The organism is Prevotella sp. DNF00663 (genome assembly GCF_001553265.1).
Classification (GTDB): domain Bacteria; phylum Bacteroidota; class Bacteroidia; order Bacteroidales; family Bacteroidaceae; genus Prevotella.
Genome location: NZ_KQ960583.1, coordinates 1 through 41,330, shown reverse-complemented (window position 1 = coordinate 41,330; position 41,330 = coordinate 1). Strand labels below are relative to the sequence as shown.

The following is a 41,330-nucleotide window of genomic DNA, read 5'->3' as shown; positions in this document are numbered from 1 at the left end:
GGGTGGGTCAAATTAGTGTGGCTTTTCCATATGTCAAAGTGCTTCTTCATAATACGGAGTACCTCTTCTTCTGTGAGATAGCCACGATCTACCAATTCATAGCGCAGCTTGTGATTCGCAAATGGATCATGCATGATAAGTCCTCTGTTCCTCGCATAGTTCACGACCGTTTTCAGGTTTCTCAATTTCTTGGTGGTTGTGTTATGCACACCACCTACAACAGATGTAAGGTATAATTCGAAGTCCTGAACAACGGCACTTGTCAGTTCTGTCAGTCCAATATCCTTGCGATGATACTTTGCTTGTAGGAAATCCTGAAAGTTCTGCCTCACCACCTTATACTTATAAAAAGTACCCTTTGTTAATGTCTTACCAACTTGTTGTGTGATGGAGTCTATATACTTGTCAAAGACTGGCAGAAAAGTGGTATATTCTTTGTCTGTACCAAGGAATACTGACCTGATAAGGTCTATGGAAAGTTCCTCTGATGTTTCATATTTCCTGTAAATCTGCATCAGTGTTGTTGTCAGTGTATCTATAGAAGCATTAATGGAGAGTGCTTCTGCTGTTCTGCCAATCATTCTGCTAGTTTTGTTACTCCACTTGGATTTATCCACAAAAATTTTAGTGGATCCAAGATTTGCCTTTTCGTCACCGAGATATATTCGGAGCATTACAGGTGATTTTCCTTCTTTGTTCTCATAGTTGGAACGTAGGTAGTAGGATACCTTGAAAGTCGTTTTCATAACGCATCATTTTAGTGTAGCTTTTTGGCTACAAAGTTCGACATAAGTTCTTGAAAACGAAAGTTTTGCATGCCGTCAATTTAATAGTCATTTTCCATTCATTGCTACATTTTTTTGAGAGCCTGCTTTTGTGTAGCAATTTCTGTAGCAGAAAATGACCGAATGATGACTATCAAAAGGTATGGTTTAGCAGTCAAACGGATATGGATAAAAACAAAAAATCGCTGTAAAACCTTGATTTTACAGCGATTATCCTTGTTTTGAAGGCTAAAATGACGTGTTGTTTGACGTCCTCTTGAAACCTATTTGTGGACCAGCCTGGGCTTGAACCAGGGACCTCCAGATTATGAGTCTGTTGCTCTAACCAACTGAGCTACAAGTCCGGCTTATTCTACTGCGGAATAAGTTTGCGGATGCAAAGATACAGTGTTTCTTGGAAACAACCAAATATTTTCTTTTAAAAGAACAAATAGAGGTTCGTGAGGGGCATCATAATCTAGAACATAAACAAGGCAAGAAGTTATTGACACGAATAGTCATTGGTTATTTCCCACGAAATTATTATATTTGCAGAATTCGTTTCAAAAGATTAATAATATGAGGATTACAGTATTTTGTTCAGCAAACAACAATATCGACCCGGATTTCTTCAAAGCAACGGAGGAACTAGGGGCATGGATGGCTGCAAATGGGCATACTTTGGTATATGGGGGAACCGACCAAGGGCTGATGGAATGTATTGCCAAGGCCGTTCATGAGCACGGTGGGCAGACCATTGGAGTCGTACCGACGAAGGTAGAAGAGCACGGACACACCTCCAAATACAACGATGTGGAAATTCCATGCGACAATCTAAACGACCGCAAACAGCTTATGCTGCTACATACCGACATCGCCATTGCCTTGCCGGGAGGCGTGGGTACACTCGACGAGATCTTCTCTATGGCTGCCTCCAAGTCTATAGGTTATCACGACAAACGCGTGATACTCTACAATATGAAAGGCTTTTGGGACAAAACCATCGAACTCTTAGATGACATGCAACACCGAGGATTCATCCGCGGTGACTATCATCGCCTGATTACACCGGTGAATTCGTTGGAGGAATTAAAAGCCGTTCTATCCGAAGAGTAATCTTCCTATTCCCCAATTATCAAATACAAGAAGTGCTGACAGACATTCCATATCATCGCATGGAGTCTCTGCCAGCACTTTCGTGTTTATAGATTTTATCCTCTCAGTTTCTCGGCCATTGCCTGACCAAGTGCCCTACACTTCTCTTTGGTTTCTTCCGTGAGTGCTTGTTTCATCTCTACCGGCTCACCCACTACGTCGAAATGGATGTGTTGCTCGTTCCATTCGCCTATCTTTTGAACGGCCTTGCTAGCCCATCCATAACTTCCGAACCAACCGATATAATGATTCTTGATGTCGCGATTGGCAATCTCTTGCAACAATACGTCCATCTCATGATAGAGACCATTGTTATAAGTCGGTGCACCAACTATCAAACCGCGATAGCGGAAGATGTCACGTAGAATATAAGAGTGGTGAGTCTTCGACACATTATACACCATAATATTCTTCACACCAGCCTGCGAAGCAGCACGAGCAATGGTTTCTGCCATACGTTCCGTGTTGCCATACATCGTACCATAGCATATTACCAAACCCGGCTCAGTTTCATATTTCGACATACGATCATACATAGAGACCACCTGATTGGCCTGTTCATGCCATACAGGTCCGTGTGTCGGGCATATATAATCAATCTGTTCTGCAGCCAATTTCTTCAATGCATTCTGTACAGGTGTACCATATTTGCCCACGATATTGCTGTAATAGCGGGTCATTTCCAACCACGCCCAGTCGGTATTAATATCGCTATCAAGCAGTCCACCATTCAATGCTCCGAAACAACCAAAAGCATCTCCGGAGAAGAGCACGTGGTCTTCAACATCAAGAGTCATCATGGTTTCAGGCCAATGTACCATCGGTGTCATGAAGAACTTCAATGTATGGTGTCCCAAATCGAGCGTATCACCATGCTTCACTTCCAAATGATTGTCATCCATACCATAGAAACCGCTCAGCAAATCAAACGATTTCTTGTTACCAATCACCTGAATTTCAGGATAATATTTACGCAACAATTTGATGGAACCGCTATGATCCGGCTCCATATGATTTACCACCAAATAGTCTATTTTACGGTCACCCAACACCTCATGGAGACTTTCTATAAACTGTGAAAAGAAATCTACTTCTACTGAATCTATCAAACAGACCTTGTCATCATCAATCAGATAGGAGTTGTATGTTACTCCCGAAGGTAGAGGCCACAGCCCTTCAAACAGACTCTTATTACGGTCGTTGACACCTACATAGTAGATTTTGTTTTTTAATTCTATCATGATTTCGTCTAAACGTTTAAAGATTTCATTTTATTTCCGAACTCCGTCGATACGTAGTTAAATATATCTTTGCAACTCTCGGCAGAGAACATCTGCCCATATCCAATGGCTTTATCCCATTGTTCTTCGCTCAATCCACGGTCAATATCGTCGCGTGTCACCCCACCTTTCAGCAATCCATAGATGAATCCGGCATTGAAATTGTCACCAGCTCCGATGGTACTCACCACCTCTGTATCCATTACAGGATACTGTTTAGCCAGCTTATTCTCCGCTCTCAATTCGGTAGGAGTATCTCCGCAAGTGCAAATGAACTTCTTACAGTAGAAAGAAATTTCCGCATTATATACTCTTTCGGCCTCTTTCAAGCGATAGAGTATCTCAAAATCCTCAATGCTCCCACGCACAATGTCGGCATATTCCAAATTTTCAATGAGGTTCGGCGTTATCTTCATAATCTCATGACGGTGCGACGAACGATAATTCACATCGTAGTAAAGAATTGCTCCGCGACTATGTGCATACTCCAAGAACGCCGCCACCTGTGGTCGAATCACCGGATTCACAGCAAAGAATGAGCCGAAAAGCACGATGTCATCGCGCTGTACATCGGGATAGATGAAGTCTAATTGATCATGCGGATGATCTTTATAGAAGATATAATCGGCATTATTTTTCTCGTCCAAGAAGGCCAAAGAGATGGGTGACTTACTCTCAGCAAATACATTCACACTATCGGCATTCACACCGTTGTCGCGCAGAAAACTTACCACATACTCCCCTATCCGGTCGTTTCCAGCCTCTCCTATAAAAGTGGTATTCACACCGGAGCGTCCCAACGAGATCGTGGCATTAAACGAAGAGCCACCGGGAACCGCCGAAATGGGTTGTCCGTTCTTAAATATAATATCGAGTACTGTTTCCCCGATTCCTATTACCTTGCGCATAGATATATTAATAATGATATGCCCCTATCTGCATTCCAAGATTCCGGAATACAGCCACGGCTTTTCTTCAGTATGCAAAGATAATCTAAATATTCATATATCGTGACAATGCCAACCGGATTTTTAAAGAATTATTGAGGGAGAAGGGGGTGGAGACGATTATATATTCCGTGTTCCCTGACAATTCGGATAATCGCTACAACTCCAAAAATCTCGTCCTGCATTCGTTCCTCGCTTAGCCGTACGCCGTATCATTGGTTTGCCACATACAGGGCAAGATGGTGAACCTTGTGCCACAGCTTGTTCCCTCTGTGTACTCACTCGTTCTCGGGTGAGATTCTCAGTAAATCCACCTTCTTGTTTAAAGCGGTCTAACTGACTGCTTATCATCTTTTGCAACATAGAGATATTACGATTTATCAACAGCATCATTGCATTGAGTCGAGTTGACAAATCAGCACATTCTGTCCACAGTGCAAACTTCTTACGCTCGTTTTGGATATGTACCCAAGCATCATGTTCTATATCATCGCTGTATTGAGGACGAGATAATTGGATGGCATTAAACTTTTGATAATTTGCTGATTGCTTCGACCATGGCTCACATCCTATCTGCAACGACAAACTAAAAAAGTCGCCAAGCAATTCTGAAAGGCTGGCGCGAGCTACATCATTGAGCTTCATTTCTGTTTCACGTGATGTCTGATGCCTAGAACATCCCTCTGCTATATTGGCCGTAACCGACCGGGCAGCCATCGTCATTTGGTCGTATAAACGTCCACACGGGTCGTTATGCTGATTCAAATACCCTTTACAGAAAGCCAATGTGGCTTGTTGTACGATGTTGGCCATAATCCATACATCCAAAAAATAATAACCTTTGATAGATTTAATGGTAATAGACATAAGCTAATAGAATTTTATTCTTGACCGATTATTCGACTAATCGATTACTCGAATGGTCGATACAAATATACGAAAAAATCACATACACTCTGCTGCAAAGCCCTTGCAACATCACTGCAAAGGCGAGGCAGGAATGCTGAAGAGGGCACGCAGCATTGCTGCCACGGCCTTGCAGGATGACAATAGACGAATAAACGAGTTGACAAGTAAACAAGATGGGTTAGCAAAAGGGACAAGAATGAGTTAACAAATGGAGGAGATTTGGCTGCTCAACCGATTTTTAGTATATTTGCCAACATGGACAATAAGATATTGAAAGCACTCAAGCTATGCCCGCTATTCGCCGGAATGAGCGACATAGAGATAGAGATGACACTCTCGGCAGCGCACTACCGCATCGTAGAATACGATAAAAAGGACGTATTTTCGCTCACGGGAATGCCTTGTCAGTACGCTGATATCGTCATCAGCGGTGTACTGATATGCCGCATGGTGGGTCTCAGTGGCAAGCAGGTAGAGGTGAGTCGGCTCACCGAAGGCGACATCGTGGCACCCGCTTTCATCTTCGCCAAGAACAACAAGATGCCGGTAAGCGTAGAGACCGATACCAAAGTGAGCGTTCTTCGCATGAAACCGGAGATGCTCATGGAACTGATGAACAACGACCCGAAGCTGAACCTGAATTTCATACGCGTGCTTTCAAACATCGACGTATTCCTCACCAAGAAGATGAAAGTGTTGTCGTTGCTCACCGTGCGTGAGAAAGTGGCCTACTTTTTACGCGAGGCTGCTGGCAAACAAGGTTCACTCACCATCAAGATAGACCAATCACGACAAGAGATAGCCGACTCTTTCGGCATTCAGAAATATTCGCTCTTACGCGTATTGTCGGAGATGTCGGCCAACGGAACCATCAGCATCAACGGCAAAACCATCACCATTCTAGACCGCAGCAAACTGTAACAGCATGGTTTTTCATCCGCTTACAGGCAATAACGAGCGCCCACCACGCTTCAACAATCCCTTCTATTATGAGCCTCATTCACTCTGTTTGACAGCCGTCGAACAGCTAAAGGCAGAGTTATCAGCAGCAACTTCCACACCTTTCGGTCGTGAAATCGCTGCCGGTAAGATGTTTGGTGTGCTCATAGTAGAACGAGACAACGGTGAAATGGGATATTTACAGGCCTACAGCGGACAAATATGTGGGCGCAGCGATTGGCCAGATTATGTGCCGGCCATATTCGACTACCTGCAACCCAATGGCTATTTTAAGACCCACGAGCAACAAATCAGCGCCATCAACGACGAAATCAAACGCATAGAGAGTAGCCAAGAATATCGCCAACTACAGCAAGACTTGGCAACCACACAAGCAGAGGCACAAGACAGGATATCGGCTCAACGCAGCTTGATGGAACAGAGCAAGAAGCAGCGCGACCAACTCCGACAATCGGGCAAAGGCTTCGATGAAACCGCACTTATCAGAGAGAGCCAGTTCCAAAAAGCCGAATTGCGACGTATCAAACTACAATATGCTGACAAAGAGCAGCACATTATCGATGGAATCGGTCGTTTTGAATCAAATATACAAAAGTTAAAAACTAAGCGACATCAACGTTCGGACGCGCTACAGAGATGGTTATTCGAGCATTTCTCCTTGCTTAACGCGCGTGGAGAGACGCGTAATCTGCTTGATATCTTCGCTCCAACAATAAGCAAGATTCCCCCATCGGGCAGTGGGGAATGCTGTGAGCCTCGGCTGTTACAATATGCCTACGAACACCACATGCACCCACTACAGATGGCCATGTTTTGGTGGGGCGCATCGCCCAAGCAAGAATTGCGGCGCCACGGACAATTCTATCCAGCCTGTAACGGGAAATGCAAACCCATTTTAAATTGGATGTTGCAAGGACTGGACGTAGAACCTAACCCACTAGATGCCGACAATCATAACGAATTGCGCACGATAGACGTCGGCGAACACTATGTAGTAGTGAATAAACCGGCCGGCATGTTGAGCGTTCCGGGAAAGAGTAAACGCGAGTCGGCAGCCTCTATCTTGCGCGAACGATACCCAAAGGCCGACGGTCCGATGATGGTTCACCGGCTCGACATGGCTACATCGGGATTGCTCATCGCCACCCTTGACATGCCCACCTATATCTATTTGCAACGTCTTTTCGCTACCCACCGCATACGAAAACGCTACGTAGCCATCCTTAACGGCGAAATAGAAGTTCCTACAGAGGGTACCATTGCCCTACCATTGGCTCCCGACATCATGGATCGTCCACGCCAAAAGGTAGACCACGAACACGGTAAGCGAGCCATAACGCGATACCACATCATAGAAAGAAAGAACGGAAAAACACGCATAGCACTCTTTCCTGAGACAGGGCGTACCCACCAATTGCGCGTACACTGTGCCCATCCCGAAGGACTCAATTGCCCTATCTTGGGAGACGAACTATACGGTAAGAAGGCCGACAGGATGTATCTGCATGCCGAAGAAATAGAAATTGCGCCCGACGAAGTCAGTCCGTGGGGCGCAATGAAATGGATATGTAAAGCCGATTTCTAACGTTCGGCCTTGTTCAAACAAAGAACATAACGATGACTTGGGCGATAATCACTCGCACAAACATGCTCAACGGATAAACCGTAGCATAACTTACATTGGCCGTCTCGCCCTCAAGTGTGTCATTAGCATAGGTCAATGCCATCGGATTGGCCATGCTTCCACAAAGTATTCCACAGATGGTTCCGAAATCAAATTTCTTCGTCTTCAGCGCGATGAAACCGACAATAATAACAGGTAGCACCGTGACAAGGAAGCCTAATCCTACCCATAACGCACCTTCTGGGCGCAACACGGTATCCATAAAATGCTTACCGGCTTCAAGCCCAAGTCCGGCTAAGAAGATTGCCAAACCGAGTTGGCGAAGCATCAGACCTGCACTACGCGTCATATAAGAAATAAAATGAACGCGTGGACCGAGTGAACCAATGAGGATTCCCACTATGATGGGACCACCGGCAATACCTAGCTGGATAGGAACACTCATGCCGGGAATGACGAGAGGAATCGTACCAACGGCCAATCCAAGAATCATTCCGAGGAAGATGGCACCCAAATTAGGTTCGCTAAGCGTCTTCACGGCATTCCCCATAAAGCTCTCCACATGGTCTACATCTTCGGGAGCGCCCACCACTGTAACACGGTCGCCATACTGAAGGCGTAGGTCGTCGGTGGCCAAAAGTTTAATATCGCCACGAATAACACGACTGACATTCACGCCATACGTATTGCGTAGCTGCAAATTGCCAAGTAGTTTACCATTGAGCGTAGTGCGTGTGACCACGATAACGCGGCTTTCTACCTTGGTATCGAGCGCATTCCAATCTATCTGATCTCGATTCCAATCGGTCTCAACCTTCTGTCCGAAGAGCAACGTCATGGCCTCAACCTCCTCCTTATTCGACACCACAAGCAGGCTATCTTTAAGTTCCAAGCGCGTAGTCGCAAGCGGAACGATGACCTGACTATTACGCCAAATACGCGAAATGATGAACTTACGATGAGTCATATTGGAAATCTCGACGATGGTTTTGCCATTCAATGCCGGATTGACGACAACAAATTGTCCCACAGAAGTGTGGTCGGCATCGTCTTTAATACGTGCTTTGAGGTCGTCGGGCTTGACAAACAACTTGCGCAACACAATCATGCCGAGGATAACACCTACCACACCCAAAGGGTAAGTGACGGCACATGCCAAGGCTGCCCCTTGACTAGGCAAGCCCATTTGAGCCAGCGTTTGCTGAGCAGCACCCAACGCAGGCGTATTCGTGGTGGCTCCACAAAGGATTCCAACCATATCGGGAAGCGACACGGGCGTGAAGATTGACAATAAAATAGTCATAACCGTGGCAACCAATGCCAGCGCCAATCCCCATAGATTAAAAGCCACTCCCTCGTGGCGCAAGGCTCCGAAGAAGTTTGGTCCCACGTAGAGTCCAAGGGTATAAACAAACAATGTGAGTCCGAAACTTTCGGCATAAGAAATCATTTGCGAATCTACCGTTAGGCCAAAATTGCCTACCACAATACCAACAAAGAAGACAAAAGCGATTCCAAGAGAAATTCCCTTGTAATGAAGTTTGCCTAATGCTAATCCGAGCGAGCAGATAAGCGACAATACGACGATAGCCTGTATCGCCGAATGCATACTGAATAAGCCCTCAAGCCATTCCATAAAAATGTGTTATTTTCTAACCTTTGAAAAAAAACTTGCACAAAGTTACGACAAATACCTTGGGTCGGCAAAAATAAAAGGTATATATTTGCAAGTTTATAGAATAAATCCTAAATTTGTTGGGAAAATGATAACCATGAAAAGAGTAATGGCGCTTTGGCTCTCACTATGTTGTATATATCCTATAGAGATACACGCACAAGAGCCTGATACCACAACAACCATACACCATATTGAAGCAGATGTAATTCCATCGACCATCCTTCATACCAACCGTTACCTCCAAGGAGGCAACGCAGAAAGGCGTACGATGAACTACGCTTTCACCGCTCGACTGAAGTATGCGTTCGCTTCGCCCGAAGGAAGCATGCAAGAACGCATCTACAGAGGTGCATATCAAGGTATCGGTATGGCCATACACGATTTCAATTGGCAACTAGGTCATCCTTGGTCGGCATTCATTTTCCAAGGCGCACGTATCAAGACCATCTCGCCATATATCAACCTGAACTACGAATGGAATCTGGGATTGACCGCAGGATGGCACCCTTACGACATAGAAAAGAATCCGGATAACAAGGTCATCGGTTCGCGCGTGACGGCTTATATAGATGCCGATTTATACTTAAACTTCCGCCTCTCACGCCATTTCGACCTGAATGCCGGTATTTCGGCCATTCATTTCTCCAACGGAAATACCACAGTACCGAATGCAGGATTGAACGTATTGGGCGGACGGATGAGCTTGGCGTACTATCTAAACCGTCCCAGACAAAGGACTCAAAAGCAAGATACCATCCCCCATTTTCACCGTCATCTATACTATGACTTAGTGGCTTATGGGGCATGGTACCAATTGGGATATAACACAGACGACGGTCCGGTGATTATACCGGGTAAATATGGTGTCTTCGGATTCAACTTTAATCCGATGTATGGCATCAACCATTGGGTCAGTACCGGGCTCTCGGTCGATGGTGTCTATGACAGAGGAGCCAACATCTACAAACCTCTCGACAAAAAAGACAAATCGGTTGTGACGCTTGTACCGAATAAACCTAAGACCTTGGAACAAATGGCTATCGGCTTATCGGCACGTGCCGAGTTTATCATGCCATACTTTTCTATCAACGTAGGAGTAGGTCATTACCTGCTAGGAGCACAGGGCGACCTGAATGAGTGGTATCAGATACTCGCCCTGAAAGTGCATTGTACGCACCATCTATTCCTACATATCGGCTATAGTCTGCGTGATTTCAAGTACCCAAACCATTTGATGTTGGGTACAGGATGGCGATTCTAGTAGGTGTTACGCGTTAAAGTGGGCGTAAAGTAGCGCCCATTGGTAATCTCGCTGATAGACAACACCTCATAAGCTATATTATAAGTGGTAGGTCCTTCTTCCCATAAAAAGCCGATATTACCACCGATAAGCTGGGTCATCGTGGAATAAGCAGACAACTGTTGGCTTACTTGTAAGCCACGTGTCCATCCTGTGACAAGACCGGCTGTACCAATATGAGTAGTGGGAAGTTCGCGATAGAAGAAGCCTACGTGGCGACGTTGCGGGCCGAAAGGTACACTCTGCAAAGCCAACCACACATCGGTTTCGTCGGAAGCACGACGTGCCTTAACCACTAAAATTTCTCCATTGCAAGCATTCTGAATGCCATCGAAAGACTGACTCTTCATAGGTACATCCCAAGAGCCGCGACCTTTCTTGACATTAGTGAAGGTATAGACGTTGAACAAGCGGCCGTTGGCACGAGAACTAAGGATAACACTGCCATCGGGGAGTTCATCACACTTAGGCTCATCGCCTTTTGGACAAGGCGATTGAGTGGTGTTGCCTAAAGCTTTCCACGACTTTCCGAAATCATCGCTGTAAACAACGAAGTTGCCTTGTAGCGTACAAAGGGCTGCATAGAGACGATAGTAGCGCCCCACCTTAACATAACGGCTCTGGTGTATCTTACCCGAACCGAAGAAAAGGCTTTGTACTGGGCCGTCCTTATGCTTATCGAAGAGGCGGTATATTTTCTCAGTAATCTCCTCACCTTGATTCCATGTGTGGCCATTATCATCGCTATAGAAGCAAGCTACACGATTAGGATTGTTGCGACGAGCCTTGGTATAAGGGGTCTTTCCACACACACCGATAGCTAAAACACGTGGGCTGGTGCGGTCGGCCACAAGTGCACAGTCGCCAAAAGCGTAATTCCAACCAGCAGAAGATTCGTCGCCTGTACCGTCGGCCAGCTTACGTTCGGCGCTCCAAGTCTTGCCTTGATCGCTGCTTTCGCGGAAGTGGAGGTCGATAGCACCATAACCTATGTCGCTACCACAATAACGATAGTCGGCCACAGCAATGATATTCCCATTCTGAGCTTGGGCAATGGCCGGGATGCGATAAGGCACACTGTCGGGCAATGTACGGAAAAGAATCTGATGGAAATGCCCTGCCTGCGAGCAGAGAGCTACGGCCGAAAGGGCTACGGTCAATAGAAATTGTCTCATGGAGTATTGCTTTTTTAATCTTTTATACTATATGCTACAAACTTACAAAGAAATTTCCAAATAACCAACCACATAAGAAAGAAAAACGTCTCAGCCCTATACAACAAAAAACGAGTGCACTCTTGAGAATGCACTCGCTATTTTTGAATAGGGAATTAAATCGTATTATTTATCCCACCATACTCGTGTATCAAATCTATCCTTACCTTGACGAGCAATAGCTGCGTCGTAGTTGGCCTTATTTACCTGAGATTCCTTGCTAGGATAGATGAAGCGACGTGGGATAGAACCATCCTTTGTAGCACACTGACCATCTTCCTTAGCCATTGCATTAGGTGTCAATACAGGGAAACCAGAGCGACGCCAGTTTGTAAACACCTCATGAGGATCACCGAAAGTAGTGATGTAATACTGTGTATTAATCTGTTCCAAAGCCTTAGCTGCGTTGTAAGGATTAGCAGCGAGATAAGCATCTACCTTACCATCTAAGTACTGCTGATAAATCTTACCGGCATTGGGGAATTGCTTGAACTGCAAGAATGCAGCCTTTACACCGTCTTCATAGAACTTCTTAGCGTCACCGCTGATGTATCCACGAACTACAGCTTCTGCCAACAAGAAGTTTGTCTGCGCAGCTGTTACAACAAATGTAGGAGCTGTGGGGTCGTTATAAGTGTAACGGTTAGGGATTGAGAAGTAGTTGGTGTAACGATCATACCAGTAAACAGGTGTACTCTTACCGTCTTTTACTACATGGTCAATGATGTGAGCATCGTCTTTTTTGAATCGAGGATCAACTTTAGCCATAGCGTAAGGACTGGTAGGGTTCAAGCTATAACCACCAGAAAGAAGACCTTCTTGCTTCTCTGGAGTCATATCACCATAGTCTTCGGCAGACAAATCTTTCTCAACCGACTTGATACCATTGGTTGCTGCAACAGTCGCAATCAAAGAGATACGTGGGTCTCTAGAATCCTTCAACATATCAACGAAAGTCTTGCTGAGGAAGAACTCACGGTCTTCTTTGGCATTGATTTTAGCAAATGGCTCAGCAGAATCATCCGAAGGAGATGCTCCGGGATGGTCCAATTTCACATTATCTGCGTAATCTGTGATAACACCATTGGTAAAAGCCTTAGCAGCATACTTCTTTGCTGTAGCCTCATCTACCTTTACTAGGCGCATAGCCAAACGAAGCATGAGAGAGTTAGCAAACTTCTTCCACTTAGCGGCATTACCTGCAAAATAGACATCATGGGCTCCCATGTCAGCAGTTCCAGATGCCAAATTAGCCTGAGCTTCATCCAATTCCTTCAGCATATCAGTGTAAATATCCTTCTGGCTATCGTAAACCGGATAAGAGAATTGATCAGGACGACCAGCTTGAGAGTAAGGAATATCTCCGTAAAGGTCTGTCATCTTGCCGAAAGCATAAACACGCATCACACGAGCGATGTTCCAATCTATCTTCAATTTGTCGTTTCCTTTCCACTTATCAACGCAGGTAGTGACGTCACGCAAAGCTCCACGGTCACCATTGAAAGTATCCCAGAACGAAGCAGAGTAACCATCGCTGTAATTATAGCGGCCATAACTATCCCACCAGTCGATAGATGTAAGTTGCTGAGTAAACTGAGCTGAGTAGATACATCCGGTACGCCACATATCCCAGTCGGAGCCCAATGCCTGATGTTCCGCATTTGTGAACAGCATAGCCGTAGGCACATTGGCCTCATTCAAGTGCTCCGGATCAATATTGAGGTCACCAAAATCTCCACAACTAGAGACTCCGAGTGCAACTACCGAAGCTAATGCTATATATTTAAACTTTTTCATTTTATTTTCTCATTAATGATAATTAGAACTTAATATTCACATTGAAACCAATGTTTCTAGTTGTAGGATAACCGTTCAACTCAAGTCCTTGACCGTTACCAGCATTGACTGCAGACTCTGGATCAATGTTCGGAGTATGCTTCATGATTGTCCATAGGTTACGAGCAACAAGAGATAGGCTCAATCCCTTAACAAAGTTCATGTGAGTAAACATTGATTTCGGGAATGTATAGCCTAACGACAACTCACGCAACTTGATGAAGTCAGCACTGTAAACGAACTCTTCGCCAATGTTTGCCTTGCAAATTGCCTGATAATAGTCTTGAGCTGATACAGAAACAGTGTTGGCCTTGCCGGTAGCTTCATCAATACCCGATGCCACGATAGCACCCTTTGCATTGTCGGCTGTACGACCGTTCAATGTGTTCTTGTGCATACCATAGGAGTAAAGCTGGTAGTTTGTACCAGAGAAAATCTTAGCACCGAACTTTGCATCAATCAAGAATGCCAATGTAAAGTTCTTATAGCTGAAAGAGTTACGGAAACCACCGGTCCACTTATAAACCCCATTACCGAGTATAGTCTGCTCACCTGCTTGTGGAAGACCCTTACTCAACAGAAGATTACCATTAGCATCTCTCTTATACTTGTTACCGATAATCTGACCATAAGGCTGTCCTACAACATTGTAGATATAAACATTACCGTTACGGCTCTGAGCTCCATCGATAGACAAACGGTCTACACCATCACCCAAAAACTCTACATTTGAGTTGTTATAAGCAAAGTTCAAAGTAGTATTCCACTGGAAATTTTTGTTTCTGATAGGATATGCATCAACCATAAACTCAAAACCGTTGTTCTTCAATTTACCAACATTGGCAACCTTAGAACCATAACCTGATGCAGAAGATGTAGATACTACAGCGATGTCATCGGTGGTCTTCTTTACATAGTAAGCCATATCAAAGTTCAAACGACTCTCGAAGAATGACAGGTTCAAACCTACTTCAAACTCAGAAATATGAACCGGCTTCAATGTATTGCTAGGATACTTGTCACCATTGTTCTGTGTTGCTGCAATCTGTCCATTAACCTTATAGTTACGCAATTGGTAAAGAAGGAGGTTCTGATAAGGAGAAGTTCCGTTAGATGCAGAAGCCAAACCGGCACGCAACTTACCGAAGTCGAACCAAGCAGGAAGCTGGTTACGGAATGTATCGGTGAACACCCAAGAAAGTGTTGCAGATGGGTAGAAATAGCTATTGCTATTGTCTGCCAATGTAGAGAACCAGTCGTTACGAGCTGTAAGGTTCAAGAACACTTGGTTCTTCCATCCTAAATCAGCTGTACCATAGAGAGAATTAACCTGATAACGCTCTGTCTTTATAGCCGGACGCTTGTCACTCAAGTTGTTCACAGACCACAAACCGTCTACTACGAATGGGCGACCACCATCTGAAACCAAGAATATCTTGCTGATATCAAACTGCTTGTTACCACCGAAGGTAGCACCAACAGTCCAATCACCGAATGTTTTATTGAAGCCCAAAAGGAAGTTGTAGTTGTTCTCATGGAAGTTCTTAGAGTACTGAGTCATCCAACCTGCAGGGTCAGCAGCTGCACCAACAGGCTGTACCTGCTTGTATTCGAAGTTATAACCATCGTGTTGAACGGCACCTTGGATATACAACCAGTCTGTAATATCCCAACGTAAATTGACAGCACCAACCAAACGTGTGCGGTTCATATCGTTGGTCTTACGATATTGCAACCAATAAGGGTTGTTGAAATAAACATTGGTACCACCAATCATTTCGCTTCCGTCAAGGTTAGTACCCCAACCTTTTTCGGTTCCCTTCATCCACTCTATGTCGAAAGAGTTACCACGATAAAGCAGAGAAGCATTGGTATTACCGTTACCATCAGAAAGGTTTGCACGACCATTCGACTTATCCGTAGTATAGTTAGCGGTCACTGTCAAGTGCAGATTCTTAAAGATGTCATAGGTAGTATTCATATTCAAACCTACCTGGCGATTACCTGCGTTAGGCAGAATACTCTTCTCCTTATTATAAGAAGCACCGAAACGATAAGTAATATTTTGTGCAGAACCAGAAACTGAAGCCGAAGTATTAGTTGTAATACCGGTACGATAGAATTTAGACCAGTTGTCTACATCCTTATAAGCATAAGTATTACCAAGGAAGTTGGTAGCTTCAGAGCCATCTAAAGCGGCACCCCAGCTATTGCTTTCGCCTTCTTGAGCAGCCTTTACGTTAGTAGGCTTCACACCATATTTACCCAAACCGAAAGTCTTTTGCCAATCGCGATAGTCATAAATAGAGTTGAAAGTCAAGTTCTCATTTACTTCAATAGATACCGGCTGATTCTTCTTACCACTCTTAGTAGTAATCAAGATAGCACCGTTACCACCACGATAACCGTAAAGGGCAGAAGCGGCAGCCCCCTTCAACACCTGAATACTTTCGATATCATCAGCGTTGATGTTGCTCAAACCGTCACCCATATCCGAGCCACCCCACATACCTGCGGAGCCTTGGTTGGTATTATCAAATGGCACACCGTCCACTACATAGAGAGGCATGTTGTTACCTGTAAGTGAAGCATTACCACGAATGACTACACGAGAAGTACCTGTAGAACCTGTACCATTACCCGCTACGTTCACACCGGCAATCTTACCAGAGAGAGCATTACCAATATTGGGATCACGTGCCAGCTGGAAATCCTCACCACCTACCTTCGTTGTAGAATATCCCAACGAACGAGACTGGCGCTTGATACCCAAGGCTGTTACCACAACTTCATCGATAGCGGTAGCTTCAGGAGTCATTTTCACGTCTACCTTAGAGCGGTTACCCACTTTTACATAAGCTGTCTTGTAGCCTACATAAGACAATTCGAGTGTTCCGTTAGCCGGACAGTTAATCGAATAATTACCATCGATGTCGGTAATTGCATTGATGTTAGTACCCTGTACCTTGACAGTTGCACCAATAACCGGCTGACCGGTCTCATCAAGGACATTACCTTTGACTGTTGAGTTCTGTGCGAATGCTCCAAAAGCGAAGCATAACATCAGAACAGTTAGTTTGGTTCTCATTGAGATCCAAAAGAACTTCATTCCTTTACACATTTTGAATTAAGTTTAGTTACAGTTACCCTAAACAGGGATTGTTAAAGTTATATATCTGGTTTTACACAAGGCAAAATTAGCAAATGATTTGATAAATGCAAATTTTTTAATACTTTATTTTAAATAAATCAAACAAAATTACAACTTTAAAAATTCATATAAACCGCTCAATACGAATATATTACACCGTTTTTAAGCGTTTATAGACCGTCATGGCATTCCTGTATACTCATTTGAAACAGTTTTGCTATTAAAATATTTTTAGAACTATACAGAAGTTACAAAACTAAAACCATTCCACATTTTTTAAATCATAAAAGCATATTATTTAATACTTAGAATAGCAAACAGAAAGAAAACTTAGCTTTAAAAAGAAAGAAATGAAAGCTAGATGGTTCTAATTTTCTAGTTTATTCTCCTTTTCTTACCCTTCATCAGGGAACAAAGAAGCTTTATATATAATATGGTGTAAATCCAACTGAAAGCCCCCGTGTCCAAAGAACAACCCATCTATAGTCGGCAAGTTAGAGTAAGTAGGGGCATACAGCCCCATCCTACCCTTTCTATCTCTTCCTTTCCAACAATATCCTTGTGGCATTCATCACGGCCAACAACGCCACGCCGCTATCGGCAAACACAGCTCCCCACAGATTGGTCAAGCCTAGCACGCCTAGCAACATCACCAGTGCTTTTACGCTAAGAGCCAAGAATATATTCTGCCGAGCAATCACATACGTACGTCGCCCCATCTCCACAGCCTCGGCAACTTTCGTCGGTTGGTCGGTCTGCAAGATAATATCAGCCGTCTCAACAGCCAAATCCGAGCCCATGGCTCCCATCGCTATGCTCACATCACTCATGGCCAATACCGGCGCATCGTTGATACCGTCGCCCACGAAAGCCACCTTCCGATCTTGTCGCTGCAACTCTTGGATATGTGCCACCTTATCTAGAGGCAACAAGTCACCATATCCATGCTGTATATGCAGTTCATTGGCCACCCTGTGTACGAGTTCCTGCTTGTCGCCCGATAATATTTCTACATGATTGACACCTTGAGAAGCCAAGCTTTCCACAACATGCCGAGCATCCTCTTTCGGCGTATCTGCCAATTTCAAGCAACCCACATATCGCCCATTACAAGCACAAGCCACCAATGTCTCGCTCACTTCTTGCAGCTCAACCGGATAGACCACCCTTTCTTGATCCAGTAATCTGAGTGTTCCCACGAGCCATCTGTCCTTACCATTGTGTGCTTCCAACCCATAACCGGGAATATCTTTGGCATCCAATCGCTTATCCGTGGGATGATATTCTGCTATGGCCTGCGCCAACGGATGATTGTTACTACTTTCCATTGCCGACACTACTTCCTGCATTTCAGGCGTCAGGCCTTCCACCGAAGTAACGGTAAACTGCCCCGTAGTCAGTGTTCCGGTCTTGTCAAACACAACGGTATCTACCTCACGAATGGCATCTAAAAAATTTCCACCCTTAAAGAGGATACCGCGACGCGATGCCGCTCCGATACCCCCAAAATAGGTTAAAGGCACGCTAATGACCAATGCACAAGGACAAGAAATAACCAAGAACACCAAAGCACGGTGCAACCAAGTACTAAAAACAAAGGAAAAATCGGCCGTAATCAAACTATATAGCCACGGCAAAATCACCGTCAGCACGGCCAATAGCACGACAATGGGCGTATAAACACGTGCAAATCTACGAATAAAGAGTTCGGTCGGAGCCTTGCGTTCACCTGCTTTCTCGACCATCTCTAAAATACGCGAGATAGCAGAATCGCCAACCTTACGCGTCGTACGAATCCTAACTGGGCTGTCCACGACTATCATTCCGGCCAGCACCTCACTTCCGCCATCTATCAGCCTAGGCAGACTCTCACCCGTCAGAGCCGCTGTGTTGAAAGTAGCAGCGCCATCTTGCAGCACACCGTCCAACGGAACGCGTTCGCCGGGTTTCACTTCTATCACACTGCCCACACCTACTTCTGCCGCTTCGCGAGCCTCAACCCCACCGTTAACAATCACCATTGCACGGTCAGGACGATAGGCCACCAAGTCTTTGATATGGTCTTTGGCACAGTCTACCGCTTTATCTTGCAGCAGTTCGCCAATACAATAGAGAAGCATCACAGCCACAGCTTCCGGATATTCGCCTATGAAAAACGCACCAATAGAGGCCAACGACATCAGTGTAAACTCCGTAAACACATCGTGCTTCTCGCTGATATGCTCCCAAGCCTCTTGCATCACTCCCCATCCTACAGGCAGGAATGCAATGATATACCATGCCAAAAGCACCCACCAATGCCCGAACCAAGCCACATCAAGCCATGTCATCACCATCCCGACAACAAGCATCACTGCCGAGACTACTAGTTTCCAAGGTTGCATTATTTCTTCCTCTTCCATCTTTATAAATTTTGATTCATCGACAAAAGTAAAAATAAAAACATGCAACTCGGTTGCAAACTCCTTATTTACTCAGATATTCCACCAATCGTTCAGGTCGATTGGTCTTGATGATTGTACCTCCTTGTCGTATCAAGTCGCCCCACACGAGCTCGGCATCTCCATCCTTTTCCACATCTACATGGTTACCGGCAAGTCCTTTCTCGGTTGTATTGAAGCATACACGAGCATGTCCGCGCACCAGCGAGATGGCATGTTTGAGCAGCGAATTATTATTTTTGGAAAATCGTAATTCCACCATCACCGGCCACGACTTCAACGCCTTGCGTACACGAAGGATTGCACGTGGAGCGTCAAGGTCTACCACTGCCTTATGCATCCAGTTGCCTTCGTCTTTCACCGCACCCGGTAGTATGGCCACACTTTGCGCTCCTGCTTCTGCTACCACATCGCGAATATCCGACAAGAGGGCATCGGGAGCATCAATATCTACCAAGATACGCCCCTTGGCATAGTTCAAAACCTCTTTCAACGTAGGCATTACCCATTTAGTCACCTGCCCACGGTCGTCTTTCATCTTCAGTGCTTTTAATTCCGCCAGAGTCTTGTTGCCAACAAGTCCCTTACCATTAGTCAGTCGTTCTAAAGTCCTATCAGAGAAGCAAACGAGCTGTCCGTCCTTGGTCTTACGCACATCTACCGACACCATTTGGCGTCCTCGCTCCACCGATTTAAACACAGCATTCAGCGAATTTTCCGATGTTCCGTGCCAATCACCACGATGCGCATCGAGCAACACTTCTTTTCCTGTGACGTTAAGTAGGTGGGCACGCAATTCGTCTATATTCTTAGAAAGTCGTTGATCGAACAACCATTCACCCATACTCGGTATGCTATAGGCCACACGCCAAGCATCCTTACCGTCTCCACCCACCAATCGTGTGTGTTTGATATTACTTCCTGTGAGCATCAGCTCGTGCACTTCGGCAGCTCGTTCGGCAGCTGTAGCCTCCAAAGGCCAGTCTTTCTCGCTCACCATGGCGTCGTGTTCGTCCCATTCATCGAGCATCTTATCAACACCGGCTATCGTTTTCGTATCCTTTTTACCCGATACCAGCCACAGATTTTTCTTGGCCAAAGGTCCCAATTTTCTTGCATCCCAATGCCCGGAAACCAGCAATGCCGAGGCAAAAAGGTAGGGGCGGCGTAGCAACATCACATAAGCCGACATGGCTCCCATGCCTTGTCCTGTGACATACAAGCGGTCGACATCGAGCGGATACTGCTTTTTAAGGAAATCGACCAGCGACTGACAAGCGCGTATTTCGTCGCCATAATGATACGTATCGTCTGCCGTCAGGCGGTCGAACTGCGGTGCCACCACTACACAAGGATGCTTTTCCTGCCATTCGGGCGACGCCCACACCGTGGCGCCATTGCCTTGTACGAGTGGATTCTTCAGTTCCTTGCCCACCCCGGAGGCATCGTGCAGGAACAGCACCAATGGATATTTCACGCCGGGTTCAAACTTTCGGGGTATAAAGATATTGTAACGCAATCCTAAACCAGTCGACCGGTCTTTATAAGTCTGCTGCTTGAAGTCGTCTACCGCAATGTTTTGTGTCGACAAGGTGTAGATGGTATCTCTCAATGCCTTCACCTTTCCGCCTCCAAGAACCTTGATTTTTGCCTTCTGTACGACTGCGGCCGCACCGATCAATTTAGCTGCCGAGGCACGTTTAGAGGACAAAGCTATAGGCGACTTCAGCGCGATAAGCACATACCGGCCACGCTTCGAGACTGCCGACTTCTCTGCTCGGTCGTTGGTATAGACCCTTGCCACCTCGCCCCCACGCACAGTGTATGTTTTCAACGTTAAACTTGTAGAGTCTATCGGGGCATCATATTCCAGCGCAACTGCCGTCAATTTTAGTCCGTCGCCAAACACCTCGTTGATGGCTTTGGCCCATTTCAACGTGTGGTTACCGGCATTTGCCAGTGTAGCAGAGACCAATAATCCTGCCAATAATATCGTTCTTTTCATCATTCCAGATTGTTATGAGATTGCTGCAAAGCATCGGCAGCAATGCTGAAAGGCCTTTTCAGCTATTTTGCAAAGGTACAGCAGAAAAACTGCAATGCCTCTGCAGTTTCTCCAAAAAAGGTTAAATATATCTTCATTCAATCCATAATATCAAGCAAAAGAGTTACCTTTGTATCGCGGGCGTTAGAATATAACATATTGATATAACAACTATAACAAAAGGATAATAGACATGGAAAAGATTGATACACTGATTATCGGTAGCGGACCTGCCGGATATACGGCAGCCATCTATGCCGGTCGCGCTAACTTGAAGACCATCCTCTACTCAGGATTACAGCCGGGTGGACAGCTCACCACAACTTCCGAAGTGGAGAATTTCCCCGGTTATCCGCAGGGAGTAGACGGCAATCAGCTCATGATGGACTTGCGTGAACAGGCCGGAAGATTCGGTACCGAGATTAGAGATGGTGAGATTGTAAAAGCCGACTTGAGCAGCCGACCCTTCCATTGCGTCGACGACAGAGGCAACGAGATTGAAGCTCGCTCGGTCATCATTGCTACCGGTGCCACAGCAAAGTACTTAGGACTGCCCGACGAAGAGAAATATCGCGGTCAGGGAGTGAGCGCCTGCGCCACCTGCGATGGTTTCTTCTATCGTAAAAAGGTCGTTGCTGTCGTTGGAGGTGGCGATACCGCCTGTGAAGAAGCGATGTATCTGTCGTCTCTGGCAGCCAAGGTTTACCTCATTGTTCGTAAACCTTTCTTGCGTGCAACGGAGATTATGAAGCAGCGTGTCATTGATAAAGAGAATATCGAGATACTGTTCGAGCACAACACCGTGGGACTCTTCGGAGAGAATGGTGTCGAGGGTGCTCACGTAGTGAAGCGTTTAGGCGAACCTGATGAAGAGAGATACGACATCGCTATCGACGGTTTCTTCTTGGCTATCGGCCACAAACCGAATACCGAACTATTCAAAGAGTATTTGGATTTAGACGCTCAGGGCTTCATCAAGACCGTTCCCGGAACATCAAAGACAAACGTAGAAGGCGTCTTTGCAGCCGGCGACGTAGCCGATCCCAACTATCGTCAGGGCGTGGTAGCAGCCGGTTCAGGTGCTATGGCAGCCATCGATGCCGACAGATTCTTGCAAGCTAATTAGTTAAATAAGGAGGAAGAAGGAGTTAAATGCCCCCATCGGGCATTGGAGTTATCAGTAGTTAATGGACATTTGTCTGCTAACTACAAGTCTCAAAAAGACACTTACTCTTGATAGTTCCCGAAAACTCCTAAACCTACTCAAGCTATCCTATAAATTATAAAAAGAGAGAAGAGGCAGCAGTCTTTTCTCTCTTTTTATTTCGTAATGTCATTATTATTTCATACCTTTGCACCCGTTCAAACCGAGAAGACCATTTTTATTAGGATAAGTAGGGAGGTCCAAGAGCTTGAACAGGAATTTATATACATTTTATTTTGAAGACATTTGAAGAGTTAGGCGTTAACGAAGAGATTCGTAAAGCCATTCAGGAGATTGGGTTTGAGCATCCGATGCCTGTTCAAGAAGAGGTAATCCCGTATTTATTAGGTAATGGAAATGATGTCATAGCGCTCGCGCAGACCGGTACAGGTAAGACTGCCGCCTATGGAATCCCATTGTTACAAAAGGTAGATCCATCACAGAAAGTCACTCAGGCACTCATTTTGAGTCCTACACGCGAGCTTTGTTTGCAGATTTCCGACGACCTCAACGACTTTGGTAAGTACATTCCGGGCTTACATGTAGTACCCGTTTACGGCGGAGCATCTATCGAAACCCAGATTCGTTCACTCCGTCATGGCGTGCAAATCATTGTGGCTACACCCGGTAGATTGATTGACTTGATGCACCGGGGGGTCGCTAAGCTGGAGCATGTGAACAACGTTGTGCTCGACGAAGCGGACGAAATGCTCAACATGGGCTTCTCCGACAGCATCAACGAAATCTTTGAAGGCGTGCCAAGCGACCGCAATACATTGCTCTTCTCAGCTACAATGAGCCGTGAGGTGGAGCGTATTGCAAAGAATTATCTGCACGATCACAAGGAGATAGTAGTGGGCAGCCGCAACGAAGGAGCCGAGAATGTAAACCATATCTATTATATGGTGCATGCCAAAGACAAGTATTTGGCACTCAAACGCATCGTAGACTATTACCCACGTATATTCGGTATCGTCTTCTGTCGTACCAAATTGGAGACTCAAGAGGTTGCCGACAAACTCATCAAAGACGGATATAACGCTGAAGCATTGCATGGAGACCTGAGCCAACAACAGCGCGATTTAACCATGCAGAAGTTCCGTAACCACCTCACACAGTTGCTTATTGCTACCGATGTGGCTGCACGTGGACTCGATGTCGACGATTTAACGCACGTCATCAACTACGGAATACCCGACGATGTAGAGAGTTATACTCACCGAAGTGGCCGTACCGGTCGCGCCGGAAAGAAGGGTACAAGTATTTGTATCATCCACTCACGCGAGAAATTTAAGATTCGTCAGATTGAGAAAATCATCAGCAAAGAGTTTGTAGACGGCACACTGCCTTCGCCCGAAGAGATATGCAAGAAGCAACTCTACAAGGTTATGGACGACATTATGAAGACCGATGTGGACGAAGAGCAGATAGCTCAGTACATGGAAGAAATCAATCGACGATTCGAATATATTGATAAAGAAGACATCATCAAGAAGATGGTGACCATCACTTTCGGTCGTTTCCTCGACTACTACCGCAATGCACCGCAGTTAGAGAAACCTGTGACCGGTGGCAGAAAAGAGCGTTCGGAAGCCGGCAACAGCCGTGGACGCCGCTCAGAGGGTGGTCGTCGCAAGGCCGAAGGCGGTTATAAACGTCTCTTTATCAACCTTGGTAAAGACGATGGATTCTATCCCGGCGAGATGATGCAGTTCTTAAACAAGAATGTACGTGGCCGTCAAGAGGTGGGACATATCGACTTATTGAGTAAGTTCTCGTACTTTGAAGTACCCGAAAGCGACGCCCAAAAGGTGATGCGTGCCCTCAGTGGCTTGCGTTACAAAGGCAGAGAAGTGCGTTGTAACGAAGCCGATGAGCCACAACGTGGCGGTGGTCGTCGCGAAAAAAGCGACTATAGCGAGCGTCGCGGACGCAGTGAGGCGCGTGGAAGACGTAGCGATGCACCTCGCAAGAGTGCTCCCCGTCGTCGTAATGACGATACCAACGCAACCGATTGGCGCTCTTTGATGAATGCCGGAAATAAGACCTTGAAAGGCGAAATCCCCGATTTCACCGAAGAGGGATGGGCAAGAAGAAAGAGTAAAAAGTGAAAAATAAGGAATCAAAGTATTGAGATAAGAAAATAGGGAGCGTTTGGCTCTCATGAAATATCAAGGAGGTAGGCACGAGCTTACCTCCTTTTTGTTATGCTATCAACACGCTATACAATGACCATATCTATCCTTATAAACCGCCAATCAGCCAATCCTACCTCATTAAAGCCATCACTTCCCACTCCTAACTTCTCAATCTCAACTCGCTGCAAAGGCTTCGCAACCTTGCTGTCTCGGCTCTGCAGCATCGCCGAATAGGCTTTGCAGTATCGCTGCCTCGCCCTTGCAGTGAACTAATGGACATCTAAACAAGTTAACAAGTAGGCGAATTAAGAGTGGGAAGTGAATTGTTTTGGCTGCGATGAGGGCAAAAAACACTACTGCACACGGCCTCCTTTCATGTGCGAGACCTCCCCAAACAACTGCTTTTAGTTAAATACATTGAAAAGATTTTGAATGCTTTCGGTATTTAGCGAGAACGATATATATTTGCAAAATAACCAATTATAAAAGGAGAAATAATGAAGAAAAAATTGTATACTACCTTACTGACCAGCCTCATGATGGCCAGTGCAGTATCGGCACAAGCCGCTGACGACTTGCTACATGTCAAAGGTAAACTGGCCAACTTCGGCGATTCGGCCGTCGTTGCCTATGGAACGTTCGGCGGGGAAACTAAACAAACCAATGTCGTATTGAAGGATGGAACCTTCGATTTCACGCTCCCGATGAAGGAAGTCTCTTACGTTCAGATGGCCACACCGGCTACCATGCGCGACCAAGACAGAACTAGAGTGCTCGTAGTGGGTGTTCCCGGCGAGACGTTGGAGTTGACCGGTGACATGAAAACACGCTATGATACCGGTGGCTCTAAATTCTATCAACAGTACCATGAGGTGAACCTAATGTTGGAGAACTCATCTAAAGAGATGCAAGAATACAGCATGGGCATTCAGAAGAGACTGGATGCAGGTGAGAATCGTAAACAGGTGATGAAGGAATATCGCGAAAAAGCTGCTGAAATAGAGGAAAAGGCACAGCAACGTATGCTCGACTTCGTCAAGCAACATCCCGACTATGAGGCCAGTGCCGTCGTTATCAGCTTCCTTGAAGACGTGAAGAAGATGGAACAAGCAGCCACTCTTCTCACCCCCGAAGTGCAAAACGGGCGCATGAAATCGTACTATTCTTTCTTCATAGACAGGGCTAAACAGCGTGCCGAAGCAGAAGAGAAAGCCAGCAAGGCACAGGCTACAGGAGTACAAGCTCCCGACTTTACACTTAATGACTTGGCTGGAAAGCCACTCGCCCTGAGCAGCCTGCGTGGCAAATACGTGGTTCTCGATTTCTGGGGTTCATGGTGTATATGGTGCATCCGAGGCATTCCAAAAATGAAAGAGTATTATAACAAGTACAGAGGACAGTTTGAAATTCTTGGCATCGACTGTCGCGATAGCGATGAGAAGTGGCGTGCTGCCGTGAAGAAACACGACCTTCCATGGCTCCATGTGTACAATCCGGAAAACAGTAAGGTACTATCCGACTATGCCATTCAGGGCTTCCCAACCAAAATTATCGTTGGTCCCGACGGCAAAATCGTAAAGACCATCGTGGGTGAAGACCCTGTATTCTACACTATACTCGACGAGTTGTTCGGTAAAAAATAAACGGTTCAAGTTTAGAAAGATAAGAAGTTATCGGGAGAAAACGAGAGATAAAGCCTCCAAGAGCCTTAAAGTCAATAGACATTTGTCCGTTAACTCTCATTCGTAATTTCTACGCCCAAAAGGCGTTTAACTCCCGATAACTCCGAAGTGGAGCGATATAGCGGAACGAAAATAAAGCAATGAATAAGGCCTGTGACACTCAATTGTATCACAGGCCTTATTGTTTCTACTCGTATTATCACTTTTGGAACACGAGTTTATCGAATAGTTGATAACGTCGATCCATCGTAGGATTGGTCTCAACACGCGTATTTACATCTATTTTCATCACTGGAACAGGATTCTTTCCGTTGATGGCGGGCCAGTCGGGGAGGCCCAGTCCATTGGGATTTCCGGTCTTAATGAAGTTCACATAGAAGTTCATGAAGATGCCGGAAACAGCATAATCATCGGCATTCCAGTCGAAAACTTCATTCGTAGAGAGGTTGCCCATGGCGTATTCTATATCCGATGAGTGGCTCGCTCCGATGTATTCATCCACCGGTTCAGTAGATTTGGTATCGGTAGCCTTGGATGTTCCACCGGCCAGTTTGGCCACTAAACCTTTCTGTTTCATCGCCGGACGAGGATGACAATACTGATAACGATACACCGGACAATTACTTGTGGTACGGTGAAGTTCGCTCAAACGCCACGTACTGGTAGCAATAAACATATCGGAACCAATCAGTGTGCCCGGCTCTTTGAACAAGTCGGCATCGTTATGAAAGCCATATAACTGCAACATCTCGTCGGTTGCATCGCCGAAAAGTGGCGTGATACGAGCCTTGACCGTCTCCAATGTGGGAGCACCGCCAAGCAAAACAGACCACGCAGCAGCCTCTTTCGAGGTACCACCGATAAGCAGTGGCACCTGTGCTTGCTCACCTTTCTTGAACACTTCCTCCGGTTGCTCGGTGAAGAAAAGGCCGTCTACTGTTCCGCGCGACATGCTTCTGACACCTGCTTGGGTCATCAATTCCTCGGCAGGCATGGCTCTTAGCTCCTTCAAACTCTTACAACCAATCTTTTTCATAGTCTTGACACCCTCGCTTTCAGCCTCTTTGAGCGATGGTAACTGACCATAAGCGATGTATAGATTACCTTTCTTGTCGACCTCATTATGCAACAATCCCACAATAGCACCACTCGAACCAATGACTTGAGAGAATGTTCCTTTGGCCATAGGTGATGCCATCAAGGCGCTCACCGACACCGAACCAGCCGATTCGCCCACGATAGTAATGCGTTTAGGATCGCCTCCAAAAGCTGCCACATTCTGTTGCAACCATTGTAAAGCAGCTGCCTGATCCATGTAACCGTAGTTACCCGACCCTTTATACGAGGCCTCCTTAGAGAGTTCGGGATGCGAGAAGAAGCCGAAAATACCCTCGCGATAGTTTACCGTGATGCCCACTATACCACGTCGAGCCATGTTCAGTCCGGCGTAACGAGGCTCACTTCCGCTTCCTGCCATCAGTCCGCCACCATTGAAATATACCAACACCGGCAACTTCTCCTGCATGGTTTTAGCGGGCGTCCAGACGTTAAGATAAAGACAATCTTCGCTTTTTGTCTTCGCACCGAAGTTCATATCACCAAATATCGGTTCCTGCATGGGGTCGGGACCGAAGTCATCTGCCATCCTCACACCGTCCCAAGCAGCCAACGGTTGTGGCGCTTTCCAACGCAAATCACCTACAGGTGGTGCTGCGTAAGGTACACCCTTGAAAACTTTAATACCCGAAATTTCAGTACCTTGCAGCACACCTTGTGCCACTTTTACGCGTGGTTGGTCTTGCGCACTTGCGCCTATTACCAAGCAAAACGCCAGCATTGATACAATAATTCTTTTCATTTGATTTAGTTTAGTTATTACAAGTAGAGTACACTCTCGTTACCTTCATTGAACAAGAGGTCTAAGATACTAAGGTTAGGTTGGAATCCATGTCGCTGCAAATAGACTTGATAATACGGTTTAGCAACAAATTCGGCATCCTCACCGGGATGCTTCGGCCGAATCACCTCACGAAAATCGGCATACCCTTCGGCCTCATCCATGTACGAAGAGGTAAGTTTTACCGTCGGTTCTATGTCTAATAAACTGCACATTTTCTCCATGATTTCCATGTTGAAATCAAAGAGATACTTCCATTTTCGTTCAAAGAAAGGGCGCAAATCATCGGAATAGAACTCGAAGAAAGGGCTTTCTCCATAAGCACTCAATAATGCATTCCAGTGGATATGACGCCAGTTGCCATGGTCACTTATCTGTACATCGCGCATCGGACACTTCAAATTATCGGTTCGTTCCACCGGTACGGTGAGCGATTGCAAGCCATTGGCCGTCGCTATCGTGCACCGATTACGGTACGTTTGCTTCACAAAATTGTCGTGTTGTTCGATGAAACACACGCCATAACGGTTCAGTTTCTGATACCACTGCACCGGTCCGAAGTATGAGGAAGTGAGTATTGCGTTCTTTACCATGGTAGATAGAATAATCGGAAAGCCTGTCCAACCATTTGGTGTTGGTACACCAGCCGTCGGTCTTTGCCCGTATTGACCAAATAGAGTTTACAGTCTGCGCTCTGACAACGCTGACAACAGCGCGTCGGAACAAGATAGTGCGTGCCTCGTAGAGTGATGGTATCACCGGGAAGAGCCTCTACCCGACCAATGATAGTACCTTGTTGATGGAACACCACCATCGCCCCCGGCTTCAATTTTCGGTGTATAAATCTATCCACCATCACCCTATCGCCTGTCTTAAGCATCGGCCTGAGAGCCGAATCTGTCACTGTATAAACGGTGAAAGCGTATGCCCTGACGGCCAACATCAGCAAAACAGCCGCCACAAGCCCCAATATGAACTTGAAAGGGAAGCGCACTTTTCTTTATTAATAATTCATCATTGAGAATGGATAATTATGAAATGCGGATAAGGGAAAGCAGGACTAATATTCAGAGAATCACAATGCTGCTCATCATATCATCATTATCCATTTTCAATTTCCCATTATCACTTACTTAATATTATCTACCAAACTGAACAATCTGCTCCATCTGATACCGCTAAAGCCCTTGTGATCGGGGTCGTGCGACCACCAAATGAAGATAGGTTTACCCACGATGTGGTCTTCGGGAACGAATCCCCAATAGCGCGAGTCGGCCGAGTTGTGACGGTTGTCGCCCATCATCCAGTAGTAATCCATCTTGAATGTATAGCTGTTGGCAAGTTTTCCGTTGATGTATATCTGCCCATTGGTCACCTTTAAGTCGTTACCTTCGTAGGTACGGATGGGACGTTCGTAGACTGCTATATTATCCATCGTAAGCTTCACAGTAGCTCCTTTCTTCGGAATCCAGATGGGACCGTAGTTGTCACGAGTCCATCCCGTATAGCCATTGAGCGGATAAAGGTCGCCCGTAGTAGCATCAGTATTCAGTCGGATGCTTGCCACGAGGTCTTTACGAGCCTTCAATGCCTCGTAAGCCTTCTTGGTCAGAGGCAAGAAACCAGCCTGATTCAAGCTCATCATATCTTCCATTGAAATACCCAATTCGGCCATCACCTCTTCGGGCATGGGCTTCTTCAACTTCACATAGTAAGTATATTGCACATTATCCGGTTCCTTATTGGCCTTGCCATCAAGGTAGACGATGTGGTTTTTAATCTGCAACGTTTGGCCGGGTAAGCCCACACAACGCTTCACATAGTTCTCGCGACGGTCTGTGGGACGTGTGATAATGTCTCCATAGTCTTTCGGATTATTCGCTATATAGTTGCGACCAACGGCATATATCTGCCCAAAATATTCGTATTGCTGCTCCCGAGTAAGCTCAGCCAAGTTGGGTAACAGGCCTTGTTGTTGTTCCACGAGCTGCTGACCAAATGAATATGCCATCTGATAGAAGTCGCTCTGCTGCCATTGTTCTTCGTTGACAAGCGTGTCACCGGCAGGATAATTGAACACTACAATATCATTGAGCTTCACATTACCTAGACCCTTCACACGACGATATTCCCAATGTGGCCAGTCCAAATAGCTCTTCACATTGATACCGGGCAACGTGTGTTGCGTCAAAGGCATAGTGAGTGGAGTCTGCGGAATGCGCGGACCGTAGCTCACTTTGCTCACAAACAGATAATCTCCCGTAAGCAACGACTTCTCCAAAGAGGAAGAAGGAATAACGAAATTCTGAAAGAAGAAGAGATTGATGAAGTACACTGCCACCAGCGCGAACACCAAAGCATCTACCCAACTCATGATAAATCGCACCGGACCTTCGGCATCTTTCCACCATTGCCAGCGTATCTTCTTTGATATATACACGTCGTATATAAAGGGAATAACTATCAATCCCAACCAACTCTTTAACCAAAAGAGGAATATAAGATACAATACCAGTACAACGACAAACTTAGTCCATTGTACTTTCATATTCAGTTTAGCTTTTTCTTTGTCTATCATAATCTTTTAATCGGTCTAATTTTGGGAATTAAGAAGGAGTTAGAAAGGAGTTCAAAGGGAGTTATCGGACAAATGTCCGTTATCTCCTGTTACCTCCCGTTACCTTCCCTTAGTCCCCATTACCTTTCGTTATCTCCTCAATATCCTTCAACTTGCGAAAGCCAGATTTATATTTTCTCAGCCCAATACTTCTTTAAACAAATCACTGGTAGTAAGCAATCCCGTATGGTCTTTGGTATACTCGGCAGCCAGTACAGCCCCCAACGCAAATCCTTTACGGCTATGTGCATCGTGAGAAATCACAATCTTGTCGGCCTCACTATCGTAAGTGATGGTGTGAATACCCGGAACTTCGTCGCGACGAACGCTCGCTATAGCCAACTCATTAGCTGCCACATGGTTCGTTCCGGTCACAGTGCCATCGGCATTATGCTGTTCTCCCTTCACCCACGTGTCTTTCCTGTCGAGTCGGTCGATGATTTCCTCAGCCAAAGTGATAGCAGTTCCCGACGGCGCATCAAGTTTATGGATATGATGGGTCTCCTCCATCTCTACCTGATACTGTGGGAAACCGTTCATAATCTTGGCCAAATAGCGATTCACGGCAGAGAAAATGGCCACACCAACCGAGAAATTGGAAGCCCAAAACAAAGTCTGTCCCTCGTCATTACACAACCGTTCTACATCGGTCTTATGTTCGCTCATCCATCCCGTGCTGCCCGAAACCACCTTCACATGATGCTTAAACGCACGCAGATAGTTGTCGTAAGCCGCTGTGGGATTGGTAAACTCGATAGCAACATCAGCCGAAGCGAAAGCCGGACTGTCAAAGTCCTGTATGTTGTCAATATCTATAATACTCACGATTTCATGGCCGCGAGCTTTGGCAATCTGTTCTATCATCTTGCCCATCTTGCCATAACCGATTAATGCTATTCTCATTTTTGATGCTTTATTTTATTCTCATTTTCGTTCATACTCGTATATCTGCAAAGGTACTGTAAATCAGATAAAAAGCAAAAGAATCCTTTCTATTTTCTCGCTTTTGTCACATTTTTCATCTCATCTCATTCCATTTGTAATTTGAATCAGTATCTCTTTCATCCTCAAACCATCCACTTCTCACTCCTAACTCCTCACTCTTAACTCACTGCAAGGACGCCGCAACATTGCTGCCAAGCCTTTTCAGGATTGCTGCAGAGCCCGAACAACAAGACTGCTAGGGCTTTGCAGAAATTTGAGAGTGATGAGTTAAGAGTGAATAAAAACGTAGTCAAGTCACTAAATACCATGACTATAGCGATTTAAAGTATATTCATGCAGCTTTTATATAGGTTTGTATGTTTTAGAGCTATTTTTAGATTAATTAATAATCAATTCAAGATTGTTTCAAAATTTTCAACTAAATTCACTGCCATCTAATATCGATGCATATGAGAAAAAAACATTATCTGTTACCAGCATTCCTGCTTGCGCTGAGTATGGCAGTCCCCTATTCAGCCTCAGCTTTGGAATCTTCACCTGACTTACGAATCAGTCAGAAGTCGAACATCGTTACCGGTACAGTGGCCGACGAAAATGGTGAGCCCATCATCGGCGCCAGTATCACACTCAAGGGAACTCGTGTGGCTACCGTTACCGATATTGAAGGTCACTTCAGTATCGAAGCTCCTGTGGGCAGTATCCTGCAAATCACCTACGTAGGTTACGACGTCAAGGAGGTAAAGGTTACTTCGGCAAAGGCTTATTCCATCTCAATGACTGAGAATAGTCAGAACTTGAACGAAGTGGTCGTGACAGCCATGGGCATCCGAAAAGAGCGCAAAGCACTAGGATATTCGGTGTCTGAGCTCAACTCTAATGAAATTTTGAAAAACAAACAGACCAACATCGTTAACTCATTGGCCGGTAAAGTGCCGGGCGTCAACATCACCCAATCGAGCGGTGCAGCCGGAGCTGGGGCCACCATCATTATCCGTGGCGGTAACTCGGCGAGCGAATCGCGCGACAACCAACCGTTGTTCGTGGTTGACGGCATCATCTACGACAACTCCACACCTAACAGTGGAAACTCAGCTACCGACGGTGTGACGAAGAACAATACCAGCTTCTCTAACCGCGCCATGGACATTAACCCCGAAGATATAGAGTCGCTCTCGGTGCTGAAAGGTGCCGCGGCCGCTGCTTTGTACGGTTCTCGTGCTGCCGATGGTGTGGTCATCATCACCACAAAGAAAGGTAGCGAGGGCACGGTACGGGTGAACGTAAGCAGTAAGGTAAGCACGTCGTGGGCTACCAAGACGCCTGAATACCAGAAGACTTACGGTCGCGGATACTACAACGAGAAAGGTATCTTCAGCGATTACTCCACCCAATCGTGGGGTGAAAAGATTGGAGAGAGCAAGACTCTGAACCAAATATACGACAATGTAGGCAACTTCTTCCAAAACGGAGTGGTTTACGACAACAGCGTAAGCGTATCGGGAGGTTCAAAAAACGGGTCATTCTTCCTCAGTGCATCAAACTTCGACCAATCGGGTATAGTACCGCAAACAGGTTATAACAAGACAACTTTCCGCCTCAACGGTGAACAGAAGTATGGCAGACTGACCGTCGGAGCCAACGTGGCTTATACCAAAGCACACACCAAGAAGACGCTTACATCGGGCGGATTATGGGAACACGGCGGCAACGGTACAATGACAGCGCTCTATGGTTGGCCGCTTACCGACAATCTTACACACTGGTTGAACGACGACGGTACCAAGTATCGCATGTTCGACGGCCTACAAGAGATTGCAGACGACGTGGAAAATCCATATTGGATAATCAATCGCAATAAGATGACCGACGACAACGACCGCTTGACAGGGTCTATCAATGCCAGCTTTAAACTCACGGATTGGTGGGACATCAGCGCCCGTGCCGGTCTGGATATGTATAAGACAGACTCTTATACCTACACCGCGCCTAACGGAGCTGTGGTAGAAAAGTATCAAAACGGCTTCTTGTCGAAGAACTACTCGAACTACCAATACATCACAACCAACGTGATGAGCAACATGCATAAGACATTAAAGGACTTCGACTTGAACTTCTTGCTCGGTACAACGACCGAAGCTACCAAGAGATGGTCGCAATCTCACTGGGGATATAAGTTTGTAATGCCCGGCACCATCAGCTTTAATAACATCGCAACAGCCAACCAGTTCTTTAAAGATGGTACCACTCGCAAGCGCATGGTGGGTGTATACGGTGAGTTCAGAGCCTCTTATAAGAGCATGGCCTACCTTACCGTGACCGGACGTAACGACTGGTCGTCTACACTTCCAAAAGAAAACCGTTCTTATTTCTATCCATCTGTGAGCGGAAGTTTTGTATTTACGGAACTGTTACCGAAGAGTAATATCCTCTCTTTCGGTAAGGTGAGAGCCTCATGGGCACGTGTTGGTAAAGACGCTGACCCCTATGTGACAAACAATTACCTATGGGCTGTGGGCACTTTGAATAATGGCAAGCTCGGTTCGGGTAACAGTTGGACTGGTGGTGCGCCCGATTTGAAACCGGAAATACAGACCTCTTATGAACTGGGAGCGGAACTTCGCTTCTTCGACGGACGCTTAGGTATAGACTATACCTATTATCATACACAAACCAAGAACCAGTTGTGTTCTCCCCGTCTGGCCCAGTCTACCGGCTATATCTTCCTCACGCTGAACGGTGGGTCGGTCATCAATGACGGTATGGAAATAGCTATCACCGGCACACCCATCAAGACCAAGGACTTCAAATGGGAATCGATGCTTAACTTCTCATTTAATAATGGTACTTTGGGTAACTTCATTGACGGTGTAGGTATCTTCTATCCCACCGACGCACAGATAGGTACTGTCAAGGCAGGAGCTATCCCTAACGGTGGCGATTTCCTCGGTTTGACAGGTAATCACTGGGTGACCGACGACAACGGACACTACGTTGTAGACGTGGCAACAGGCGTTTATAAGAACGCAAACAAGACTACCGACATCATTGGAAACCGTGAACCGAAACTCATCGGAGGCTTCAACAACACCTTTACATACAAGAATCTGTCGGTAGCATGCCTTCTCGATTTCCGCTTCGGTGGCGATATTTATAACGGTACAAACTATTATCTCACCTCTATGGGATTAAGCAAGCAGACCGAGAATCGCCAATCTGTGACATTGACTAACGTGGTTTACAGCGATGGTACAGCTCCAGAGAACAACACCATCACTTATGAAGCAGACAAGACCTACACAATTAACGGCAAAGAGCGGTCAGGTCGCTATCTCATCCAGCAATACTGGAGTAGCTATTGCGCCAACTCTTACAACTTCATCCAGTCGGTGAATTGGCTGAAATTGCGCTCACTGTCTGTCAGCTACGACTTCACCAGTCTCATCAAGAACCATCGTGTCATCAAAGGATTGGTGGCTAATCTCACCGGAATCAACCTCTTCACCATCACCAATTACAAGGGTATGGATCCGGAAGTGGCCTCAGGAGCAGGTACGGGAGGTTCAGGCTCAGTGGGACTCGACTACTGTAGCGTACCATCTTCGACAAGTGTATCGCTCGGTATCAACCTTACATTCTAACCAATCTAAACAAGTAAGAATATGAAAAAATTACAAACCATCATATTAACCAGTGTACTGGTATGCGGACTGTCGTCATGTAACGACTATTTGGACGTGAATACAGACCCCGATAGCCCTACATCGGAGACGGCATCTCCCCAACTTCGCTTGCCTTGGATACAAAACTATCTAGACTATGCACTCGGTACGGCCTACATGAGAGCGGGTACTGCCGCCGGAACCTTCACCCAAACGTCTACCACTAGTAGCAATGGTATGTTGGCAAAGTGGGATCCTCTGCAGGGAACAGCGACCACCGTATATCAGAATTTCTACCTGGGAGCGGGCGTCAACGTGGCTCCTTTGATTGCAGCGGCAGAGGCTCAAAAGGCTTATCACTATGCCGGTGCAGCCTGTATCAGCTACGCGCTGGGCTTTATGACGTTGCTCGACCTCCATGGAGAAATCCCTATGAGCGAAGCCTTCACCGGTAAATACAACCCGGCCTATGATGATGGAAAGGCTCTTTTCAACCAGTGTATGGAGTATTTGGATAAAGGTATCGCCTATCTCAAGATGAAAAACGAGAACATTGCGCTCTCTGAAGGCGATATATGGAATAACGGTGATGCCAATAAATGGTTGAAGTTGGCCTATGGTTTGAAAGCTCGCTACTTGCTAAAACTGTCTAAGAAGAGCGATTTATACAAACCTGATGAAATCTTGGCCGCCGTTGCCAACGGTCCACAGTCGAATGCCGACAACACAAGTGTGAAATGTTATAATGTGGAAGGCGACCAAACCAACGTGACAATCGGTGACCCTTATCAGACCAATCCTATTTGGAACTGCGCCGCTTACGGTACTTCTCAGCGACTCACCAAATGGTATATCAGCCTGCTCAACAACAGTTTCACTGGCGGTTCGGGCGTTATCGACCCACGATTAACAAAGCTGGTGCCTGCAGCCATGACCCATGTAAAGCTCGATGCTGACGGTAATCTCGCCTCGTTCCAATGGACTCGCGACAAAGGTATTGACATGTTGACTCCCAACAACCCACGTCTCAACGGCAATATCATCAATGCCACCTACGCTTCTAACGCCGTAAAGCTGACCTATACCGTCGCTGATGCCACCGCACGCAACAAGTTTGTGGCCGACATGAAGACTACCAGCCATGCCGTAGAGACAAATGGAAACGACGTAGTAGTAACTTATGCACCGGGACAAATCTACTGTAACACCACCAACTACCTGCATGCGGGTGATACTTGCTACGTCAACATGCGGTCAAACAGTATGTCTACAAGCGGTCGTTCGGCTACCGATATGTATTATTATCCCATTGCCGGTAAGAGTTATGTAGCAGGTACGGGAACATTCTACACTCGTCCGAACTCCGATTTCGACATTATGACCTATTCGGAGATGTGCTTTATCAAAGCCGAAGTGCTCTTCCGCAAGGGCGATAAAGGTGGTGCTTTGGACGCATACAGAAAAGGTATACAGGCCAACTTCGACCGTTTACAAGCCGGATTGAAGCAATGGCAAAGTGATGGAACCACAAGTGACAAGAAAATAGGGGAGAATCCGGACATGTTACCTATGAAAGATGCCGATATAACTGCTTATATGAGCAGTGCCGCTGTGGCTCAAAATGCTGCTCAACTAACCATGGCCGACATCATGAGACAAAAGATTATCGCTATGGGAGGATTGAATTTAGAAATCTGGAACGACATGCGTCGCTTCAATTACAGTGCCGGTAACATCGAGAACTTTGGTAATATATATCCCGACTTCGCCCGTCCATCAGAATTTACTGCCAGCAGTAAGATTATCGGAAAGTCACCTTCAGACCCTACTTATTGGTTGCGTCGCTGGACACAGAGCAGCCTTGAGAGAGATTATAACCTCACTCAGGTGAAAGCTTCCAACAAGTTGGCCCTGACAGATCCTATCTGGTCGTGTCCGGTTTGGTGGGATTGTGCTACCGATAGTGAATACTATGGTTATATAGGGAAATAATATCTATCCATCATATACACAAACAAGAGCGTGCCAATGCACGCTCTTGTTATTTTATTAGGTAGATTTAATTAGACACATAGAATTAATTAGAACTACAAGACCTTTTCATTTAAGATTTTTTTTGTATTTTTGCCATTGAAAGAACAATATCTATATCATGGAACAGCTCCTACATTACGTATGGAAACACAAGCTATTTCCGCTGAAATCACTTGTTACGGCCGATGGACTCGGTATAGAAGTGATAGATACGGGACTGCATAACCACGACGCGGGACCTGATTTCTTCAATGCAAAAGTGAAGATTGATGGGACACTATGGGTAGGAAACGTGGAGATACACGACCGAGCAAGCGACTGGTTCGTCCATCATCATGAACAAGATGTACGCTATGACAATGTCATCTTGCATGTATGTGGGACTATAGATACCGAAGCCGTAGACAGCCAAGGCCGACCTATCAGGCAATTGCAGCTGGATGTGCCGGACGATATAGCGGAACATTACGACGAACTGATTCATTCCGACCACTATCCGCCTTGCTATCGCATCATTCCGGAGCTGCCATCGCTCATGATTCATTCATGGATGAGCAGCTTGGAGACCGAGCGTTTAGAGCAAAAGACAGTGGCTATCAACGAGCGAGTTGTCCGATGTGGAGGCGATTGGCAGGCAGCCTACTTCGTCACCATGGCTCGCAATTACGGCTTTAGCATCAATGGAGAGGCCTTCGAGCAATGGGCTTGCAACATACCATTGGGCAGTGTAGCTCATCATAGAGACGATTTGTTCCAGATAGAAGCCATCTTTATGGGACAGGCAGGCCTCTTGGAGCCGGAAGCCTTGCCTAAAACATATCGCGACAAGGCCTTGAGAGATACGTATTATCAACGTATGGCGAGCGAATATCGCTATCTGGCGCATAAGTTTTCCATGCAAGCGATGGACTTCCATCAATGGAAATTCCTGCGATTGCGGCCGCAAAACTTCCCACATATACGCCTGTCGCAATTGGCACAACTCTACTATAACCGCACAGCAGGATTGAGCGAAATCATCGAATGTGGCTCTCTGCGCGAGTTAAGAGAACATTTGAAGACGCAAGCTACACCCTACTGGCAGACTCACTTTGCCTTTGGGACAGAGCATACACCCAACGAGAAGCATCTGTCAGCGGCTTCATTGAATCTCATGATACTCAACACCGTCATCCCAATGCTCTTCGCCTACGGTCGACATATATGCAACGAAGGGCTTTGCGACCGCGCTTTCGAGTTCTTAGAACAACTCAAAGCCGAAGACAACCATATCATCCGTATGTGGCAAGAATGCGGAATGAAGGTGGAAAATGCCGGCGATACGCAGGCACTTATCCAACTCAAGAACGAATATTGTGACCATAAAGACTGCTTACGCTGCCGTATCGGATATGAATATCTGAAGTATGGCAACCATTAAATATTCACTATTATATCATATTAAAGACAAAACAGATGAAGTATATCTTTGAAACGAGAATGGAAGTACGCGACTACGAGTGCGACATACAAGGCATTGTAAACAACGCCAACTACCTACATTACACCGAACACACGCGTCATCGCTTCCTCAAAGCGACCGGACTGAGCTTCGCAGAGCTGCATGAGAAAGGTGTAGATGCCGTTGTGGCTCGCATGTCGCTGCAATATAAGACGCCATTAACATGCGACGACGAGTTTATTTCGCGCATGGGGTTGCGCAAAGAGGGGCTCCGCTGGGTTTTCACTCACGACCTTTTCCGCGCCAGCGATGAGAAACTTTGCTTCCATGCTGACGCCGATCTCGTGACACTTATCAACGGAAGGCTAGGCTATAGCGAAGAGTATGGCCAAGCTTTCGAGAAATTCTTATGACCCAAGAAACACTCTATACGCTCGCACTCAGTCGTATCAACTACTTCAGCCTCAGCGGTCTGTTGGAGTTGTATCGGCGGTTAGGCTCGGCCACGGCGGTCATTGAGCATCGTCATGATATCTTAGACGTGCTGCCCGATGCCTCACCTAAGTTGCGCGAAGCATTGAGCGACCTCAGCGAACCCATGGCTCGTGCAGAGGCAGAATTGCTTTGGGACGAGCAACATGGAGTGGAACCGCTTTGTATGAACGACGCTCGCTACCCGCAACGACTGCGAGAATGTGACGACGCACCGTTGGTCTTATTCTATCGGGGCAATGCTTCGCTCAATTGTTCGAAGGTGGTTTGCATGGTCGGGACACGTCGATGCACCGCCTATGGACAAGACTTGATACGTCGATTTATGGCCGATTTGAAGACGTTATGCCCCGATGTACTCATCGTAAGTGGCTTGGCCTATGGCGTAGACATCCACGCCCATCGTCAAGCATTGGCCAATGGATACGATACCGTGGGCGTGTTGGCACACGGACAGGATTACCTTTACCCCCAAATCCACCGACAAACAGCCAACGAAATGATAGAACATGGCGGCCTGTTGACAGAGTTTTTCACAGGTACGAATGCTGATAAAGTGAACTTTGTAAGGCGTAACCGCATCGTGGCTGGGATGAGTGATGCATGTATTTTGGTCGAGAGTGCATCGCATGGAGGCGGACTTATCACCACAGGCATAGCTCGCAGCTACAACCGCGACGTCTTTGCTTTCCCCGGTTCTGTGGATGCTCCCTACAGCGAAGGATGCAATATGCTCATTCGTGACAACGAGGCCGGGCTCATCATGTCGGCTTTCGACTTTGTAAAAGCGATGGGATGGGAAGAAGATATTAAACTAAAAAAGGCGCAACAGCAAGGCATTGAACGGCAGCTCTTCCCACTGTTGTCGGCAGAAGAACAACAGATAGCCGACGTATTGCAGCACCACAACGACCTGCAAATCAACATATTATCCGTTCAAGCCAATATCCCTATTGCGCAAATCACCTCTCTCCTCTTTTCAATGGAAATGAAAGGAGTGGTTAAGATGCTCCCCGGAGGGGTGTATCATCTACTCCATTAAGATAAAAAAAAGATTCATCCGATAAATTGTATGATGAAGCTATGACTGTCCGAAGGACAGCCCTATCAATAGCCGGTGGTTGAAGCAAAGCGTAAACCTCCGGACAATAAAAAAGCAAAACAACAAACGAGTCTGACAAGACTCCCCATTGATAATTATAGGATGGGCAGTCTTATCAGACTGGGTATTTTCTTTCACACAATACCATAGACCTAAAGGTCCACGGCTATTAAAAGGGTAGTCCTTCGGACTATTGACAATGGCACTATCAACAGATTCCTCGCACGACTCTAAAAAGAGCAAGTAATCAGGAGTTGGGGAATTATGGAGTCAGGCCAATAGTTGACAGTTCCCGATTACCATGGCTATATTCTCTGTTTACCTACTCTTTTTTTCCCAACAACTTCAGCGCCGCATTCTCCGCAGCTTCCATGATTTCTCGCTCTCCCGGCCCCTTATCGTTGATGCCACAGAGATGCAATATGCCGTGAATAATGACGCGATGAAGTTCTTCTTCATACGATTTTCCTAGCATTTCGGCATTACTCCGCACTGTATCGAGGCTTATCACAAGATCGCCATTGAGCACATCGCCCTCATCATAATCAAAAGTGATGATGTCGGTGTAATAATCATGGCCTAGATATTCGTTGTTTACTTCGAGTATTTTCTCGTCGTCAACAAACATATATCCTATCTCTCCTATCTTCCTATCATATGTTGCTGCCACCTCTTTAATCCAAGTTGTGGTCTCACGCTTCTTGATTTTCGGCATCTTTACGCCGTCTGTATTGTATGTTATCATAAAAGGAATGTATATTGGAAGCCCCTCCCAACCCTCCCCATAGAGGGGAGGGCTATCTATCAGAGACTTGA

29 protein-coding genes and 1 tRNA gene are annotated in these 41,330 nt (G+C 46.0%); 12 read left to right on the top strand and 18 right to left on the bottom strand.

Translation table 11 applies throughout. From position 1 onward, the window contains the following. Together HMPREF3034_RS00375 and HMPREF3034_RS00370 are read right to left on the bottom strand one after the other, a co-directional pair. The coding region (locus HMPREF3034_RS00375) for a phage integrase SAM-like domain and Arm DNA-binding domain-containing protein (RefSeq protein ID WP_197421707.1) at positions 1-746 on the bottom strand (746 nt) is incomplete at its 3' end. Between the two features lie 309 nt (positions 747-1,055). Next, positions 1,056-1,129: transfer RNA gene (locus HMPREF3034_RS00370), tRNA-Ile, on the bottom strand. Positions 1,130-1,343: 214 nt separating this feature from the next. Between HMPREF3034_RS00370 and HMPREF3034_RS00365 the strand changes: the two genes are divergently transcribed. Beyond that, on the top strand, positions 1,344-1,880 hold the full coding sequence (locus tag HMPREF3034_RS00365) for an LOG family protein (protein WP_062432311.1): 537 nt from the start codon (positions 1,344-1,346) through the stop codon (positions 1,878-1,880). A gap of 95 nt (positions 1,881-1,975) precedes the next feature. Here the strand turns inward: HMPREF3034_RS00365 and HMPREF3034_RS00360 are convergent, their stop codons facing one another. The 3 genes from HMPREF3034_RS00360 to HMPREF3034_RS00350 form a co-directional block, all read right to left on the bottom strand. Then, positions 1,976-3,160 carry an FprA family A-type flavoprotein gene (locus HMPREF3034_RS00360; protein ID WP_036898792.1) on the bottom strand — a complete coding sequence of 395 codons (1,185 nt, stop codon included), beginning with the start codon at positions 3,158-3,160 and terminating at the stop codon, positions 1,976-1,978. An 8-nt stretch (positions 3,161-3,168) separates the two neighbouring features. Continuing rightward, the gene (locus HMPREF3034_RS00355) at positions 3,169-4,107 is read right to left on the bottom strand and encodes a carbohydrate kinase family protein (protein ID WP_062432307.1); all 939 of its coding nucleotides are present in this window, start codon (positions 4,105-4,107) and stop codon (positions 3,169-3,171) included. Positions 4,108-4,266: 159 nt separating this feature from the next. After that, a complete protein-coding gene (locus tag HMPREF3034_RS00350) occupies positions 4,267-5,013 on the bottom strand; it encodes a four helix bundle protein (RefSeq protein WP_062432304.1) in 747 nt (248 codons plus the stop codon). A gap of 297 nt (positions 5,014-5,310) precedes the next feature. On the opposite strand from HMPREF3034_RS00350, the gene HMPREF3034_RS00340 reads away from it, so the two are divergent. Together HMPREF3034_RS00340 and HMPREF3034_RS00335 are read left to right on the top strand one after the other, a co-directional pair. Next, the gene (locus tag HMPREF3034_RS00340) at positions 5,311-5,976 is read left to right on the top strand and encodes a Crp/Fnr family transcriptional regulator (protein ID WP_062432301.1); all 666 of its coding nucleotides are present in this window, start codon (positions 5,311-5,313) and stop codon (positions 5,974-5,976) included. Between the two features lie 4 nt (positions 5,977-5,980). After that, a complete protein-coding gene (locus HMPREF3034_RS00335; protein ID WP_062432298.1) occupies positions 5,981-7,600 on the top strand; it encodes an RluA family pseudouridine synthase in 1,620 nt (539 codons plus the stop codon). 13 nt (positions 7,601-7,613) lie between these two features. Here the strand turns inward: HMPREF3034_RS00335 and HMPREF3034_RS00330 are convergent, their stop codons facing one another. Beyond that, positions 7,614-9,275, bottom strand: a complete 1,662-nt coding sequence (locus HMPREF3034_RS00330) for a putative transporter (RefSeq protein WP_062432295.1) — start codon at positions 9,273-9,275, stop codon at positions 7,614-7,616. Between the two features lie 136 nt (positions 9,276-9,411). Between HMPREF3034_RS00330 and HMPREF3034_RS00325 the strand changes: the two genes are divergently transcribed. Continuing rightward, positions 9,412-10,578 carry an acyloxyacyl hydrolase gene (locus tag HMPREF3034_RS00325; protein ID WP_231725572.1) on the top strand — a complete coding sequence of 389 codons (1,167 nt, stop codon included), beginning with the start codon at positions 9,412-9,414 and terminating at the stop codon, positions 10,576-10,578. Here the strand turns inward: HMPREF3034_RS00325 and HMPREF3034_RS00320 are convergent. The 5 genes from HMPREF3034_RS00320 to HMPREF3034_RS00300 all read right to left on the bottom strand — a co-directional run bounded on the left by HMPREF3034_RS00320 (position 10,575) and on the right by HMPREF3034_RS00300 (position 21,267). Then, positions 10,575-11,792, bottom strand: a complete 1,218-nt coding sequence (locus tag HMPREF3034_RS00320) for a sialidase family protein (protein ID WP_062432289.1) — start codon at positions 11,790-11,792, stop codon at positions 10,575-10,577. The two genes, HMPREF3034_RS00325 and HMPREF3034_RS00320, sit on opposite strands and share 4 nt — an antisense overlap. A gap of 165 nt (positions 11,793-11,957) precedes the next feature. Continuing rightward, positions 11,958-13,628, bottom strand: coding sequence for a SusD/RagB family nutrient-binding outer membrane lipoprotein (locus HMPREF3034_RS00315; RefSeq protein WP_062432286.1), 1,671 nt, complete (start codon positions 13,626-13,628; stop codon positions 11,958-11,960). 22 nt (positions 13,629-13,650) lie between these two features. Continuing rightward, positions 13,651-16,755: a SusC/RagA family TonB-linked outer membrane protein gene (locus HMPREF3034_RS00310; protein WP_231725571.1), complete on the bottom strand. Its 3,105-nt coding sequence runs from the start codon at positions 16,753-16,755 to the stop codon at positions 13,651-13,653. 596 nt (positions 16,756-17,351) lie between these two features. After that, positions 17,352-19,220, bottom strand: coding sequence for a heavy metal translocating P-type ATPase (locus HMPREF3034_RS00305; protein WP_062432283.1), 1,869 nt, complete (start codon positions 19,218-19,220; stop codon positions 17,352-17,354). Positions 19,221-19,284: 64 nt separating this feature from the next. Next, complete coding sequence (locus HMPREF3034_RS00300; RefSeq protein WP_062432280.1) at positions 19,285-21,267, bottom strand: glycerophosphodiester phosphodiesterase family protein; 1,983 nt, start codon at positions 21,265-21,267, stop codon at positions 19,285-19,287. 229 nt (positions 21,268-21,496) lie between these two features. Here HMPREF3034_RS00300 and trxB point away from each other — a divergent pair, with 229 nt between their 5' ends. Together trxB and HMPREF3034_RS00290 are read left to right on the top strand one after the other, a co-directional pair. Then, on the top strand, positions 21,497-22,429 hold the full coding sequence (gene trxB, locus HMPREF3034_RS00295) for a thioredoxin-disulfide reductase (protein WP_062432277.1): 933 nt from the start codon (positions 21,497-21,499) through the stop codon (positions 22,427-22,429). Between the two features lie 314 nt (positions 22,430-22,743). Further along, a complete protein-coding gene (locus HMPREF3034_RS00290; RefSeq protein ID WP_062432274.1) occupies positions 22,744-24,618 on the top strand; it encodes a DEAD/DEAH box helicase in 1,875 nt (624 codons plus the stop codon). Positions 24,619-24,728: 110 nt separating this feature from the next. On the opposite strand, the gene HMPREF3034_RS12460 is transcribed toward HMPREF3034_RS00290, so the two are convergent. Next, on the bottom strand, positions 24,729-24,869 hold the full coding sequence (locus tag HMPREF3034_RS12460) for a hypothetical protein (protein ID WP_156431006.1): 141 nt from the start codon (positions 24,867-24,869) through the stop codon (positions 24,729-24,731). Positions 24,870-25,142: 273 nt separating this feature from the next. Between HMPREF3034_RS12460 and HMPREF3034_RS00285 the strand changes: the two genes are divergently transcribed. Continuing rightward, positions 25,143-26,288 carry a TlpA family protein disulfide reductase gene (locus tag HMPREF3034_RS00285; RefSeq protein WP_062432271.1) on the top strand — a complete coding sequence of 382 codons (1,146 nt, stop codon included), beginning with the start codon at positions 25,143-25,145 and terminating at the stop codon, positions 26,286-26,288. A gap of 238 nt (positions 26,289-26,526) precedes the next feature. On the opposite strand, the gene HMPREF3034_RS00280 is transcribed toward HMPREF3034_RS00285, so the two are convergent. The 5 genes from HMPREF3034_RS00280 to dapB form a co-directional block, all read right to left on the bottom strand. Beyond that, the gene (locus HMPREF3034_RS00280) at positions 26,527-28,185 is read right to left on the bottom strand and encodes a carboxylesterase/lipase family protein (protein ID WP_062432268.1); all 1,659 of its coding nucleotides are present in this window, start codon (positions 28,183-28,185) and stop codon (positions 26,527-26,529) included. Positions 28,186-28,202: 17 nt separating this feature from the next. Then, the gene (locus HMPREF3034_RS00275; RefSeq protein WP_062432265.1) at positions 28,203-28,817 is read right to left on the bottom strand and encodes a WbqC family protein; all 615 of its coding nucleotides are present in this window, start codon (positions 28,815-28,817) and stop codon (positions 28,203-28,205) included. Further along, positions 28,811-29,218: a signal peptidase I gene (lepB, locus tag HMPREF3034_RS00270; RefSeq protein WP_036898837.1), complete on the bottom strand. Its 408-nt coding sequence runs from the start codon at positions 29,216-29,218 to the stop codon at positions 28,811-28,813. The genes HMPREF3034_RS00275 and lepB (HMPREF3034_RS00270) overlap by 7 nt, the downstream gene beginning before the upstream one ends. Before the next feature lie 135 nt (positions 29,219-29,353). After that, positions 29,354-30,802: a signal peptidase I gene (gene lepB / locus HMPREF3034_RS00265; RefSeq protein WP_062432262.1), complete on the bottom strand. Its 1,449-nt coding sequence runs from the start codon at positions 30,800-30,802 to the stop codon at positions 29,354-29,356. Positions 30,803-30,979: 177 nt separating this feature from the next. Next, a complete protein-coding gene (dapB, locus tag HMPREF3034_RS00260; protein WP_062432259.1) occupies positions 30,980-31,744 on the bottom strand; it encodes a 4-hydroxy-tetrahydrodipicolinate reductase in 765 nt (254 codons plus the stop codon). 491 nt (positions 31,745-32,235) lie between these two features. Between dapB and HMPREF3034_RS00255 the strand changes: the two genes are divergently transcribed. From HMPREF3034_RS00255 to dprA, 5 genes are all read left to right on the top strand, one after another. After that, the gene (locus tag HMPREF3034_RS00255) at positions 32,236-35,424 is read left to right on the top strand and encodes a SusC/RagA family TonB-linked outer membrane protein (protein ID WP_231725570.1); all 3,189 of its coding nucleotides are present in this window, start codon (positions 32,236-32,238) and stop codon (positions 35,422-35,424) included. A 21-nt stretch (positions 35,425-35,445) separates the two neighbouring features. Further along, positions 35,446-37,437 (top strand): SusD/RagB family nutrient-binding outer membrane lipoprotein, encoded by a 1,992-nt coding sequence (locus HMPREF3034_RS00250; protein WP_062432256.1) that lies wholly within the window; start codon positions 35,446-35,448, stop codon positions 37,435-37,437. 160 nt (positions 37,438-37,597) lie between these two features. Then, positions 37,598-38,899 (top strand): DUF2851 family protein, encoded by a 1,302-nt coding sequence (locus HMPREF3034_RS00245; RefSeq protein WP_062432253.1) that lies wholly within the window; start codon positions 37,598-37,600, stop codon positions 38,897-38,899. Positions 38,900-38,934: 35 nt separating this feature from the next. Continuing rightward, on the top strand, positions 38,935-39,333 hold the full coding sequence (locus HMPREF3034_RS00240; protein ID WP_036898852.1) for an acyl-CoA thioesterase: 399 nt from the start codon (positions 38,935-38,937) through the stop codon (positions 39,331-39,333). Next, on the top strand, positions 39,330-40,454 hold the full coding sequence (dprA, locus tag HMPREF3034_RS00235) for a DNA-processing protein DprA (protein ID WP_062432244.1): 1,125 nt from the start codon (positions 39,330-39,332) through the stop codon (positions 40,452-40,454). Before HMPREF3034_RS00240 ends, dprA begins: the two co-directional genes overlap by 4 nt. 382 nt (positions 40,455-40,836) lie before the next feature. Here dprA and ybeY read toward each other — a convergent pair whose 3' ends face one another. Beyond that, on the bottom strand, positions 40,837-41,259 hold the full coding sequence (gene ybeY / locus HMPREF3034_RS00230; protein WP_062432314.1) for an rRNA maturation RNase YbeY: 423 nt from the start codon (positions 41,257-41,259) through the stop codon (positions 40,837-40,839). Positions 41,260-41,330: the final 71 nt, after the last annotated feature.

Bases quoted from the DNA above. Each gene is read 5' to 3' on its own strand.
- ybeY (WP_062432314.1), bottom strand. From the start codon at position 41,259: ATGATAACATACAATACAGACGGCGTAAAGATGCCGAAAATCAAGAAG.
- HMPREF3034_RS00365 (WP_062432311.1), top strand. From the start codon at position 1,344: ATGAGGATTACAGTATTTTGTTCAGCAAACAACAATATCGACCCGGAT.
- HMPREF3034_RS00325 (WP_231725572.1), top strand. From the start codon at position 9,412: ATGAAAAGAGTAATGGCGCTTTGGCTCTCACTATGTTGTATATATCCT.
- trxB (WP_062432277.1), top strand. From the start codon at position 21,497: ATGGAAAAGATTGATACACTGATTATCGGTAGCGGACCTGCCGGATAT.
- HMPREF3034_RS00245 (WP_062432253.1), top strand. From the start codon at position 37,598: ATGGAACAGCTCCTACATTACGTATGGAAACACAAGCTATTTCCGCTG.
- HMPREF3034_RS00355 (WP_062432307.1), bottom strand. From the start codon at position 4,107: ATGCGCAAGGTAATAGGAATCGGGGAAACAGTACTCGATATTATATTT.
- HMPREF3034_RS00315 (WP_062432286.1), bottom strand. From the start codon at position 13,628: ATGAAAAAGTTTAAATATATAGCATTAGCTTCGGTAGTTGCACTCGGA.
- dapB (WP_062432259.1), bottom strand. From the start codon at position 31,744: ATGAGAATAGCATTAATCGGTTATGGCAAGATGGGCAAGATGATAGAA.
- HMPREF3034_RS00240 (WP_036898852.1), top strand. From the start codon at position 38,935: ATGAAGTATATCTTTGAAACGAGAATGGAAGTACGCGACTACGAGTGC.
- HMPREF3034_RS00275 (WP_062432265.1), bottom strand. From the start codon at position 28,817: ATGGTAAAGAACGCAATACTCACTTCCTCATACTTCGGACCGGTGCAG.
- HMPREF3034_RS00280 (WP_062432268.1), bottom strand. From the start codon at position 28,185: ATGAAAAGAATTATTGTATCAATGCTGGCGTTTTGCTTGGTAATAGGC.
- dprA (WP_062432244.1), top strand. From the start codon at position 39,330: ATGACCCAAGAAACACTCTATACGCTCGCACTCAGTCGTATCAACTAC.
- HMPREF3034_RS00300 (WP_062432280.1), bottom strand. From the start codon at position 21,267: ATGATGAAAAGAACGATATTATTGGCAGGATTATTGGTCTCTGCTACA.
- lepB (WP_062432262.1), bottom strand. From the start codon at position 30,802: ATGATAGACAAAGAAAAAGCTAAACTGAATATGAAAGTACAATGGACT.
- HMPREF3034_RS00285 (WP_062432271.1), top strand. From the start codon at position 25,143: ATGAAGAAAAAATTGTATACTACCTTACTGACCAGCCTCATGATGGCC.
- HMPREF3034_RS00340 (WP_062432301.1), top strand. From the start codon at position 5,311: ATGGACAATAAGATATTGAAAGCACTCAAGCTATGCCCGCTATTCGCC.
- HMPREF3034_RS00255 (WP_231725570.1), top strand. From the start codon at position 32,236: ATGAGAAAAAAACATTATCTGTTACCAGCATTCCTGCTTGCGCTGAGT.
- HMPREF3034_RS00305 (WP_062432283.1), bottom strand. From the start codon at position 19,220: ATGGAAGAGGAAGAAATAATGCAACCTTGGAAACTAGTAGTCTCGGCA.
- HMPREF3034_RS00310 (WP_231725571.1), bottom strand. From the start codon at position 16,755: ATGAGAACCAAACTAACTGTTCTGATGTTATGCTTCGCTTTTGGAGCA.
- HMPREF3034_RS00360 (WP_036898792.1), bottom strand. From the start codon at position 3,160: ATGATAGAATTAAAAAACAAAATCTACTATGTAGGTGTCAACGACCGT.
- HMPREF3034_RS00250 (WP_062432256.1), top strand. From the start codon at position 35,446: ATGAAAAAATTACAAACCATCATATTAACCAGTGTACTGGTATGCGGA.
- HMPREF3034_RS00320 (WP_062432289.1), bottom strand. From the start codon at position 11,792: ATGAGACAATTTCTATTGACCGTAGCCCTTTCGGCCGTAGCTCTCTGC.
- HMPREF3034_RS00330 (WP_062432295.1), bottom strand. From the start codon at position 9,275: ATGGAATGGCTTGAGGGCTTATTCAGTATGCATTCGGCGATACAGGCT.
- HMPREF3034_RS12460 (WP_156431006.1), bottom strand. From the start codon at position 24,869: ATGCTGCAGAGCCGAGACAGCAAGGTTGCGAAGCCTTTGCAGCGAGTT.
- HMPREF3034_RS00335 (WP_062432298.1), top strand. From the start codon at position 5,981: ATGGTTTTTCATCCGCTTACAGGCAATAACGAGCGCCCACCACGCTTC.
- HMPREF3034_RS00350 (WP_062432304.1), bottom strand. From the start codon at position 5,013: ATGTCTATTACCATTAAATCTATCAAAGGTTATTATTTTTTGGATGTA.